At 61.6% G+C, this 56,849-nt stretch carries 51 protein-coding genes, 1 other RNA gene and 1 pseudogene (2 of these 53 only partly in view); 35 read left to right on the top strand and 18 right to left on the bottom strand.

Translation table 11 applies throughout. The annotated features are described in order from the left end of the window. Positions 1–668: the 5' portion of a transporter substrate-binding domain-containing protein gene (locus tag J7E36_RS14280; protein WP_215003919.1), read on the bottom strand. 118 nt of this gene lie to the left of the window's left edge; the window shows 668 of its 786 coding nt (coding positions 1–668); it begins with the start codon at positions 666–668; the stop codon falls past the left edge of the window. Between the two features lie 456 nt (positions 669–1,124). On the opposite strand from J7E36_RS14280, the gene trxA reads away from it, so the two are divergent. From trxA to J7E36_RS14250, 6 genes are all read left to right on the top strand, one after another. Then, positions 1,125–1,454, top strand: a complete 330-nt coding sequence (trxA, locus tag J7E36_RS14275) for a thioredoxin TrxA (protein ID WP_215003917.1) — start codon at positions 1,125–1,127, stop codon at positions 1,452–1,454. 242 nt (positions 1,455–1,696) lie between these two features. Then, positions 1,697–2,956 carry a transcription termination factor Rho gene (gene rho, locus J7E36_RS14270; RefSeq protein ID WP_057712815.1) on the top strand — a complete coding sequence of 420 codons (1,260 nt, stop codon included), beginning with the start codon at positions 1,697–1,699 and terminating at the stop codon, positions 2,954–2,956. A gap of 147 nt (positions 2,957–3,103) precedes the next feature. After that, positions 3,104–5,056: an acyltransferase family protein gene (locus tag J7E36_RS14265; RefSeq protein WP_215003915.1), complete on the top strand. Its 1,953-nt coding sequence runs from the start codon at positions 3,104–3,106 to the stop codon at positions 5,054–5,056. An 81-nt stretch (positions 5,057–5,137) separates the two neighbouring features. Continuing rightward, entirely contained in the window at positions 5,138–6,604 is a 1,467-nt protein-coding gene (gene ubiD, locus J7E36_RS14260) for a 4-hydroxy-3-polyprenylbenzoate decarboxylase (protein WP_215003913.1), read from the top strand. Then, the gene (locus J7E36_RS14255) at positions 6,604–7,572 is read left to right on the top strand and encodes a CDP-6-deoxy-delta-3,4-glucoseen reductase (RefSeq protein ID WP_215003910.1); all 969 of its coding nucleotides are present in this window, start codon (positions 6,604–6,606) and stop codon (positions 7,570–7,572) included. Before ubiD ends, J7E36_RS14255 begins: the two co-directional genes overlap by 1 nt. 230 nt (positions 7,573–7,802) lie before the next feature. Then, on the top strand, positions 7,803–8,471 hold the full coding sequence (locus tag J7E36_RS14250) for a gamma-glutamylcyclotransferase (protein ID WP_215003908.1): 669 nt from the start codon (positions 7,803–7,805) through the stop codon (positions 8,469–8,471). Here J7E36_RS14250 and glpT read toward each other — a convergent pair. Next, complete coding sequence (gene glpT, locus J7E36_RS14245) at positions 8,447–9,796, bottom strand: glycerol-3-phosphate transporter (protein ID WP_215003906.1); 1,350 nt, start codon at positions 9,794–9,796, stop codon at positions 8,447–8,449. The two genes, J7E36_RS14250 and glpT, sit on opposite strands and share 25 nt — an antisense overlap. 256 nt (positions 9,797–10,052) lie before the next feature. Beyond that, positions 10,053–11,030, bottom strand: coding sequence for an NADPH:quinone oxidoreductase family protein (locus J7E36_RS14240; RefSeq protein WP_215003904.1), 978 nt, complete (start codon positions 11,028–11,030; stop codon positions 10,053–10,055). 151 nt (positions 11,031–11,181) lie between these two features. On the opposite strand from J7E36_RS14240, the gene J7E36_RS14235 reads away from it, so the two are divergent. Continuing rightward, positions 11,182–11,598 (top strand): flagellar basal body-associated protein FliL, encoded by a 417-nt coding sequence (locus J7E36_RS14235; protein ID WP_215003902.1) that lies wholly within the window; start codon positions 11,182–11,184, stop codon positions 11,596–11,598. Between the two features lie 126 nt (positions 11,599–11,724). Here J7E36_RS14235 and J7E36_RS14230 read toward each other — a convergent pair whose 3' ends face one another. After that, the gene (locus J7E36_RS14230) at positions 11,725–12,177 is read right to left on the bottom strand and encodes an EVE domain-containing protein (RefSeq protein ID WP_215003900.1); all 453 of its coding nucleotides are present in this window, start codon (positions 12,175–12,177) and stop codon (positions 11,725–11,727) included. A 193-nt stretch (positions 12,178–12,370) separates the two neighbouring features. Between J7E36_RS14230 and J7E36_RS14225 the strand changes: the two genes are divergently transcribed. Then, positions 12,371–12,517 carry a hypothetical protein gene (locus J7E36_RS14225; protein ID WP_215003898.1) on the top strand — a complete coding sequence of 49 codons (147 nt, stop codon included), beginning with the start codon at positions 12,371–12,373 and terminating at the stop codon, positions 12,515–12,517. A 38-nt stretch (positions 12,518–12,555) separates the two neighbouring features. On the opposite strand, the gene J7E36_RS14220 is transcribed toward J7E36_RS14225, so the two are convergent. The 4 genes from J7E36_RS14220 to J7E36_RS14205 form a co-directional block, all read right to left on the bottom strand. Next, complete coding sequence (locus J7E36_RS14220; protein ID WP_215003896.1) at positions 12,556–13,158, bottom strand: 5-formyltetrahydrofolate cyclo-ligase; 603 nt, start codon at positions 13,156–13,158, stop codon at positions 12,556–12,558. Positions 13,159–13,273: 115 nt separating this feature from the next. Next, positions 13,274–13,453, bottom strand: a non-coding RNA gene (ssrS, locus tag J7E36_RS14215) — 6S RNA. 30 nt (positions 13,454–13,483) lie between these two features. Next, positions 13,484–13,801 (bottom strand): cell division protein ZapA, encoded by a 318-nt coding sequence (locus J7E36_RS14210; RefSeq protein WP_215003894.1) that lies wholly within the window; start codon positions 13,799–13,801, stop codon positions 13,484–13,486. Continuing rightward, a complete protein-coding gene (locus J7E36_RS14205; RefSeq protein WP_042731580.1) occupies positions 13,798–14,007 on the bottom strand; it encodes a TIGR02449 family protein in 210 nt (69 codons plus the stop codon). Before J7E36_RS14205 ends, J7E36_RS14210 begins: the two co-directional genes overlap by 4 nt. 129 nt (positions 14,008–14,136) lie before the next feature. On the opposite strand from J7E36_RS14205, the gene J7E36_RS14200 reads away from it, so the two are divergent. From J7E36_RS14200 to gcvH, 8 genes are all read left to right on the top strand, one after another. Then, entirely contained in the window at positions 14,137–14,691 is a 555-nt protein-coding gene (locus J7E36_RS14200; protein WP_215003892.1) for a YecA family protein, read from the top strand. Between the two features lie 27 nt (positions 14,692–14,718). Further along, positions 14,719–16,053, top strand: a complete 1,335-nt coding sequence (gene pepP, locus J7E36_RS14195) for a Xaa-Pro aminopeptidase (RefSeq protein WP_215003890.1) — start codon at positions 14,719–14,721, stop codon at positions 16,051–16,053. Beyond that, positions 16,050–17,237 carry a 2-octaprenyl-6-methoxyphenyl hydroxylase gene (gene ubiH / locus J7E36_RS14190; RefSeq protein ID WP_215003888.1) on the top strand — a complete coding sequence of 396 codons (1,188 nt, stop codon included), beginning with the start codon at positions 16,050–16,052 and terminating at the stop codon, positions 17,235–17,237. The genes pepP and ubiH overlap by 4 nt, the downstream gene beginning before the upstream one ends. A 67-nt stretch (positions 17,238–17,304) precedes the next feature. Then, a complete protein-coding gene (locus tag J7E36_RS14185; RefSeq protein WP_215003948.1) occupies positions 17,305–18,522 on the top strand; it encodes a 2-octaprenyl-3-methyl-6-methoxy-1,4-benzoquinol hydroxylase in 1,218 nt (405 codons plus the stop codon). Between the two features lie 216 nt (positions 18,523–18,738). Continuing rightward, positions 18,739–19,743 carry an extracellular solute-binding protein gene (locus tag J7E36_RS14180; protein ID WP_215003886.1) on the top strand — a complete coding sequence of 335 codons (1,005 nt, stop codon included), beginning with the start codon at positions 18,739–18,741 and terminating at the stop codon, positions 19,741–19,743. 200 nt (positions 19,744–19,943) lie between these two features. Further along, complete coding sequence (locus tag J7E36_RS14175) at positions 19,944–21,560, top strand: ABC transporter permease (RefSeq protein ID WP_215003884.1); 1,617 nt, start codon at positions 19,944–19,946, stop codon at positions 21,558–21,560. Between the two features lie 156 nt (positions 21,561–21,716). After that, complete coding sequence (gene gcvT, locus J7E36_RS14170) at positions 21,717–22,799, top strand: glycine cleavage system aminomethyltransferase GcvT (protein ID WP_215003882.1); 1,083 nt, start codon at positions 21,717–21,719, stop codon at positions 22,797–22,799. Between the two features lie 52 nt (positions 22,800–22,851). Further along, positions 22,852–23,238: a glycine cleavage system protein GcvH gene (gcvH, locus tag J7E36_RS14165; protein WP_215003880.1), complete on the top strand. Its 387-nt coding sequence runs from the start codon at positions 22,852–22,854 to the stop codon at positions 23,236–23,238. A gap of 174 nt (positions 23,239–23,412) precedes the next feature. Here the strand turns inward: gcvH and J7E36_RS14160 are convergent, their stop codons facing one another. The 3 genes from J7E36_RS14160 to J7E36_RS14150 form a co-directional block, all read right to left on the bottom strand. Beyond that, entirely contained in the window at positions 23,413–23,730 is a 318-nt protein-coding gene (locus J7E36_RS14160; protein ID WP_215003878.1) for a DUF2388 domain-containing protein, read from the bottom strand. An 88-nt stretch (positions 23,731–23,818) separates the two neighbouring features. Beyond that, entirely contained in the window at positions 23,819–25,603 is a 1,785-nt protein-coding gene (locus J7E36_RS14155; protein ID WP_215003876.1) for a GspE/PulE family protein, read from the bottom strand. Between the two features lie 268 nt (positions 25,604–25,871). Continuing rightward, positions 25,872–27,239, bottom strand: a complete 1,368-nt coding sequence (locus J7E36_RS14150; RefSeq protein WP_215003874.1) for an inorganic triphosphatase — start codon at positions 27,237–27,239, stop codon at positions 25,872–25,874. A 157-nt stretch (positions 27,240–27,396) separates the two neighbouring features. On the opposite strand from J7E36_RS14150, the gene argE reads away from it, so the two are divergent. The 3 genes from argE to J7E36_RS14135 all read left to right on the top strand — a co-directional run bounded on the left by argE (position 27,397) and on the right by J7E36_RS14135 (position 31,784). Continuing rightward, positions 27,397–28,554, top strand: a complete 1,158-nt coding sequence (gene argE / locus J7E36_RS14145) for an acetylornithine deacetylase (protein WP_215003872.1) — start codon at positions 27,397–27,399, stop codon at positions 28,552–28,554. A gap of 131 nt (positions 28,555–28,685) precedes the next feature. Then, on the top strand, positions 28,686–29,984 hold the full coding sequence (gene argA, locus J7E36_RS14140; RefSeq protein WP_215003870.1) for an amino-acid N-acetyltransferase: 1,299 nt from the start codon (positions 28,686–28,688) through the stop codon (positions 29,982–29,984). Between the two features lie 462 nt (positions 29,985–30,446). Further along, positions 30,447–31,784: an OprD family porin gene (locus J7E36_RS14135; RefSeq protein ID WP_215003867.1), complete on the top strand. Its 1,338-nt coding sequence runs from the start codon at positions 30,447–30,449 to the stop codon at positions 31,782–31,784. Positions 31,785–31,843: 59 nt separating this feature from the next. Here J7E36_RS14135 and J7E36_RS25590 read toward each other — a convergent pair. Next, positions 31,844–31,963, bottom strand: a pseudogene (locus J7E36_RS25590) (type VII toxin-antitoxin system HepT family RNase toxin); the annotation flags it as partial. Positions 31,964–32,191: 228 nt separating this feature from the next. Here J7E36_RS25590 and J7E36_RS14125 point away from each other — a divergent pair. From J7E36_RS14125 to J7E36_RS14095, 7 genes are all read left to right on the top strand, one after another. Beyond that, entirely contained in the window at positions 32,192–32,830 is a 639-nt protein-coding gene (locus J7E36_RS14125) for a peroxiredoxin (protein ID WP_215003865.1), read from the top strand. Positions 32,831–33,137: 307 nt separating this feature from the next. Beyond that, on the top strand, positions 33,138–33,731 hold the full coding sequence (gene ssuE, locus J7E36_RS14120) for an NADPH-dependent FMN reductase (RefSeq protein ID WP_215003863.1): 594 nt from the start codon (positions 33,138–33,140) through the stop codon (positions 33,729–33,731). 91 nt (positions 33,732–33,822) lie between these two features. Next, positions 33,823–34,788, top strand: coding sequence for a sulfonate ABC transporter substrate-binding protein (locus tag J7E36_RS14115; RefSeq protein WP_215003862.1), 966 nt, complete (start codon positions 33,823–33,825; stop codon positions 34,786–34,788). A gap of 25 nt (positions 34,789–34,813) precedes the next feature. Continuing rightward, the gene (ssuD, locus tag J7E36_RS14110; protein ID WP_215003860.1) at positions 34,814–35,962 is read left to right on the top strand and encodes an FMNH2-dependent alkanesulfonate monooxygenase; all 1,149 of its coding nucleotides are present in this window, start codon (positions 34,814–34,816) and stop codon (positions 35,960–35,962) included. Positions 35,963–35,969: 7 nt separating this feature from the next. Further along, the gene (gene ssuC, locus J7E36_RS14105) at positions 35,970–36,752 is read left to right on the top strand and encodes an aliphatic sulfonate ABC transporter permease SsuC (protein WP_215003858.1); all 783 of its coding nucleotides are present in this window, start codon (positions 35,970–35,972) and stop codon (positions 36,750–36,752) included. Continuing rightward, complete coding sequence (gene ssuB / locus J7E36_RS14100) at positions 36,749–37,555, top strand: aliphatic sulfonates ABC transporter ATP-binding protein (protein ID WP_215003856.1); 807 nt, start codon at positions 36,749–36,751, stop codon at positions 37,553–37,555. The genes ssuC and ssuB overlap by 4 nt, the downstream gene beginning before the upstream one ends. Positions 37,556–37,661: 106 nt before the next feature. After that, a complete protein-coding gene (locus J7E36_RS14095) occupies positions 37,662–37,877 on the top strand; it encodes a TOBE domain-containing protein (RefSeq protein ID WP_003177394.1) in 216 nt (71 codons plus the stop codon). A 77-nt stretch (positions 37,878–37,954) separates the two neighbouring features. On the opposite strand, the gene J7E36_RS14090 is transcribed toward J7E36_RS14095, so the two are convergent. Both J7E36_RS14090 and J7E36_RS14085 read right to left on the bottom strand, forming a co-directional pair. Continuing rightward, on the bottom strand, positions 37,955–38,608 hold the full coding sequence (locus tag J7E36_RS14090; RefSeq protein ID WP_215003855.1) for a TetR/AcrR family transcriptional regulator: 654 nt from the start codon (positions 38,606–38,608) through the stop codon (positions 37,955–37,957). 153 nt (positions 38,609–38,761) lie between these two features. Beyond that, entirely contained in the window at positions 38,762–40,138 is a 1,377-nt protein-coding gene (locus J7E36_RS14085; protein WP_215003853.1) for a glutamine synthetase family protein, read from the bottom strand. Positions 40,139–40,416: 278 nt separating this feature from the next. On the opposite strand from J7E36_RS14085, the gene J7E36_RS14080 reads away from it, so the two are divergent. From J7E36_RS14080 to J7E36_RS14045, 8 genes are all read left to right on the top strand, one after another. Further along, a complete protein-coding gene (locus tag J7E36_RS14080) occupies positions 40,417–41,193 on the top strand; it encodes a gamma-glutamyl-gamma-aminobutyrate hydrolase family protein (protein ID WP_215003852.1) in 777 nt (258 codons plus the stop codon). 40 nt (positions 41,194–41,233) lie between these two features. Then, complete coding sequence (locus J7E36_RS14075) at positions 41,234–42,592, top strand: glutamine synthetase family protein (RefSeq protein ID WP_215003850.1); 1,359 nt, start codon at positions 41,234–41,236, stop codon at positions 42,590–42,592. Positions 42,593–42,651: 59 nt separating this feature from the next. Beyond that, complete coding sequence (locus tag J7E36_RS14070) at positions 42,652–44,016, top strand: aspartate aminotransferase family protein (protein WP_215003848.1); 1,365 nt, start codon at positions 42,652–42,654, stop codon at positions 44,014–44,016. Between the two features lie 181 nt (positions 44,017–44,197). Beyond that, complete coding sequence (locus tag J7E36_RS14065; protein ID WP_215003847.1) at positions 44,198–45,310, top strand: polyamine ABC transporter substrate-binding protein; 1,113 nt, start codon at positions 44,198–44,200, stop codon at positions 45,308–45,310. A gap of 183 nt (positions 45,311–45,493) precedes the next feature. Beyond that, positions 45,494–46,591: a polyamine ABC transporter substrate-binding protein gene (locus tag J7E36_RS14060; RefSeq protein ID WP_215003845.1), complete on the top strand. Its 1,098-nt coding sequence runs from the start codon at positions 45,494–45,496 to the stop codon at positions 46,589–46,591. A gap of 65 nt (positions 46,592–46,656) precedes the next feature. Further along, positions 46,657–47,799, top strand: coding sequence for an ABC transporter ATP-binding protein (locus tag J7E36_RS14055; protein ID WP_215003843.1), 1,143 nt, complete (start codon positions 46,657–46,659; stop codon positions 47,797–47,799). Beyond that, positions 47,796–48,716: an ABC transporter permease subunit gene (locus tag J7E36_RS14050; protein ID WP_215003841.1), complete on the top strand. Its 921-nt coding sequence runs from the start codon at positions 47,796–47,798 to the stop codon at positions 48,714–48,716. The genes J7E36_RS14055 and J7E36_RS14050 overlap by 4 nt, the downstream gene beginning before the upstream one ends. Beyond that, positions 48,713–49,600 (top strand): ABC transporter permease subunit, encoded by an 888-nt coding sequence (locus J7E36_RS14045; RefSeq protein WP_215003839.1) that lies wholly within the window; start codon positions 48,713–48,715, stop codon positions 49,598–49,600. The genes J7E36_RS14050 and J7E36_RS14045 overlap by 4 nt, the downstream gene beginning before the upstream one ends. 209 nt (positions 49,601–49,809) lie before the next feature. On the opposite strand, the gene J7E36_RS14040 is transcribed toward J7E36_RS14045, so the two are convergent. The 4 genes from J7E36_RS14040 to J7E36_RS14025 form a co-directional block, all read right to left on the bottom strand. Then, entirely contained in the window at positions 49,810–50,151 is a 342-nt protein-coding gene (locus J7E36_RS14040; RefSeq protein WP_014340738.1) for a carboxymuconolactone decarboxylase family protein, read from the bottom strand. Between the two features lie 99 nt (positions 50,152–50,250). Further along, positions 50,251–52,656, bottom strand: a complete 2,406-nt coding sequence (locus J7E36_RS14035; RefSeq protein ID WP_215003837.1) for a penicillin acylase family protein — start codon at positions 52,654–52,656, stop codon at positions 50,251–50,253. Between the two features lie 289 nt (positions 52,657–52,945). Continuing rightward, positions 52,946–55,081, bottom strand: a complete 2,136-nt coding sequence (locus J7E36_RS14030; protein ID WP_215003835.1) for a type III effector — start codon at positions 55,079–55,081, stop codon at positions 52,946–52,948. A 9-nt stretch (positions 55,082–55,090) separates the two neighbouring features. After that, positions 55,091–55,582: a CesT family type III secretion system chaperone gene (locus tag J7E36_RS14025; RefSeq protein ID WP_215003833.1), complete on the bottom strand. Its 492-nt coding sequence runs from the start codon at positions 55,580–55,582 to the stop codon at positions 55,091–55,093. 164 nt (positions 55,583–55,746) lie between these two features. On the opposite strand from J7E36_RS14025, the gene J7E36_RS14020 reads away from it, so the two are divergent. Further along, on the top strand, positions 55,747–56,849 hold the 5' portion of the coding sequence (locus J7E36_RS14020; protein WP_215003832.1) for a transglycosylase SLT domain-containing protein. 22 nt of this gene lie beyond the right edge of the window; the window shows 1,103 of its 1,125 coding nt (coding positions 1–1,103); the start codon lies at positions 55,747–55,749; its stop codon lies off the right edge, out of view.

The following is a 56,849-nucleotide window of genomic DNA, read 5'->3' as shown; positions in this document are numbered from 1 at the left end:
TTGTTCACGCCCACGTACACCGGCGAATCCTTGAGTTTGACTTTCAAGGCCGGGACACGCTTGGGATTACGCTCGCTGATGGCGACCATCACCACGTTGCCGCTGGCGATCAGGTCCACCTGGCCGGCCAGGTAGGCGGCGATGGTCGAATTGTTGTCTTCGAAGCGCTTGATCGTGACGCCTTCGGGAGCGACCTTGGTCAACTCGATGTCCTCGATGGCGCCCCGGGTGACGCTGACGGTCTTGCCCTTGAGGTCGTCCAGGCCATTGATCGCGGCGTCAGGCGGACCGAACACGGCCAGGTAGAACGGCGCATAGGCGCTGGAGAAGTCGATGATTTTTTCACGCTCCGGGTTCTTGCCCAGGCTGGAAATCACCAGGTCGACTTTGCCGGTGGTCAGGAACGGAATGCGGTTGGTGCTGTTGACCGGTGTCAGCTCAAGCTTGACCTTGAGCTGGTCGGCCAAAAGTTTCGCGGTGTCGATGTCCAGGCCCCGGGGCTTCATATCCGGGCCCACCGAACCGAACGGCGGGAAATCCTGGGGCACGGCAACCTTGAGCGTGCCGCGCTTGACCACGTCTTCCAGGCCATCGGCGTGGGCGGGCAGCTGGCAAAGCATCAGGCTGGCAAACAGGGCGGTGAGCAGGGCGCTGCAACGCTGGATCATGGCGAATCTCCGCAATCGATGTGATTTCTGCGCTGTGACAGAGCACAGGCCATGCCAAGCCGGCGCGACTGCGCCAAAAGCGGGATCTGCGCCAGGTCGACTCTTGCGGTTTCACCAGCGTCGGGCCCACCACAGCCCCTGTAGGAGCGAGCCTGCTCGCGAAGGCGCCGGCGCAGCCACGTCTGACAGAGCGTCTCGCGAGCAGGCTCGCTCCCACACAACCGGATGTTGTCGGGCGCCGCGTTTCGCACCTTTATCGGGCGTCGTGGGCTGAGGTTGGGGGATTTCGGCGCAGCGGGTGGCTGAAGCGGTTCGTCGGATATGCTTGGGGGGAAATTGGGTTATACCCAATTACGGCTTTGCTCATAGCGAGACTCAATCAACTGCGGCTTCCTGAACCCGGGAAGGGCCGCTATGATGGGGCACGTTTTTTTGCTGACAACCCCGGAGATTTCCATGAGCAGCGATCTGATCAAACACGTTAGCGACGCTAGCTTCGAGGCTGACGTACTCAAGGCCGAAGGCGCTGTACTGGTGGACTATTGGGCTGAGTGGTGCGGTCCGTGCAAAATGATCGCTCCGGTCCTGGACGAAATTGCCGAAACCTACAAGGGCAAGCTGACCGTTGCCAAGCTGAACATCGACGAAAACCAGGAGACGCCGGCCAAGCATAGCGTGCGTGGTATCCCGACCCTGATGCTGTTCAAGAACGGCAACATCGAAGCGACCAAGGTAGGCGCGTTGTCGAAGTCGCAACTGACGGCTTTCCTCGACGCTAACATCTAAGCGCCGAATGTCACGGAAAAAGCCCCGCAAAACGCGGGGCTTTTTCGTTAACCAGGGCTAGACGCTCGCAAATTCAGGTGTTACATTCGGCCCCGCACTGGTTTCTCCAGCGCCCCCTGCAAGCCGTCGCCGACGCACTCCTTTCGTACAAGTACGCGATCCAGTCGCCTTCTCCGCGGCGCGGCCTCATTAAGCCAAAAGCTTAATTTCCCCCCTCCATAAATGATTACGTCATTCCTAATATGAATCTGACTGAACTCAAGCAAAAGCCGATTACCGAACTGCTCGAATTGGCCGAACAGATGGGCATAGAAAATATGGCCCGTTCGCGCAAGCAGGACGTGATTTTCTCCCTGCTCAAGAAGCACGCGAAAAGCGGCGAGGAAATCTCCGGTGATGGCGTGCTGGAGATTCTCCAGGACGGCTTCGGCTTTCTCCGCTCCGCAGATGCTTCCTATCTCGCCGGCCCAGACGATATCTACGTCTCGCCGAGCCAGATCCGTCGCTTCAACCTGCGCACCGGTGACACCATCGTTGGCAAGATCCGCCCTCCGAAGGAAGGCGAGCGTTATTTTGCGCTGCTCAAGGTCGACACGATCAACTTCGACCGTCCGGAGAACGCAAAGAACAAGATTCTCTTCGAGAACCTGACGCCGCTGTTTCCGACCGTGCGCATGAAGATGGAAGCCGGCAACGGTTCCACCGAAGACCTCACCGGTCGCGTCATCGACCTGTGCGCCCCCATCGGCAAAGGCCAGCGTGGCCTGATCGTGGCACCGCCGAAAGCGGGCAAGACGATCATGCTGCAGAACATTGCGGCCAACATCGCCCGTAACAACCCTGAAGTTCATCTGATCGTGCTGTTGATCGATGAGCGTCCGGAAGAAGTGACCGAGATGCAGCGTACCGTGCGCGGCGAAGTGGTTGCCTCGACGTTCGACGAACCGCCGACCCGCCACGTGCAGGTTGCCGAAATGGTGATCGAGAAGGCCAAGCGCCTGGTCGAGCACAAGAAAGACGTGGTGATCCTCCTCGACTCCATCACCCGTCTGGCCCGTGCCTACAACACCGTGATCCCGAGCTCCGGCAAGGTGCTGACCGGTGGTGTCGATGCCCATGCGCTGGAAAAACCGAAGCGTTTCTTCGGTGCCGCGCGCAACATCGAAGAAGGCGGCTCGCTGACCATCATCGCCACCGCGCTGGTTGAAACCGGCTCGAAGATGGATGAAGTGATCTACGAGGAATTCAAGGGCACCGGCAACATGGAGCTGCCTCTGGATCGTCGCATCGCCGAGAAGCGCGTATTCCCGGCTATCAACATCAACCGCTCCGGCACGCGCCGCGAAGAGTTGCTGACCGCCGACGACGAGCTGCAGCGCATGTGGATCCTGCGCAAGCTGCTGCATCCGATGGATGAAATTGCTGCCATCGAGTTCCTGGTCGACAAACTGAAAACGACCAAGACCAATGATGAGTTCTTCTTGTCGATGAAGCGCAAGTAACAAGCAATACGTTGCAAGAAAAGCGCCCTCGATAGGGCGCTTTTTTTATGCGCAGACAAGTTTGTTTTATCGATACTGGATAACTTTCACCGGTTGCCGATATCTTTTGCCATCATTGACCCTGTACCTAAAACGACAAGGATTGTTATGCATTTATTCGGCAATCGCCGTGATATCGACGGGCTAAGGGCATTGGCCGTCGTTCCGGTCGTGCTGTTTCACTTTGGCTTCGGCACATTCAGCGGTGGTTTCGTTGGCGTCGATGTCTTCTTTGTCATCTCCGGATTTCTGATCACCGGCATCCTGTTCCGCGAGATCAGCTCGCAGCGTTTCAGTTTCATCGACTTCTGGACCAGGCGTGCCCGGCGCATCCTTCCCGCCTTGAGCGTGGTCATGCTCGCCGCCTTGGCCCTGGGCTGGTTATTGCTGGCGGCCAAGGACTTTTCGCAGCTTGGCAGGGCGGTGCGTTATCAGTCGCTGTTCATGTCGAACATTCTGTTCATGCGTGAAGACGGTTATTTCGAACCTGCCTCGGATCTGAAACCGTTGCTTCACACATGGTCCCTGGCTGTTGAAGAGCAGTACTACATTTTCTTTCCGCTGCTGATGGCATTGTTGATGCGCCATGTTCGCCATTGGCGCTGGGTGCTATTTGCCGTGTTGCTGATTTCCTTTGGGCTGAATATCGCTTATATCGACCGTAAGCCTGACCTCGCTTTTTTTTCGCTACCTACCCGGGCCTGGGAGCTTCTGTGTGGGGCCATGCTCGCTGTCATGCCTGTGCCTCGACACGCCGTGCGTCCGTGGCTCTGCCAACTGGTGGGCATGGTGGGGTTGGCGGCTGTGCTGACGGCGGTTTTCACGTTTGACAAAGCCACCGTGTTTCCCGGTTGGGCCGCTTCGCTGCCGGTGCTGGGTGCCTGCGCACTGATCTGGTCGGGCTCGCACGGTTCGACCTGGGTCGCTCGCGTGTTGGGAGCCCGGGCACTGGTCTGGGTTGGCTTGCTTTCCTATTCATTGTATCTCTGGCATTGGCCGGTCTACGTCTACGCCAATGCCATATCCGTCGACGGTATCCAGCCCTGGGAAGCGGTAGGTTGGATCCTGTTGGCGTTGGGTCTTGCCTGGCTGAGCTGGCGCTTCGTCGAGCTTCCGTTTCGTGAGAAACGCTTATTGGCCGGGCGTAGGCCGATGCTGATTGGCGCAGGGCTGGCCATGGCTGCGCTGGCGGTGGCAGGTGTGGTAGTGCGCTCGGCGGATGGTTTTCCCCAGCGCCTGACGGGCAAGGCGCTGGAGTATGCGCAGGCGCGGGAGTGGCGGGCCGGGCAGATGGAATGCATGTTGGGGTTTACCGACGAACAGCCGGACAAGGCCTGCCTGCTTGGCGCGAATAAAGAGGCTGCGGCCAATCAAATGTTCTGGGGCGACAGTCACGCTGCGGCGCTGTTGCCGGCGATTGAAAAGAGCGGGACCCGCGACGGGCATCCTGTGTGGCTCTACAGCATGAGTGGCTGCCCGCCGATCTTGAGCGCCGATCAATCACCGCGGTGCAGAGAGTTCAACGACCGGACCATGGAGCAGGTCCGCAGCCTGCACATCAGGGATGTGGTGTTGGCGGCCAATTGGAGCCTTTACGCCTACGGACGCGAGGATGGAGACAAGAAGCACATGCTCAATCCCCACGATAGCAGGGCCGAGGCCGAGGCGCGCATGGCGACCGCGATCAGGGCCCGTGTGGCGCTGATAAGGGCGACGGGCGCGCAAGTATGGCTCTTCAAGGAGGTGCCGCTACAGCGCCTGGGCACTATCAGCCGATTGACCAGCCTGGCCCGGATCGGGCGTTCAGCCGAGGGCTTGGGTCGCCCGCTTCAGGAACACTTGGCGCGCCAGCGTTTTCTGAGTGTCTTGTTCGACTCGATGAGCGCCGCCGATCCCGGCGTGCATGTCATCGACCCGGCGTCGCTGATGTGCCCGGACGAGGTCTGTCGTATCGAGGTCAATGGCTATTCACAGTACAAGGATGAAGATCACCTGTCTGACATCGGCAGCACCCGTCTGAGTCCATTGTTTGCCCCACTGCTGTTGGGCACGACCGAATAATGAACGCTGTGCGCAAGCACGGGCTGCTGTTTGAGCGCTGGAGCAGGTAGGATGTACGCCTATTTTCGGGGTGGCATCTCAATGAAATTCAAGGATCTTCGGGATTTCGTGCAGCAGCTTGAGCAGCGCGGCGAGTTGAAACGTATCCAGGTTCCCGTCTCTCCCGTGCTGGAGATGACGGAAGTCTGCGATCGCACCCTGCGCGCAAAAGGCCCGGCGCTGCTGTTCGAGAATCCAACCGGCTACGACATTCCGGTGTTGGGCAACCTGTTCGGCACGCCGGAGCGCGTCGCCTTGGGCATGGGCGCCGAAGCCGTCAGCGAGCTGCGCGAAATCGGCAAGCTGCTGGCGTTCCTCAAGGAGCCTGAGCCACCCAAAGGGTTGAAAGACGCCTGGTCCAAGCTGCCGATTTTCCGCAAGATCATTTCCATGGCGCCGAAGGTCGTCAAGGACGCGATCTGCCAGGAAGTGGTGATCGAGGGCGACGACGTCGACCTGGCCATGCTCCCGGTGCAGACCTGCTGGCCGGGCGACGTGGGGCCGCTGATTACCTGGGGCCTGACCGTCACCAAGGGGCCGAACAAGGATCGCCAGAACCTGGGGATCTACCGCCAGCAGGTGATTGGCCGCAACAAGGTCATCATGCGCTGGTTGAGTCACCGCGGCGGCGCGCTGGACTATCGCGAGTGGTGTGAAAAACACCCCGGCCAGCCATTCCCGGTGTCGGTGGCCCTGGGTGCGGACCCGGCGACGATCCTCGGTGCGGTCACGCCCGTGCCTGACAGCCTTTCCGAATATGCCTTCGCCGGCCTGTTGCGCGGCAACCGCACCGAACTGGTGAAGTGCCGCGGCAACGACCTGCAAGTGCCGGCCACCGCCGAGATCATCCTCGAAGGCGTGATCCATCCTGGCGAAATGGCCGATGAGGGCCCGTACGGCGACCACACCGGTTACTACAACGAAGTCGACAGCTTCCCGGTGTTCACCGTCGAGCGCATCACCCATCGGATCAAGCCGATCTACCACAGCACCTACACCGGCCGGCCGCCGGACGAGCCGGCCATTCTCGGGGTGGCGTTGAACGAAGTCTTCGTGCCGATCCTGCAGAAGCAGTTTCCAGAGATCACCGACTTCTACCTGCCGCCGGAAGGTTGTTCGTATCGCATGGCCGTGGTGACCATGAAGAAGTCGTATCCAGGGCACGCCAAGCGGGTGATGCTCGGTGTCTGGTCGTTTTTGCGACAGTTCATGTACACCAAGTTCGTTATCGTCACCGACGACGATATCAACGCGCGGGACTGGAACGATGTGATCTGGGCCATCACCACGCGCATGGACCCCAAGCGCGACACGGTCATGATCGAGAACACGCCGATCGACTACCTTGACTTCGCCTCGCCGGTGTCCGGCCTGGGTTCGAAGATGGGGCTCGATGCCACGCATAAATGGCCCGGCGAGACCACTCGTGAATGGGGCCGGGTTATCGTCAAGGATGAGGCCGTTACCCAACGGATCGATGCCATCTGGAATCAGTTAGGAATAGATTGATGCGTGTAACCTTGCAGCCTTCCGGGGCGGTGCTGGAGATACAGCCCGCCGAGCGGATTCTCGATGGCGCGCGGCGCCTGGGCTACGAATGCCCGCAAAGCTGCCGCAACGGCAACTGCCACGTCTGTGGAGCGTTGTTGGTGGAAGGCCGGGTGAAGCAGGCTGGCGAGGTGCGCGATCACGGTGAGATCTTCACCTGCATCGCCGAACCGCTGGAGGATTGCGTCGTGTTGTGGGATGGCGTGCTGTCGCCGGGTGAATTGCCGGTGCGCAAGCTGGCCTGCCAGGTGACCGAGTGCGCCGATGTCGGCGGCGATGTCTGGCGGGTGCGCCTGCGCGCGCCGGCAGGCAAACCGCCGCGCTATCACGCCGGTCAGTACCTGATGATCGAGCGGGAGAATGGCGAGAAATCGGCCTTCTCCCTGGCCTCCGCACCGCATTCGGGGCGCGATCTGCAATTGCATGTATTGGTGCGCGAAAGCAGTGCGCGGGCGCTGCTTGAGCAGCTAGGGCGCAACCCCAACGTGCGCATCGAAATGCCGTTTGGCGACACGCACTTGTCCGAGCTGCCGGACGGCCCACTGGTGCTCATTGCCGCGGGAACCGGCATGGCGCAGATGCACAGCCTGATCGAGCATTGCCGTGCGGAGGGCTTCAAGCACCCGGTGCATCTGTATTGGGGCGTGCGGCGACCGGAGGATTTCTACGAAATCGAGCATTGGGAGGAGTGGAAGCAACTGCCGAACCTGTTTCTGCACAAAGTCGTCAGCGACTTGTGCGGCTGGGAAGGACGCTGCGGGATGCTTCACGAGGCCGTGTGCGAGGACATCAGCGATCTTTCGGACGTGCATGTCTACGCCAGCGGCTCGCCGGCCATGATCTACGGCACACTCGATGCCCTGGTGGAGGCGGGAATGGACGCCCACCAGATGCGCGCCGACGTGTTTGCGTACGCGCCGCGGGCCTGAGCTGTACTCATCAACCCAGGCTCGGTGAGCTTTTTGTGGCGAGGGGATACCACATTACCCAGCGATATAACTTCATATATTTCGTTTCGGTATTTAGTCTTAAGGTTAGATACCGATAACGTATATCGGTTGCGGGATGGCATTTAACTTGCCTTGATCCCAATAAACGTCAACTGAATGACGAGCGCCCCTTCACATTCCAAACCGCGAGGAGCCAGACGCTACCGGCCATGAGCGCAATCGAATCCGCCATTACCTGTGCCCTCTACCCGCCACGGTTGAACTTGGGGGCGAAGCTGACCCGTGAGCAATTGCTCGCCTCGATGCAGTCGACCATGAGTCTTCACAACGGTGGGCCGGTGTGGCTGTTCGCCTATGGGTCATTGATCTGGCGGCCCGAATGCACGGCGGTGGAGCGGGTGCGCGGACGGGTCCACGGTTATCATCGCGGCTTGTATCTGTGGTCTCACGAACATCGTGGCACCCCGGAGTTGCCTGGCTTGGTGTTCGGGCTGGATCGTGGCGGTTCGTGCAGCGGCTTCGCTTATCGCCTGCCAGAGGAGAATCTCGAGGACTCGCTGTTTGCCCTGTGGCAACGCGAGATGCCGGTGCCGTCCTATCGTCCTCACTGGCTCAGTTGCCGTCTCGAGGATGGCAGCCGCGTACAGGCCCTTGGGTTCGTGCTGGAACGGCACCTGCCCAGCTATGCCGGCAACTTGCCGGATCATGTGCTGAGCCAGGTGTTCGAAAGCGCCAGTGGGCGTTACGGCACCACTCGCGATTATGTCGAGCAGACCGTCCACGCTCTGCGCAGCCACGCCATGCCGGATCGGAATCTGGAGGCGCGGCTCAAGCGTTGCAGATCAGCCTTGGATCAGGCGACCGCTTCGCGGCTTTGACTGGCAACTTGCTTGTGCCACAGGGTTGGCGCAAGGAAGGCCATTGACAGCAGGCAGGCGCCAACCAACAGCACAAACCCGCCATCCCAACCGAAATGGTCCACGGTGTAGCCCATGGCAGCACTGGCCGCGACCGAGCCGCCCAGGTAACCGAACAGACCGGTGAAGCCTGCGGCGGTACCGGCGGCTTTTTTCGGCGCCAGCTCCAGTGCCTGCAAGCCGATCAGCATGACCGGGCCGTAGATCAGGAAACCGATGGACACCAGGGCGATCATGTCGACGGTCGGGTGGCCGGCCGGGTTCAGCCAGTACACCAGCGTTGCCACGGTCACCAGGGCCATGAACACCATGCCCGTCAGGCCACGGTTACCGCGAAAGATCTTGTCCGACATCCAGCCGCACAGCAGCGTGCCGGGAATGCCTGCCCACTCATAGAAGAAATATGCCCAGGAGCTCTTGTCCACCGTGAAGCCCTTGGCCTCCTTCAGGTACGTCGGCGCCCAGTCCAGCACGCCATAGCGCAGCAGGTAGACGAAAACGTTAGCCATGGCGATGTACCAGAGCATTTTGTTGCGCAGCACGTACTTGACGAAGATTTCCTTGGCGCTGAACTCGTTCTCGTGGCTCGCGTCGTACCCTTCCGGGTAGTCGTTCTTGTATTTCTCGATGGGTGGCAGGCCCACCGATTGCGGGGTGTCGCGCATGGTCACGAAGGCGAATACGGCAACGGCCAGCGCCACGGCAGCGGGCACATAGAACGCTGAGTGCCAGTCATTGAACCAGCCCATCCCCAGCAGGAACAACGGGCCGATCAGGCCGCCGCCGACGTTATGCGCCACGTTCCACATTGATACCACGCCGCCGCGTTCTTTCTGCGACCACCAGTGCACCATGGTCCGTCCACTGGGCGGCCAGCCCATGCCCTGAGCCCAGCCGTTGATGAACAGCAGGATGAACATCATGGTCACGCTGGACGTTGCCCAAGGCACGAAACCGAAGATGAACATCACGCCTGCCGACACCAGCAGGCCGAACGGCAGGAAGTAGCGCGGGTTGGAGCGGTCGGACACCAGGCCCATCAGGAATTTCGACAGGCCGTAGGCGATGGCAATGGCCGACATGGCCAAGCCCAATTGGCCTCGACTGTAGCCCTCGTCGATCAGGTAGGGCATGGCCAGGGAGAAATTCTTGCGCAGCAGGTAATAGCCGGCGTAGCCAAAGAAGATCCCGGCGAAAATCTGCCAGCGAAGGCGTCGATAGGTGCTGTCTATTTTTTCTTCAGGCAGGGTCGCCTGATGTGCGGCAGGACGAAAGAAAGCAAACATTCAAGGGCTCCAGTTTCTTGTTATGACTGCGGATGCGAATGTTACAGTTTCGTTACCGAAAATAGCATTGCTTCTCATCGCATAAACAGCGGAAATTTTCCCTAACGAATGTTCTTAAGTGAACATGTCGTTCAGGTGGAGCTGAAGGACGCTGTAGGAAATATCGCTTCAGGCGTTTTCACGCCTTGCATCGCGGTCTTTGGGGTGGGGCACGCCATTGGCGATCCGGCGCGGCAGGCCGGACCGCCATGACCCTTCAACGCACCTGCACGACCACTTTGCCCACTGCCTTGCGCTGTCCAAGGTCATTGATCGCTTGGGCAGCATTGCTCAGCGGATACACCTGCGAAACCAGCGGCTTGAGCTTGCCTTCGGCGAACCAGCCGAACAATTGCTGGAAGTTGGCGGCATTGTCCTGGGGCTGGCGCTGGGCGAAAGAGCCCCAGAACACCCCCATCACGGCGGCGCCCTTGAGCAGGGCCAGGTTCACCGGTAACTCGGGGATGCGTCCGCTGGCAAAGCCGACCACCAGCAGTCGGCCGTTCCAGGCAATGGCGCGGATGGCCTGGTCGAACAGATCGCCGCCCACCGGGTCGTAGATCACGTCGGCGCCCTGGCCATCGGTGAGGCGCTTGATCTCCTCCTTCAGGCTGGTTTCGCTGTAGTTGATCAATTCGTCAGCGCCGGCCGCCTTGGCCACGGCGAGTTTCTCGGCACTGCTGGCGGCGGCGATTACCCGGGCGCCCATGGCCTTGCCGATTTCCACCGCCGCGAGGCCGACGCCGCCGGATGCGCCAAGCACCAGCAGGGTTTCGCCGGACTGCAGATTGGCCCGTTGCTTGAGGGCGTGCATCGAGGTGCCATAGGTCATGCTGAAGGCGGCTGCGGTGTTGAAGTCCATGGACACCGGGATCGGCAGCACGTTGTAGCCGGGCACCGCGACCTGTTCGGCAAAGCTGCCCCAACCGGTAAGCGCCATCACGCGGTCACCGACTTTCAGGTGGCTGACCTTTTCGCCGACGGCACTGACGACGCCCGCCGCTTCCCCGCCGGGAGAAAACGGGAAGGGCGGCTTGAACTGATATTTGCCCTCGATGATCAGCGTGTCAGGGAAATTCACCCCGGCGGCGTGCACCTCCAGCAGTACCTCATTTTTTTTCGCAACGGGGCTGGCGACGTCTTCCAGCACCAGCGATTCGGCGGGGCCGAATTCTTTGCACAGCACGGCTTTCATCAGGGCTATTCCTTTGGGAGTGATGGCCGATAAGTGTAGGTGTGAGAGTCAACGGGTCAACGAGCATGCCCCACCCTGATAGCCGGCCATAAGCTTGTGCTTGAACGGCGGGTCGGTATGCTGGGCCGCAAAATCGGATGAGGAGTCGAATGTGAAAGCGTGGATCATGTTGATGCTGGCCCTGTCATTGCCAGTGGCCGCGATGGCCGAAGAGGCCAAGGAAGCGAAAGAAGGCGAGGCGCCGAAGGTCAGTTACCTCACCCTGAGCCCGCCATTCGTGGGCAACTATGGCCTGGACGGTACGGCGAAGCTGAAGGTTTACAAGGCCGACGTGGCTCTGCGCGTCACCGGTGAAGCCGCTGCTGCTGCGGTGAAGGCCAACGAACCGCTGATTCGCAATCAGCTGGTGGCATTGTTTGCCCAGCAGACCACCGAGACGATGAATAGCCTGGAGGCCAAGGAAAAGTTGCGCCAGGAAGCGTTGAAGCAGACCCAGCAGGTGATGAACGATGAGACAGGCAAGCCGATGGTGGATGATCTGTTGTTCAACAACTTGATCATTCAGTAAAGCTTCTATCGTCTGGGCGGGCCTCATCGCGAGCAGGCTCGCTCCCACAGGGGGATCTTCATTGAAGGGGGATCCAGTGTGGGAGCGAGCCTGCTCGCGATGGCGGACTGAAGGGCGCCAGGAGATCTAGGGCTTGAGCGCAACCACTGCCGCCCACTGCTGCGCCGTCACCGGCATTACCGACAGCCGCGAGCCTTTCTGCACCAGTGGCATCTCGGCCAGCGCAGCCTGTTGCTTGAGGTAATCGAGCTTCAACACGTGAGCGAATGTCTCGACGTGAGCGACGTCAATGGCGGTCCAGGGGTTTTTATCCGGGCTGGCCTTGGGGTCGTGGTAATGGCTGTCAGGTTCCAGCGCCGTTGGATCGGGGTAGGCCGCCCGGACGATCCGCCCGATCCCGGCAATACCTGGCTCCGGGCAACTGGAGTGGTAGAAGAAGAACGGGTCGCCAACGGCCATGGCCCTTAGAAAGTTGCGCGCCTGGTAGTTACGGACCCCGTCCCAGCGCGCCGAGCCGAGCTTTTCCAGGCCTTGGATGGACAATTCGTCGGGCTCGGATTTCATCAGCCAATAGGCCATGACCTCTACTCCTGGGCGGTGTACTGAAAATAGTTCAGCGATTTTATGACAAACCGACAGTCGGTTGACGCCAGAGTTTGCGTGTCGCTGCAGGTTGCCGCAAAATGCCGGCCTCCAAGCTTGACGCTGCTGCACGGCCAATAAGAAAACCGCTGCTGTCATCGTGTGTGATATGCCTTGAGGGGGGCAATCGATGAAACGCAAACCGGATTTGTTGTGGATTCTGGTCATTTTGTTCGGTCTGGGTGTCGTGACCACCGGTTACGCCCAAAGCCTGTGGACCAACAAGACCGAGGCGCCAATGGACATTACCCAGCCCGCGCCCACGCTCAAACGCTGAGCCGGTGTTCCAGGCGCCGCTGATTGTCGCGGCGTCTGTCATGCAATATACCAATGCCTGTCGCTGACCGTGCCCTGTAGCGGTACGTCCCAGCTTGCCTGTGGCAATCGTTCGATCTTCTGACACTCATGGGCCAGCCCCAGCAGCGTCGGCTTGCGCCATTGTCTGCGTCGCGCCAGGTACGCCAGGCTGCGGTCATAGAAGCCGCCACCCATGCCCAGCCGGCCTCCGGCATCGTCAAACCCCACCAGCGGCAACAACACCAGGTCCAGCGTCCAGACCTTGCGTTGCCGGGCGAGGTCCATCCGTGGTTCGAGGATACGAAACCGATTGGGGTGCAGCTGTTCGCCGGGTCGGATGCGTTGGAACACCATCTTGGTCCGCGGCCAGGGGCTGAGCACCGGCAGGTAGGTGGCCTTCCCCCGGCGCTGGGCAGCGCGCAGCAGCAGACGTGGGTCAATCTCGCCATCGTTGGGCAGGTACAGGGCGATGTGCCGGGCGCGGCGAAACAGCGGGTGCTGGGCCAGTTGCCGGTACAGCCCTTGGGCCGCTTGCCGCTGCTGGGCGGGCGTCAGGGCGCGACGGGCCTGGCGCAGCAGGCGTCGAAGTTGCGGGCGTGGTAGCAGCGCAGGTTCGGTCATGTCGGAGTTTCACGGAGTCGGCGATGGCACAGCGTAACCGCAAAACGGGACGCTCAGAAACGCCTTCACCAGAAACGACAACGCCAGTGCGTATGCACTGGCGTTGTCTGGGTTCAGGCTCCCCGGATGAACCGCTGTCGGCTTAGCCCTTGAACCCGAAAGTTCAAGGTGGAAGTTGCAGGGGGCGTTAAGGCTTTCCGTCAAGCGGACATGCACACCGGCCCCAACGTGCAACCTCCGTGGTTGTGCGTATCGGCTCAGGGACATCACCAACTGGCAAGCACCCCAGGGAGTGACGCAAGTATACCCCAGGCTGCCTCGCGAATCAGCCTTTGCTGACGTCCGGATCGGTCGCGAGCACCAGATCCACCCGGTCGAGCAGGTCACGCACCTGTTCGCGGGTCGAGCCACTGATCTGAACGTCCGGCGTATCCTGGCGATGCAGCAGGTCGTGGGTGATGTTCAAGGCGGCCATCACGGCGATGCGGTCGGCGCCGATGACTTTGCCGCTGCTGCGGATCTCGCGCATCTTGCCGTCCAGGTAACGGGCCGCGCTCACCAGGTTGCTGCGCTCTTCCTGGGGACAGATGATCGAATATTCTTTATCGAGGATCTGCACGGTAACGCTATTGCTTGAACTCATGAGTCTTGCTCCAGGGCCTTGAGGCGCGAAATCATCGATTCGACCTTACGCCGGGCGATTTCATTTTTTTCAATGAGGTGAGCGCGTTCCTCGCGCCAGGTTTTTTCCTGAGCTAATAAGAGTCCGTTCTGGCTTTTTAGTTGCTCGACCCGCTCAATTAGCAATTCGAGTCTGGCCATCAGCGCTTGCAGGTCGTTGTCTTCCATTGTGTCCACTGAAGAGGGTGTCTGATGGGGAATGCAGGTCGCACAGCCTCTGATAGTCTTGGCGAGGCTGGCGATGTAGGATACAAGGCCTCCATTCTAGACATAGCGCCGTCTGGCGCCTAGCTGCCCATGCCCATTCAGAATTCCCCGTATCAAGCGTTCGCCACCCTGCTGAGCACCAGCGGTCATCCTGTCTCGCCTGCCGAATTGCATGGCCTGCTGCTCGGTCGCAGCTGCGCCGGCGCCGGTTTCGAAGTCGACGGCTGGTTGGCCGACGCGGCCGAGCTGCTCGAAGGCGAGCCGGCAGACAACGTCCGTAATGCGCTTGTCGGCCTGCAGGAAATGGTCAAGGGTGAGCTGACCAGCGACGACATGACCGTCGTCCTGTTGTTGCCCACCGACGACGCCCCGTTGGCCGAGCGTGCCGTTGCACTGGGCCAGTGGTGCCAGGGTTTCCTCGCCGGTTTCGGCCTGACCCGCCGCGAGTACGCGTTGAGCGACGAGGCGAAGGAAGTGTTGCAGGACCTGGCCGCGATTTCCCAGGTCCAGGATGCCCTGGAAGAATCCGATGACGGCGAAAGCGACTACATGGAAGTGATGGAGTACCTGCGGGTCGCGCCATTGCTGCTGTTCACCGAGACGAAGAAAACCTCGGAACCGGCCGCCAAGCCGTCCTTGCACTGATTGCTTGAAAGGGAACACCGTTTGCCCATGATTCATATCCCGAAAGCGGAATACGGCCGTCGCCGCAAGGCCCTGATGGCGCAGATGGAGCCCAACAGCATCGCAATCCTGCCCGCCGCCGCCGTTGCGATCCGCAACCGTGACGTCGAGCATGTCTACCGTCAGGACAGCGATTTTCAATACCTCAGCGGCTTTCCCGAGCCGCAAGCGGTGATCGTACTGATGCCTGGTCGAGCCCATGGCGAATACATTCTGTTCTGTCGCGAGCGCAACGCCGAGCGCGAATTATGGGACGGCCTGCGCGCCGGCCAGGAAGGGGCGATTCGTGACTATGGCGCCGACGACGCATTCCCCATTACCGATATCGACGACATCCTGCCCGGCCTGATCGAAGGCCGTGACCGGGTGTACTCGGCCATGGGCAGCAACCCGGAGTTCGACCGGCACCTGATGGAGTGGATCAACGTGATTCGCTCCAAGGCCAACCTCGGCGCCCAGCCGCCGAACGAATTCGTTGCCCTGGATCACCTGTTGCACGACATGCGCCTGTATAAATCGGCGGCAGAAGTGAAGGTGATGCGCGAGGCGGCGCGGATTTCCGCCCAGGCCCACATCCGGGCGATGCAAGCGGCGCGTCCGGGTCTGTACGAATACAGCCTCGAGGCCGAGCTGGATTACGAATTCCGCAAGGGCGGGGCGAAAATGCCTGCTTACGGCTCGATTGTCGCGGCGGGGCGCAACAGCTGCATCCTGCACTACCAACAGAATGACGCGTTGCTCAAGGATGGCGACCTGGTACTGATCGACGCCGGTTGTGAAATCGACTGCTATGCCAGTGACATCACCCGGACCTGGCCGGTCAACGGCACGTTTTCGCCCGAGCAGAAAGCGATCTACGAAGTAGTACTCGCGGCCCAGGAAGCGGCGTTCGCCGAAATCGCCCCGGACAAGCATTGGAACCAGGCCCATGAAGCCACGGTCCAGGTCATCACCGAGGGCTTGGTGCGCCTTGGGCTGCTGGAGGGCGAGGTGGATGAATTGATCGCGAGCGAAGCCTATCGGGCCTTCTACATGCACCGCGCCGGTCACTGGCTGGGCATGGATGTGCATGATGTGGGTGAGTACCGGGTCGGCGGCGAGTGGCGGGTCCTGGAAGTCGGCATGACGCTGACGGTGGAGCCGGGCATCTACATCAGCCCGAATAACCGCAGCGTGGCGAAAAAATGGCGTGGCATTGGCGTGCGCATCGAGGATGACGTGGTAGTGACCAAGACCGGTTGTGAAATCCTGACCCGCGGCGTGCCGAAAACGGTCGCCGAGATCGAGGCCCTGATGGCTGCCGCCCGGACGCAAGCGGCATGAGCCGGGTCAACCTGGCCATCGTTGGTGGCGGTCTGGTCGGCGCGAGTCTGGCCCTGGCCCTGCAAGCCGGCGCCAAGGCCCGGGGCTGGAAGATCATGCTGATCGAGCCCTTTGCCCCCGGCGACGCCTGGCAGCCAAGTTACGATGCCCGTTCCTCGGCATTGTCCTATGGCTCCCGGCAGGTTTATCAGCGCCTGGGTGTCTGGCAGGAGATTTCCCGTCGCGCCGAGCCGATCAAGCAGATCCATGTGTCCGACCGTGGACGGTTTTCCACGGCGCGCTTGTCGGCGATGGAAGAAGGCGTGCCGGCGCTGGGTTATGTAGTGGAAAACGCCTGGCTCGGTCAGTGCCTGTGGCAGGGCCTGGACAAGGACGTGGTGAGTTGGCGCTGTCCGGCGCAGGTGACCCGGATGGAGCCGCTGGTTGGCGGCTACCGCCTGACCCTCGACGACGAAACCACCCTGGCATGCGACCTCGCCGTATTGGCCGACGGTGGCCGTTCCGGGTTGCGGGAGCAGCTGGGCATTGGCGTGCGCAATCGACCTTATGACCAGAGCGCGCTGATCGCCAACCTCACCCCCAGCGAAGCCCATAACGGCATGGCTTTCGAACGCTTCACCGATGACGGCCCGATGGCCTTGCTGCCACTGCCGGAGAACCGTTGCGCGCTGGTCTGGACCCGTCAGGGCATGGATGCGCAACGGTTGGCGGCCCTCGACGAGCGCAGCTTCCTCAGCGAATTGCAGGGCGTGTTCGGCTATCGCCTGGGTACGCTCAAGCAGGTCGGCGTGCGCCATCTGTATCCGCTGGCACTGGTCGAGGCCGAAGAACAGGTACGCCCGCACCTGGCAATCCTGGGCAACGCCGCCCACAGCCTGCATCCGATTGCTGGCCAGGGGTTCAACCTGTCCCTGCGCGATGCCCAGGCCTTGGCCGAGGCCCTGCTCGACAGCGACCGCGAGCCCGGCGACTTTGCCGTGTTGCAAGCCTATCGCGAGCGCCAGCGCATGGACCAGGCGCTGACCGTCGGGTTCTCCGACCAGGTCACGCGCCTGTTCAGCAGCAACCTGCCGCTGGTGTCCCTGGGGCGTAACCTTGGCCTGTTGGGCCTCGACCTGCTGCCCCCGGCCAAGCGCTGGTTTGCTCGCCAGGCCATGGGCCTGGGGACTCGACCCGATGTGTAGGCCAGCGATTGATCCTTCTTTCCACGGGCGGCGCTTGTCGTCCGCACAACAGGCTTAAAGCATGGAATTGCGTGCAGATCTGCTGATTGTCGGTGCCGGTATGGTCGGCAGCGCCCTGGCGCTGGCGTTGCAAGGCAGTGGCTTGCAAGTGTTGCTGCTGGACGGCAGCCCGATGAGCGTCAAGCCCTTTGAACCCCAGGCCGCATTCGAGCCCAGGGTCAGTGCCTTGTCGGCGGCCAGCCAGCGGATCCTCGAACGGCTGGGCGTCTGGGACGGCATCACCGCCCGGCGTGCCAGCCCTTATACCGATATGCACGTCTGGGACGGTAGCGGCACTGGGCAGATCCATTTTTCGGCGCAAAGCCTGCATGCCGATGTCCTGGGACACATTGTCGAGAACCGTGTCGTGCAAGACGCCTTGCTGGACCGTTTGCATGACTGTGACCTGGGTTTGCTGGCCAACGCACGACTCGAGCAGATGCGCCGTTCCGGCGATGACTGGCTGCTGACCCTGGCCGATGGCCGCACCTTGCGCGCACCGCTGGTCATCGCCGCCGATGGTGCGAACTCCGCGGTGCGCCGCCTGACGGGAGTCGCTACGCGAGAGTGGGATTACCTGCATCACGCCATCGTCACCAGCGTACGCTGTGTCCGGCCGCATCGCCTGACGGCCTGGCAACGCTTCACCGACAACGGCCCGCTGGCGTTCCTGCCATTGGAGCGCGACGGCCAGCACGACTGGTGTTCGATCGTCTGGTCCACCACCCCCGGCGAAGCGCAGCGCTTGATGGCGCTTGAAGACAGCGATTTCTGCAGGGAGCTGGAACGAGCGTTCGAAGGCCAGCTCGGTACGGTGCTGAGCGCCGACTCGCGCCTGTGCGTGCCGCTGCGCCAGCGCCATGCCAAGCGCTACGTGGCTGAGGGCCTGGCGCTGATCGGCGATGCGGCCCACACCATTCATCCGCTGGCCGGGCAGGGCGTAAACCTGGGTTTCCTCGACGCTGCCATGCTGGCCCAGGTGCTTCTACAGGCGGCCGCGCGCGGTGAACGGTTGGCGGACGTCAAGGTGTTGAGCCGCTATGAGCGTCGACGCATGCCCCATAATCTGGCGCTGATGGCGGCCATGGAGGGGTTCGAGCGGTTGTTCCAGGCCGATCCATTGCCGGTGCGCTGGTTGCGTAACACCGGTTTGAAGCTGGTGGACCGGATGCCCGAGGCCAAGGCGCTGTTCGTGCGCGAGGCGTTGGGGTTGATTGGGGATTTGCCGGATCTGGCCAAGGCCTGAGATCTGGGGGTGGGGCTTATGGCCCTATCGCGAGCAGGCTCGCTCCCACATGGATTGCTTTCTCCTGTGGGAGCGAGCCTGCTCGCGATGAGGCCGGTACAGGCACTGCACTTCCACTTGTCGCAACATTTGGAAATGTGTCCGCCCACTGTTCGATTGAGATGCCAAATGTGAGTCCTTATCATTTGCGCACTTCACAATCGAGAGACCGCTCCCATGTCGGCACCCAAGCGCCTGCTATCCGCCCTCGCTCTGGCCCTGATCGGCGCCACAGCCGCCCAGGCCGCCGATGAGGTGGTGGTCTACTCCTCGCGTATCGATGAACTGATCAAACCCGTCTTCGATGCCTATACGAAGAAAACCGGTGTCTCGGTGAAGTTCATCACCGACAAGGAAGCGCCGTTGATGCAGCGGATCAAGGCCGAAGGCGAAAACGCCACCGCCGACCTGCTGCTCACCGTTGATGCCGGCAACCTTTGGCAGGCCGAGCAGATGGGCATTCTCCAGCCGTTCACCTCTGCGCTGATCGACGCCAACATCCCCCCTCAATACCGTGCGTCCTCCCACGCCTGGACCGGCTTGAGCCTGCGGGCGCGGACCATTGTCTATTCCACCGACCGGGTCAAACCTCAGGAGCTCTCTACCTACGAGGCCCTGGCGGATCAGCAGTGGGAAGGTCGCCTGTGCCTGCGCACGTCGAAAAAGGTCTACAACCAGTCCCTGACCGCGACCCTGATCGAAAGCCATGGCGCGGAAAAAACCGAGGCGATCCTCAAGGGCTGGGTGCGTAACCTGTCCACCGACGTGTTCTCCGATGACACCGCGCTGCTTGAAGCCATCAACGCCGGGCAGTGCGACGTCGGTATCGTCAACACTTACTACTATGGCCGCCTGCACCAGCAGAAGCCGGATCTGAAGGTAAAGCTCTTCTGGCCGAACCAGGCTGACCGCGGCGTGCACATCAACCTTTCGGGCATTGGCTTGACCAAACACGCACCGCATCCGCAAGCCGCGAAGAAACTGGTGGAATGGATGACCACGCCAGAGGCACAGAGCATCTTCGCCGACGTGAACCAGGAGTTCCCGGCCAACCCGACGGTTGCACCGTCCAGGGAAGTGGCGGCCTGGGGCACCTTCAAGGCCGACACCTTGCCGGTGGAAGTCGCGGGTAAACGCCAGGCCGAGGCCATTCGCATGATGGATCGGGCTGGGTGGAACTGAGCCTTCTGGTGACGAAGTCCTTGCGCAACGGTAAGGCCGCTCACTCAATGATTGGAATGAGTCCGTGGCGAGGGAACTTGCTCCCGCTGGGCTGCGCAGCCGCCCTTTTTTGTAAGCGCTGCGCACTCAAGCGGGCGTAAGCTCCCTCGCCACAGGGTTTCTATGCGCCTGCCCACGCATCATATGAACGAGCGTCTTCCTTGACCCACCCCGTCCAACGCCGCTGGTATCCCCTGGCCTTCACCATTGCCGCGCTGGTCCTGTTGCCTTTGAGTGTGCTGCTGCTGTCCTGGCAAAGCATTGATCAGCAGATCTGGGCCCACCTGTGGGACACGCAAATGCCACGTTTGCTGGGCAACACGCTTACGCTGATCCTGGGCGTGGGTGTCGGGGTGACGTTGCTGGGCGTCAGTCTCGCCTGGCTCACCAGCCTGTGTGAGTTCCCTGGTCGACGTTGGCTCGACTGGGCATTGATGTTGCCGTTCGCGATTCCGGCCTATGTGCTGGCGTTTGTCTTTGTGGGCCTGCTGGACTTCGCCGGGCCGGTGCAGACGCTGATGCGTGAATGGTTCGGCAGTGGCCTGCGCCTGCCCCGGGTCCGGTCTACCGGTGGGGTGATCCTGGTTCTGGTGTTGGTCTTCTATCCTTACGTCTACCTGCTGGCGCGAAGCGCCTTCCTGGCCCAAGGCAAGGGCTTGATGGAAGCGGCGCGGGTCCTCGGGCAATCGCCATGGCAAGCGTTCTGGCGGGTGGCACTGCCGATGGCCCGGCCGGCCATCGGTGCCGGCGTGGCGTTGGCGTTGATGGAAACCCTGGCGGATTTTGGCGCGGTGTCGGTGTTCAACTTCGACACCTTCACCACGGCGATCTACAAGACTTGGTACGGCTTTTTCAGCCTTTCCAGTGCAGCCCAACTGGCGAGCCTTCTGTTGCTGGCGGTAATGCTGGTGCTCTACGGCGAGCGCCGGGCCCGTGGTGCCCAGCGCGCCAGCAACGAGCGGCCCCGGGTCAAGGCGCTGTACCCCTTGCGCGGCCTCAAGGCCGTGGCCGCCAGCAGTTGGTGCTTGCTGGTGTTCGCCTGTGCGTTTGTCATTCCGATGCTGCAGCTGGTGGTGTGGTTCTGGCAGCGCGGGCGATTCGACTTGGACGAGCGCTATGCCGGGTTGATCGTCCACACCCTCTACCTGGGCGGCCTGGCGGCGCTGGTCATTGTTTGCGTCGCCCTGTTGCTGGCGTTCGCCCGGCGTCTGGCGCCGACCCGCCCGATTCGCTCCGCGGTGGCCCTGGCAAACCTGGGTTATGCCTTGCCCGGTTCGGTACTGGCGGTGTCGATCATGCTTGCCTTCAGCTATCTGGACCGCGAGTGGGTCATTCCGCTGTCCACCTTGCTTGGCGGTGCGGGCAAACCGTTGTTGCTGGGCAGCCTGTCGGCGCTGTTGCTGGCGTATCTGGTGCGCTTCCTGGCCGTGGCGTACGGTCCTCTGGAAAGCAGCCTGGCGCGCATTCGTCCGTCACTGCCCGAAGCAGCACGCAGCCTTGGGGTCAGTGGGCCACGACTGTTTTTCAAAGTGTATCTGCCGTTGCTGTTGCCCGGCACATTGAGCGCGGCGTTGCTGGTGTTTGTCGACGTGCTCAAGGAAATGCCCGCGACCCTGCTGATGCGCCCGTTCGGCTGGGACACGCTGGCGGTGCGGATCTTTGAAATGACCAGCGAAGGCGAATGGGCCCGGGCCGCGTTGCCAGCCCTGACCCTGGTACTGGTCGGGTTGTTGCCGGTCATCGGATTGATCCGACGTTCGGCCCATCGAATTGGCTAGGTGCCAGTCCTACATCATGCGGCTACAATGCGCGGCATTCGGTGCGGTCCGTCCGTCGGACCGGGTAGCTGAGAGCGGCTCAAGCGCCTTTTTTTCCAGGTGTTGGCGCTGTGCAGTATCCGCCCGCACCTTCGCCAAGCCCGGAAGGAGAAACCCATGGGACAGCGTACGCCTCTGTATGACCTTCATCTCGCCCTCGGCGCGAAGATGGTCGATTTTGGCGGTTGGGATATGCCTTTGCATTACGGCTCGCAAGTCGAGGAACACCATCAGGTGCGTCGCGACTGCGGTGTGTTCGATGTATCCCACATGACCGTGATCGATGTCGCCGGCTCCCAGGCCAAGGCGTGGTTGCAACGCCTGCTGGCCAATGACGTCGACCGCTTGCAGGGCGCAGGAAGTGCCTTGTACAGCACCATGCTCAATGAGCGCGGCGGCATTGTCGACGACATGATTGTCTACCGTGTCGAGGACGGCTACCGACTGGTCTTCAACGCCTCGACCCGTGACCAGGACCTGGCTTGGATGCACGCGCAGCTTGGCGAGTCCGACGTGCAACTGCATGAGCGTCCCGAGTTGGCGATGCTGGCAATCCAGGGGCCCCAGGCGCGGCAGAAAATTGCCGAGTTGGTCACCCAATCCCGTGGCCAGTTGATCCAGCAACTCAAACCCTTTGAAGGTCGCGCCGACGGCGAATGGTTCATCGCCCGCACCGGCTACACCGGTGAAGATGGCCTGGAAATCGTCCTGCCCGCCCAAGAGGCTCCGAGTTTCTTCAACGACCTGGTCGGGGCCGGTATTTCCCCCATTGGCCTCGGCGCTCGCGATACCTTGCGCCTGGAAGCCGGCATGAACCTGTATGGCCAGGACATTCACCAGGATGTTTCGCCCCTGGCCTCGAACATGGCCTGGAGCATCGGCTGGGAGCCGGCGAGCCGTCAGTTCATTGGCCGCGCCGCGCTGGAGGCCGAGCTCGCGGGCGGTGTGCAGCACAAACTGGTCGGGCTGGTACTGGAGGAGCGAGGTGTATTACGCGCTCATCAAGTGGTTCGCATCGCCGATGTTGGCGAAGGCGAGATCACCAGTGGTAGTTTTTCTCCTACGCTTAGCAAGTCAATCGCCCTGGCGCGCGTGCCGATGGCCACCGCCGACCGGGCCGAAGTAGAAATTCGTGGCAAGTGGTTCCCGGTACGGGTGGTCAAGCCGACCTTCGTCCGTCATGGTAAAACCCTGATCTAACTTTTTGCGGCAGGCCGCCGGCCGCTGACACTTTCTCTTGAGGACACCGAATATGAGCGATATCCCTGCCGAACTGCGTTTTGCCGAAAGCCACGAGTGGGCACGCCTGGAAACCGACGGCACCGTTACCGTCGGCATCTCCGACCACGCCCAGGAAGCCCTGGGTGACGTGGTGTTCGTCGAACTGACAGAGGTCGGCAATGTGTTCGAAGCTGGCGCTCAGGCCGGTGTGGTTGAGTCGGTCAAGGCAGCCTCCGATATCTACGCGCCGATTGCGGGCGAGGTGATTGCGGTCAACGATGAACTGGGCGGTTCGCCGGAACTGCTGAACTCCGACCCGTACGGCGCCTGGATCTTCAAGCTCAGGCCTGACAACGCAAAGGCTGACCTGGCCAATCTGCTGGATGCGGCAGGGTACAAGACCGCTATCGGCGAATAAACTCTGCACTTGTGGGAGCGAGCCTGCTCGCGATAGCGATGGATCAGCAGCACAGTGTTGACTGACACATCGCTATCGCGAGCAGGCTCGCTCCCACAGGGGGCCGGTACAGCCTTGGGCTACCGCCAGGCAAAAAAATGCCGCTCAATCGAGCGGCATTTTTCATGGGCTGGTTCAGTCCTGGGCGACGGCGTTTTTCGCCAGGATCGCATTGGCCAGTTCCATGTCGGTGGCTTGCAGGCCCGGGTTGTCGGCACGGACTCTCTGCATCGCGGCTTCCAGGTACGGGCCACGGATACCGCCGTCGCTGGCGACGAAGCTGCCGGCGTCGTCCTGGGCGGCGACGATCAGCTTGTGATCCTTGAAGGTCAGGTAAGTCGAACCGGTGGTCGCACCGGACGAGATGACGTTACGCCAAAACGAGTCGGCCATTGCCGAGCCGACAGGAAGAGACAGCAGGGCCAAGGTGGCAACAGCAAGTTTGAGACGCATGATAGGTGACTCCACTGGGTTAACTATGACTTTGGATTACCGCCGCCTCGATTCAGTTCCATGACCGCAGGGTCATGCATCGTCCGTCTTACCGCTGCTCGCTTTGCGGCGTCACCCGCAGCACCTCTTCAACCGTCGTCAGCCCGGCCGCGACTTTTTGTGCACCGGACAGCCGCAGGCTGCGCATGCCTTCCTTGAACGCCTGGCGTCGCACCGCCAGCAGGTCGGTGTCGGGGTGGATCAGGGCCTTGACGCTGTCGGTCAGTTGCATGATCTCGTAGACCCCGGCGCGGCCACGGTAGCCGGTGTCACGGCATTCCAGGCAGCCGACGGCCTGCTGGGCATTGCCCGGCAACGGTGCCTGCCAGGGCCGTGTGAGGGTTTGCCAGTCGTCTTCATCCAGGGTCAGGGGCGCCTTGCACTGGGGACACAGGGTACGCACCAGCCGTTGGGCCATGATGCCGAGCACCGTGGCCTTGATCAGGTAATGGGGCACACCGAGTTCCAGCAGGCGGCTGATGGCGCTCGGTGCATCGTTGGTGTGCAGCGTCGACAGCACCAGGTGCCCGGTCAGCGCCGCCTGGATCGCCATCTCGGCGGTTTCCAGGTCGCGGATCTCGCCGATCATGATGATGTCCGGATCCTGTCGCATCAGCGCCCGCACCCCGGCCGCGAACGTCAGGTCGATGTTGTGCTGGACCTGCATCTGGTTGAAGGAGCCTTCGACCATCTCGATCGGGTCCTCGATGGTGCAGAGGTTCACTTCTGGCGTCGCCAGTTTCTTGAGGGTGGTGTAGAGGGTGGTGGTCTTGCCGGAACCGGTGGGCCCGGTCACCAGGATGATGCCGTTGGGCTGGCGAGTCATGTCCTGCCAGCGGCGCAGGTCGTCGGCGGAGAAGCCGAGCTGGTCGAAATCCTTGAGCAGCACTTCCGGGTCGAAGATCCGCATGACCATTTTTTCGCCGAACGCCGTAGGCAGCGTCGACAGGCGCAATTCCACTTCGCCGCCGTCCGGGGTCTTGGTCTTGACCCGACCGTCCTGGGGTTTGCGTTTTTCCGCGACGTTCATCCGTCCGAGGTTCTTGAGGCGACTGATGATGGCCATCGTCACCTGCGGTGGGAACTGATAGACGGTGTGCAACACCCCATCGATGCGAAACCGCACGGTGCCTTGTTCGCGGCGCGGTTCGATGTGGATATCACTGGCTCGCTGCTGGAACGCGTACTGGAACAGCCAGTCGACGATGTTGACGATATGCGCGTCGTTGGCGTCCGGCTCCTGGTCGCTGGCGCCCAGGTTGAGCAACTGTTCGAAATTGGTCAGGTTGCTCGGCTGCTGGTCGCCCGTGGAGGCACCGCTGACTGATTTGGCCAGGCGATAGAACTCCACGCTCAGGCGCTGGATGTCCACCGGATTGGCAATCACCCGCTGGATCGGCAGCTTGAGCACGTGGGTCAGGTCGGCTTCCCAGCTGCTGACGTAGGGCTGGGCACTGGCCACGGTGACGGTGTCGCGATCGACCGCCACCGCGAGGATCTTGTGGCGCTGGGCGAAGGCGTAGGACATCAGGGGCGTCACGGCCGCGACGTTGATCTTCAGCGGGTCGATGCGCAGGTAAGGCTGGCCGGCCTGCTGGGCCAACCACAGGGTCAGGCTCTCGAGGTCCAGGCGCTTGCCGGGCCGGCTGAGATCATCCAGGTGCTGGTTGGCAATGAACTCCAGCGGATGCAGTTGGCTGGTGGCACTGTGGCGGCGGCGCGCGTTAAGCGCGGTTTCGGCGCAGTCCTGGCTGATGAGACCCTGGGCGACCAGTTGGCGCAGCAGATCGTTGAGGTCCAGCCAGCGGTCCTGAGTGGCGTGTTTGGTGGACATGCGGGTTCCTATTGGACAATTGCAGCAAAGCCGCGATACAGACGCCTTGGCGTCTTCGCTCTGTTTGCAAAAGAATAGTCCCGTCTTCGTAGACCGTTGGGCCACTACCCGACCAATGCGTTACCAGTTCTTGCCTCTGGCCCCTCAATCCTACGCCCCGACGGCCTCATCGCGAGCAGGCTCGCTCCCACACGGGGGCTTCAGCGAACACAATGAAGGTGTACGGCAGAGCCTCAATGTGGGAGCGAGCCTGCTCGCGATGGCGGCATCACAGACGCAACAACGTCTTCCAGGACCGATTCTGAAACACGGTGATCGCCTGTTGCTTGCGCGCATCCAGGGCTTCATCGGTGATGGGTTGGTTGGCCAATTGCGTCAGTTTGTTCAACTCGCCATAAAGCCGATCCATTTCCGGAATTTCCAGCACATGGCGGGCGTGGTGCAGCCAGGCCTGGATGCGTTCGATGCGCGGCAGTTGCTCGGCCAGGTCTTCCGGCTGCTGCTGGTAGCGTTGCAGTTGCAGGGACGTGGCCTCGTCACCCAGCAGGCGCGGTAGCCAGCTGGCCAGTTGCGCCGCGCCCTGGCGATTGCCACGGGTGTTGCGCTCGACGGCCCAACTGCGGGCCAGCAGCCAGCGTGAGGTATTGAGGGAAAACAGGCCCCAGCGTGGGTCTTGCAGTTCTTCAAGGAACTGCTCCGGCGCGGCCTTGCGCACGTCTTCGTCATCCAGGCCAGCCTGGACCAGCGGGCGCCAGTCTTCCAGCAGCGCGTCCAGGGCGACGCGCAAGTCGTGGGTCGATTGGCGCGGTGCGGCCTGGCCGAGGCTGCTGAGCAGGGCGCGCAGTTCGGCGAGGTTTTCTACCCAGTCCTGCAACAGGCGCCAGTGGCCGTTGAAACGGTACTGTTCGGCCAGGCGCTGGCTGCTGCCCAGCAAATGCCAGCTCAGGGCGGCGAAGGCGTCATCCAGCGGCGTTTCAGCGCTCAGTTGCGGGGCTGGCAGGCTCAGGGCATAGCTGCCCGCGTCATGCAGGCGATAACCACGTTCGGCCTTGCTGATGTCGCAGGGCATCAAGGGCAGGGTCGCGGCCAGCTCGGCGGCCAGTTCCAGCAGCGCGGCGGGCTCGCCTTCGCGCAGCTCCAGCTCCAGCTCGCAGATTTCTTCCTTCTGCTTGCCGACCACGACGTGGCCCAGGTCCAGCGCGGCCTCGATGACCACCTTGCTTTTGCCGCGGCCCCAGGCGATCTCGGCGCGCTCGCGAACGAAGTCGGTGGTGAAGATGGCCTTGAGGGTTTTCTTGTCCAGTTGGGCCAAGGCCTCGGGCCAGCATTCGCCGTCGAGTTTTTTCAGGTCGAGCTTGGCTTTGGGCAGGTGCCAGTCGTATTCGTTGCGCTCGGACAGGCCGGCGATGCTCTGGCCGCGGGTCTTGAGGGTCTGGATCACCTCTTCGCCGTCGCGACGCAGGCGCAGCGCAACCTTGGCCTTGGCGAGGTCGCGCTCAGGCGTGTCGAAGTACTGGTTCATCAGCTCATGGCGTTCCCAGCCATTTTTGTTACGTTTTTTCAGCAGCGGGTGCTCGCGCAAGGCTGCCAGGGTCTCGCGGCTGACGCGGAGTTTGATTTCGGTTTCTTTCTGCATGGCCGGAAAATCCAGGGATCGGGTGCGCAGCCGGGTAAGGTGTGGCTGCCAAGGTCGTGCAGTGTACAGGACTCATCCATCCTACGCGCCGCGACGGTTTATTCCTGGGCTTGGATGGTTCTATGATGGGCGTCAATTCGCAAGCCCGGAGTCAGCGATGCCTTTGCCGTCCATGAAAGATCAGTTCGCTGCCCTGATCGCCGCGCCGTCGGTCAGCTGTACCCAGCCCGGGTTGGACCAGTCCAACAGTGCCGTGATCGAGCTGCTGGCCGGGTGGCTCGGTGACCTGGGGTTTTCCTGCGATGTCCAGCAGGTCAGCCCCGGCAAATTCAACCTGCTGGCCAGTTTTGGCAGTGGTCCTGGTGGCCTGGTGCTCGCCGGGCACAGCGACACGGTGCCGTTCGACGGCGCGTTGTGGCAGACCGACCCGCTGAAACTCACCGAGGTCGATGGCCGCTGGGTTGGCCTGGGCAGTTGTGACATGAAGGGTTTCTTCGCCTTGGCCATTGAAGCGGTCAAGCCGCTGCTGGACCAGCCATTCCAGCAGCCGCTGCTGATCCTCGCCACCTGCGACGAAGAAAGCTCCATGGCCGGTGCCCGGGCCCTGGCCGATGCCGGACGTCCGTTGGGGCGCGCGGCCGTCATCGGCGAACCGACCGGTCTGCGCCCGATTCGCTTGCACAAAGGCGTGATGATGGAGCGCATCGATATCCTTGGGCGCAGCGGCCATTCCTCCGATCCGAGCCTGGGCCACAGCGCCCTCGAAGCGATGCACGATGCCATGGGCGAGCTGCGTGGCCTGCGCCTGCAATGGCAGCGTGAATTCCGCAACCCGCAGTTCACCGTGCCACAGCCGACCCTGAACTTTGGTTGCATCCATGGCGGCGATAATCCCAACCGGATCTGCGGCCAGTGTTCCCTGGAGTTCGACCTGAGACCCTTGCCGGGCATGGACCCGCAGGTGCTGCGGGCAGCGATCCAGCAGAAGCTCAACCCCATTGCCGAGCGACACAAAGTCAAGATCGACTACGCGCCGCTGTTCCCCGAAGTGCCGCCGTTCGAGCAGGCTGAAGATACCGAACTGGTGCGTGTGGCCGAGCGGCTCACCGGCTATCGCGCCGAAGCAGTAGCGTTCGGCACCGAAGCGCCTTATCTTCAGCGGCTTGGCTGTGAAACCCTGGTGCTCGGTCCCGGCGATATTGCCTGTGCCCACCAACCGGGTGAATACCTTGAAATGTCACGTTTGCAACCTACCGTACAGCTGTTGCGGCAGTTGATCGGTCATTACTGCCTGACGCCGGCCACCGCCGGCTGAATTGCCCGCTCGCGGGCCCGTATTCATGAGGAGAGCGCGCGTGTCGCCAAGCCTGTTCCGACGATAACCACCAGCCCGCTGTGTGTTCAGTCTGTCTTTTTTCGGCTGCTATTTATTACAGGCCCAGGTTCATGCCCGAATACGTTAATTGGCTTCGTCACGCTTCGCCCTATATCAATGCCCACCGTGATTGCACCTTCGTCGTCATGCTGCCCGGCGACGGGGTGGAACATCCCAACTTCGGCAACATCGTCCATGACCTCGTGCTGCTGCACAGCCTCGGCGTGCGCCTGGTGCTGGTCCATGGTTCGCGTCCGCAGATCGAAACCCGCCTCGCTGCCCGGGGCCTGACTCCGCATTACCATCACGGCATGCGCGTGACCGATGCCGCGACCCTGGAGTGCGTGATCGATGCGGTCGGCCAACTGCGCATCGCCATCGAGGCGCGCCTCTCCATGGACATGGCGTCATCGCCCATGCAGGGCTCGCGGCTGCGGGTCGCCAGCGGCAACCTGGTCACCGCACGGCCCATCGGCGTGCTGGAAGGCGTCGACTATCACCACACCGGTGAAGTGCGTCGGGTCGACCGCAAGGGCATCAATCGGTTGCTGGATGAGCGCTCCATTGTGCTGTTGTCGCCCTTGGGCTATTCGCCCACCGGAGAGATATTCAACCTGGCCTGTGAAGACGTCGCCACCCGCGCCGCCATTGAACTGGCGGCCGACAAGTTATTGCTGTTCGGCGCCGAACAAGGCTTGATCGGTGAAGATGGGCACCTGGTTCGCGAACTGCGTCCACAACAGGTGCCGGCCCACATGCAGCGCCTGGGCAGCGATTACCAGGCCGAGCTGCTTGATGCAGCGGCCCAGGCCTGCCGTGGCGGCGTCGCGCGCAGCCACATCGTCAGCTATGCCGAAAACGGCGCACTGCTGGCCGAACTGTTCACCCGCGATGGCAGCGGCACCCTGGTGGCCCAGGAACAATTTGAAGTGGTACGCGAAGCGGCCATCGAAGACGTCGGCGGCTTGCTGGACCTGATCAGCCCGCTGGAAGAGCAGGGGATCCTGGTTCGTCGCTCCCGCGAGGTGCTGGAGCGCGAGATCGAGCAGTTCAGCGTGGTCGAGCGCGAAGGGATGATCATCGCCTGCGCGGCGTTGTACCAGATCGCCGATTCGGACGCCGGGGAATTGGCTTGCCTGGCGGTGAACCCCGAATACCGCCATGGAGGCCGGGGCGACGAACTGCTGGAGCGGATCGAAACCCGCGCCCGCGCCCAAGGCCTCAAGACCCTGTTCGTGCTCACCACCCGGACCGCCCACTGGTTCCGCGAGCGGGGCTTCGAACCCAGCACGGTCGAGCGCTTGCCAGCGGCGCGGGCGTCGCTTTATAACTTTCAGCGCAACTCGAAAATTTTCGAGAAGCCCCTGTAGGGCATGACGCCCTGTTGCAGTGCGCAGGCTGCACTCTTTTTGACTTCAGACAGTGAATCGTCTGGGAAAAAGCGCTCAAGATCGCAGCCTGCCGCTATCCTTCGTCACAAAGCCAGGTTTTGCGGCTTTTCGCTGCCCCTGATGCACGCCCTGAAAACGTGCATGAAAAGGGCTGTTCAGTAATCCCGTAGTTGGCCGATACGCCGTATCTCAGTTTGACGAAGTTTTGATGACGCCTATATTTCAAAATAATCTGAAAACTGTTGAAACAATTCTTTTTGGAGTTATGCAGAATCCATTATTCTGCGCGCCGGTGTCGTTGGGTTAGACCATGGTCGTAAGCCCAAATGGTTACGATTGACTTGTCAGTCACGGTCTGGCGCTAATCGCGCATCGGCGGATTCCGGGCGTTCGAACCGGGACCAAAGAAACACAAGAATTAGAAAACGAGAGGAGCGAAGCATGAACAAGTCCACCTTGGCCCTGGCTGTGGCCGTTGGGGTTTTGGCGCAGCAGGCAGGCGCCGCCGGTTTTATCGAAGACAGCAAGGCCAGCATCACCGCCCGTAACTTTTACATCAATACCGACAACCGTGACGGCACTGCCAACCCTTCCAAGCAGGAAGAATGGGGTCAGGGTTTCATCTTCAACTTCGCTTCTGGCTACACTCAGGGCACCGTCGGCTTCGGCGTCGACGCTATTGGCCTGCTGGGTGTAAAGCTGGACTCAGGCAAGGGCACTGCCTACAACGCGAATAGCACCAATAAAGGCGGCACCGTTTTTCCAAGCGATGGCGATGGCCGTGCAGTAGACGACTTCAGCAGCCTGGGCCTGACGGCCAAGGCCAAGATCTCTAAAACCGAGCTGAAGCTGGGCACACTGATGCCTAAGCTGCCGGTCGTAACATCCAACGATGGTCGTCTGTTGCCTCAGACCTTCGAAGGTGGCCAGATTACTACCAATGATATCGATAACCTGACTCTGGTTGGCGGTAAGTTGGAACACGCCAAGGGGCGTAACTCGACCAACAATGATTCTCTGACCATCGCTGGCTCCAACGGTCCGAACTCTACTGCGACCTCCAACCAGCGTAGCAACGAGTTCTACTTTGCCGGTGGTGACTACAAAATCACCAAGGACCTGACCGCACAGTACTACTACGGCAACCTGGAAGACTTCTACAAACAGCACTTCCTGGGTCTTACCCACAACCTGGCTCTGCCAGTCGGTAGCCTGAAGAGTGATCTGCGTTACTTCAACAGTGACTCCGATGGCAAGAACGCCAGCCAGGAAGGTCGTCTGGCCGGCTATCGCTCCTCGGGCTTCCAGAACAATGGTGGCGAGGTAGACAACCGTACCTGGAGCGCCAAGTTCACCTATAGCCTGCAAGGTCACGCGCTGAGCGCAGGTTACCAGCGTGTAAACGGCACCAGCGACTTCCCATTCCTGAACCAAGGTGACGGCGCTTCGGCTTACCTGATCACCGACGTGCAGATCGGCAAGTTCCAGCGTGCCGGCGAGCGTACCTGGCTGGGCCAGTATGCTTATGATTTCGCCACTGTCGGTTTGCCAGGTCTGACCACTTCCGTGATGTATCTCAAGGGCGACAACGTTGCGACTTCCACTGGCGACAAAGGTGAGTGGGAGCGTGATTTCACCCTGGGCTACGTTGTTCCGGAAGGCACCTTCAAGGGCGTAGGTCTGACCTGGAAGAACGCTTCTCTGCGTTCCGAAGTGGCCAGCCAGCGTAACCAAGACGAGAACCGTCTGATCGTCAGTTACACGCTGCCGATCTTGTAATCCTGCTATAGAAAGCCCCACCCGTCATTGCGCCGGGTGGGGCTTTTTGCGTTTTGGAGTCAGGAGGTGGAATTCGTCGAATCCTTGCGCAGTATGAACGCGCTGAACGCCAGGAAATCGTCCAGATGCCCGGTAATGATTGCGATCATGATCGGCAGTTGCAGGGCTTGGTAGTCGTGTTGATCAATACATCATCGGCCATACACGCTGCCTTGTTCTCTGCTTTTCAGCAACTCGAGGCCTTCTCGAAACCTCGACGAGGAGGGTGAACCCATAGGTACATCCGGGCCAGTGAACAGTTTTTCATATTCGGAAAAAATCTAGCCTCAGCAATATTCATTCTTTTTAAAACCGCCAGAACCGGGGCACAGTCAGGCTCCACACGCCCCTCATCCAGGAGCCTTACCATGAGCCTCAGACTGGGCGACATCGCCCCCGATTTCGAACAGGATTCCAGCGCCGGCAAGATCCGCTTCCACGAATGGCTCGGCGACAGCTGGGGGGTGCTGTTTTCCCACCCGGCGGACTTCACGCCGGTGTGCACCACGGAGCTGGGGCTTACCGCCAGGCTCAAGGACGAGTTCGCCCAGCGCGGCGTCAAGGCCATTGCGCTCTCGGTGGACCCGGTGGATTCCCATCACAAATGGATCGAGGACATCAACGAAACCCAGAACGCCGTGGTCAACTTCCCGATCCTGGCCGACGCTGACCGCAAGGTGTCCGACCTGTACGACCTGATCCACCCCAACGCCAGCGATACCCTGACCGTGCGTTCGTTGTTCGTGATCGATCCGAACAAGAAGATTCGCCTGACCATCACCTACCCGGCCAGCACCGGGCGCAATTTCAACGAAATCCTGCGGGTGATCGATTCGTTGCAATTGACCGACAACTACAAAGTCGCCACCCCGGCCAACTGGCAGGACGGTGATGAAGTGGTGATCGTACCGTCGCTCAAGGATGAGGCGGAGCTCAAGCAGCGCTTTCCCAAGGGCTATCGCGCGGTGAAGCCGTACTTGCGCCTGACGCCGCCGCCTAATCGTTAGTCCAGTCCACCCACCCTCCCTGTGGGAGCGAGCTTGCTCGCGATAGCGGTCAATCAGTCGACATCGCCGTGACTGAGCTGACGCTATCGCGAGCAGGCTCGCTCCCACAAAGGTTTCTCGTGTACCAAAGGTTTGGCCGTTTCGACGGCCTTTTTTTCGGCTTGAACAAACCGGATCGCATATCTCTTTAAAGAATAACCAAATGAATAAATATGATTTAAAGATATATAAATCCCCTGTTATGGTTTGACCCATGCAGCGAGATCGCCCACTGCGAATCGCACGTGACCGTTAAGGAATGCCAGGTATGTTGGTTGTCTCACTGAGTGGCAGCCCCAGCCAGCGCTCGCGCTCCGGGGTGTTGCTGGAGCGCTCGCAACGCTGGTTGCAGCAGCAAGGTGTGGAAGTGGTGAGCTATCAGGTGCGGGATTTTCCGGCTGAAGACCTGCTCCATGCCCGCTTCGACAGCCCGAAGGTGGTCGACCTGCTCCAGCAGATCGAGAACGCCGATGGCCTGTTGATTGCGACGCCTGTGTACAAGGCGTCTTTCTCCGGTGCCCTGAAGACCGTCCTGGACTTGTTGCCCGAGCGCGCCCTTAGCCACAAAGTCGTGCTGCCCATGGCAACGGGGGGCAGCATCGCCCACATGCTGGCGGTGGATTACGCCCTCAAGCCGGTGCTGTCTGCACTCAAGGCCCAGGAAATGCTCCACGGGATTTTCGCCGAAGACAGCCAGATCGCTTATGGCGAAGGTGGGGCCCAGGCGCAACTGACGCCGGCCCTGCAACAGCGCCTGAACGAAGCGCTGGAACAGTTTTTCAGCGCCATGGCCCGCAGGCCCAGTCCGTTGGACCCGCATGTATTGAACGAACGTTTGTTGAGTGCTCGCTGGAGCATTTGAACCCTTTCAACCTCAGATTCAACTCACCTTACTCAGCCGCCAACGGCCAAGCAGGTGCAGCCAAAACCCCACAGCAAAAAGGAGAGGCGCCATGCGCACTGTCATTTTGCGTCGCGGGCTGGTCGCTCTGTTTGCTGCGGCTGTGTCCTTCGGCGTCATCACCCAGGCTCAAGCCGAGACCTTGCGGATCGGATATCAGAAGTACGGCACCCTGGTGCTGCTCAAGGCCAAGGGCACTCTGGAAAAACGCCTCGCAGCCCAAGGCGTGGATGTGCAATGGACCGAATTCCCCGGCGGCCCGCAACTGCTTGAAGGCCTGAACGTCGGTTCCATCGACTTCGGTGTGACCGGCGAGACCCCGCCGGTGTTCGCCCAGGCCGCCGGTGCCGATCTGCTTTACGTCGCCTATGAGCCGCCTGCACCCACCAGCGAAGCCATCCTGGTGCCCAAGGACTCGCCGATTCAATCGGTGCAGGACCTCAAGGGCAAGAAAGTCGTGCTGAACAAAGGCTCCAATGTCCACTACCTGCTGGTGCGGGCGCTGGAGGATGCCGGCCTCAAATACGCCGACATCCAGACCGTGTTCCTGCCGCCGGCCGATGCCCGGGCGGCGTTCGAACGGGGCAGTGTCGATGCCTGGGTCATCTGGGACCCGTACCAGGCGGCCGCCGAACAACAGTTGCAGGCGCGAACCCTGCGTGACGGCCAGGGCCTCGTCGACAACCACCAGTTCTATCTCGCCACCAAACCTTATGCGCAAAAAAATCCCCAGGTCATTACCGCCCTGGTGGAAGAAGTGCGGGCGGTGGGGGAGTGGTCCAAGGCCAATCCTGAAGACGTGACCAGGCAAGTGTCGCCACTGCTCGGTTTGCCGGAGGCGATCACCCTGACCTCGATGAAACGCCAGGGCTTCGGGGCCTTGTTCCTCACGCCAGACGTAGTGTCGGCGCAGCAGAAAATCGCCGACAGCTTCTATCAGCTCAAGTTGATTCCCAAGCCGTTGAGCATCAAGGACGTGATATGGACGCCGCCGGCGACCGTTGCAAACGCACAGTAATTCGATTCCTTCAGGAGACCACTCCATGAGCCTCAATATTTTCTGGTTCCTGCCTACCCACGGCGACGGCCATTACCTTGGCACCGCCGAAGGCGCCCGCGCTGTCGACCACGGTTACCTGCAACAAGTCGCCCAGGCGGCGGATCGGCTGGGTTTCGGCGGCGTGCTGATTCCCACCGGACGTTCTTGCGAAGACTCCTGGCTGGTGGCCGCGTCGTTGATTCCCGTGACCCAGCGCCTGAAATTCCTCGTTGCCCTGCGCCCCGGGATCATTTCCCCGACGGTGGCTGCACGTCAGGCGGCGACCCTGGATCGGTTGTCCGGTGGTCGTACCTTGTTCAACCTGGTAACCGGTGGTGACCCGGACGAACTGGCCGGCGATGGTTTGTTCCTCGATCACGAAGCGCGTTACCAGGCTTCGGTGGAGTTCACCCGCATCTGGCGTCGGGTGCTGGAAGGCGAGACGGTGGATTACGACGGCGAACACATCAGCGTGAAGGGCGCCAAGCTGCTCTATCCGCCAATCCAGCAACCGCGTCCGCCGCTGTATTTCGGTGGCTCATCGGAAGCGGCCCAGGACCTGGCTGCCGAACAGGTGGAAATGGTGCTGACCTGGGGCGAGCCGCCAGCGGCCGTTGCGGAAAAAATCGAACAGGTCCGGGCCAAGGCCGCGAAGCTTGGCCGCACCGTGCGCTTCGGCATCCGCCTGCATGTGATTGTCCGTGAAACCAACGCCGAAGCCTGGCAAGCCGCCGACCGCTTGATTTCCCATCTGGACGACGAAACCATTGCCCGCGCCCAGGCTTCCCTGGCGCGCTTCGACTCGGTGGGCCAGCGACGCATGGCTGCCCTGCACGGTGGCCGGCGCGACAAGCTGGAAGTCAGCCCGAACCTTTGGGCTGGCGTCGGCCTGGTGCGCGGCGGTGCTGGCACGGCGTTGGTGGGCGACGGTCCGACGGTGGCGGCGCGGGTCAAGGAATACGCTGACCTGGGGATCGACACGTTCATCTTCTCCGGTTATCCACACCTCGAAGAGTCGTATCGCGTGGCGGAACTGTTATTCCCGCACCTGGACGTGGAGCGCCCGGAACTGCCGAAGGGCCAGAGTTATGTGAGCCCTTTCGGGGAAATGGTCGCCAACGACATCCTTCCCAAAGCCGCGTCCCAGAGCTGAGGCGGCCATGAAAAAGCCTATACACAACCTCGCGCCATGGGCGGTGCCGCTGCTGTTGCTGGCGGTCTGGCAACTGTCGGTGTCGGCAGGCTGGCTGTCCACGCGGATCCTGCCGGCGCCGGTGGCGGTGATCGAGGCCGGGGCGAGCCTGGTGCGCAGCGGCGAACTCTGGACACACCTGGCAATCAGCGGTTGGCGGGCTGCGGTCGGCTTCGCGATCGGCGGTGGCATCGGCCTGGCCCTGGGTTTCATTACCGGTTTGTCGAAATGGGGCGAGCGCTTGCTGGACAGCTCGGTGCAGATGGTCCGCAACGTCCCGCACCTGGCACTGATCCCTTTGGTGATCCTGTGGTTCGGCATCGATGAGTCGGCGAAGATTTTCCTGGTGGCGCTGGGCACGCTGTTCCCCATCTACCTCAACACCTACCACGGGATTCGCAACGTCGACCCGGCCCTGGTGGAGATGGCCCGCAGCTACGGCTTGTCCGGCTTCAGCCTGTTTTGGCAAGTGATCCTGCCGGGCGCCTTGCCATCGATCCTGGTGGGCGTGCGGTTTGCGCTGGGTTTCATGTGGTTGACGCTGATCGTGGCGGAAACCATCTCGGCCAGTTCCGGCATTGGCTACCTGGCAATGAATGCCCGGGAGTTCCTGCAGACGGATGTGGTGGTGCTGGCGATTCTTTTGTATGCCGTGCTGGGCAAGCTGGCCGACCTGGCCGCCCGCGGACTTGAGCGGGTCTGGCTGCGCTGGCACCCGGCCTACCAGGTGAACAAGGGAGGTGCCGCATGACCGCCCAACAACCGCCGCGCCTGCTGCGAGGCATTCCTCTGGCGGTGCGCAAACTGCAGAAAACCTTTGGCTCGTGCCAGGTGCTGCGTGAGATCGACCTGCATATCCCGGCCGGGCAGTTCGTCGCGGTGGTCGGTCGCAGCGGCTGTGGCAAAAGTACCTTGTTGCGACTGCTGGCCGGCCTCGATCAACCCACCGACGGTCAGTTGCTGGCCGGCTCGGCCCCGCTGAGCGCGGCGCAACAGGACACGCGGCTGATGTTTCAGGAGGCGCGCTTGCTGCCCTGGAAGAAAATCATCGACAACGTCGGCCTCGGGCTCAAGGGCCACTGGCGGCCGCAAGCGTTGCAGGCACTGGAGGCCGTCGGCCTGGCCGACCGCGCCAACGAGTGGCCGGCGGCGTTGTCCGGTGGCCAGAAACAACGGGTAGCCCTGGCCCGCGCGTTGATTCATCAGCCACGGCTGTTGCTGCTCGACGAACCCTTGGGGGCGCTCGACGCGCTGACCCGCATCGAGATGCAGCAACTGATCGAAAACCTCTGGCGGCAACACGGTTTTACCGTGCTGCTGGTGGCCCACGACGTCAGTGAAGCGGTGGCCATCGCCGACCGGGTCATCCTGATCGAGGACGGCCAGATCGGCCTCGACGTGCTCGTGGACCTGCCACGCCCCCGGGTTCGCGGCTCTCAGCGCCTGGCGAGCCTGGAAACCGAAGTGCTCAACCGCGTGCTGTCCTTGCCCGGCCAACCGCCGGAACCCGAACCCGTTTCACCCTTGCCCACGCAGTTGCGTTGGGCGCAATGAAGCAGCTTCAAGCGGCAAGCCACAAGCTGCAAGAAGAGGCGCGTGCTTTTACTTGCAGCTTGTAGCTCGAAGCTTGCAGCTCATTTCGACCCCCAGGAGAAATAACATGACTATCAAAGCCATCAACGTACGCAACCAGTTCAAAGGCACCATCAAGGAAATCGTCGAAGGCGACGTGCTCTCGGAAATCGACGTGCAGACCGCCTCCGGCATCGTCACCTCGGTCATCACCACCCGCTCGGTGAAAGAGCTGGAACTGGCGATCGGCAGCGAAGTGATCGCCTTCGTCAAATCCACCGAGGTGTCTATCGCCAAGTTGTGAGCAATGATTCATCCATGGCCCCGGAAGGCATGCGCTCTCCGGGGCTTTTCGTTCCCACGCTCTGCGTGGGAATGCCTCTATGGACGCTCTGCGTTCGGCTCATGGGAGCGCTTGAGCAAATACGGCGGCAGATACAACCCCAGATACGCATCGAACACCCGCATGCCTTCTTCGGCCATGCGTGGGGTGATCTGGTTATGTTGTTGCACCGAGCGGGCGTAGACGCGGTCGCCGAGCTCCATCGCCAGGGCGAATACGTCGACGTCGGTGGGCAGGGCCGGCAGGACGAAATGGCGGTCGAACAGCTTGTGCATCAGGTCGCCCAGTTCGAGGTCGTGCTGGCGGTCGGCCTGGGTCACTTCGGTCAGGCCATGCTGGGCCAGGATCAATTGGCGGGCGGCGGCATCCTGGCCGTAGATGCTGAGCACGCGCTGCTCCACCAGCCGCGACAGGTCGTGCCAGTGATTCAGCTCCTCATGGTCGATGTGGGCTTGCAGGCAGGCGCGGAAAGCCGCGTGGACATCGGCGGTCAGGGCTTCGAGCAGGGCCGGGACACTGGCGAAGAAGTGGTACACGGAGGAGGGCGGGATCCCGGCGCGCTCGGCGACGCTGTAGATCGACAGGCTGGCCACGCCTTCGGCGGCAAGCAGCGTGCGGGCGGCATCGAGGATCGAATCGATCCGGGCCTGGCTGCGCGCGCGGGGTTTGCGCGGGGTGGCGATGCGGGTCATGGAGGGCTCCTGCGGGACTGCGGGCATTGTACGAGCAGGGATGTCCGTTGTCTGCTCGGCCGCCATCGCGAGCAGGCAGGCGGCCAATCACTCTACCCATAAAAAAACGCCGCAGCCTTCAAAGCCTGCGGCGTTTCTTTTTACCGCAACCACTTACACGGTGTGCAGGTACCAGTTGTACTCAAGGTCGGAGATGGAGTGTTCGAACTCCTCCAGCTCGCTTTCCTTGCAGGCCACGAAGATATCGATGTATTTCGGGTCGATGTACTTGGCCATGACTTCGCTGTCGTCCAGCTCGCGCAGGGCATCGCGCAAGTTGTTCGGCAGGCTTTGCTCGTTCTGCTCGTAGCTGTTGCCTTCCACCGGCGCGCCGGGCTCGATCTTGTTGACCAGGCCATGGTGCACGCCCGCCAGCACGGAAGCCATCAGCAGGTACGGGTTGGCGTCGGCGCCGGCCACACGGTGTTCCAGGCGTACGGCATCGGCGGAGCCGGTCGGTACGCGCAAGGCCACGGTGCGGTTGTCCAAGCCCCAGCACGGCGAGTTCGGCACATAGAACTGTGCACCGAAACGACGGTAGGAGTTGACGTTCGGGCAGAGGAAGGCCATCTGCGCAGGCAGGGTCTCGAGCACACCGCCGATCGCGTGACGCAGCGCGGCGTTCTGCTCGGGATCCTCGCTGGCAAAAATATTCTTGCCGTCTTTGTCCAGAATCGAAATGTGTACGTGCAGACCGTTGCCCGCCTGGCCCGGATACGGCTTGGCCATGAAGGTGGTGTCCATTTCATGGTCGTAGGCGATGTTCTTGATCAGGCGCTTGAGCAGTACCGCGTAGTCGCAGGCCTTGATCGGGTCGGCCACGTGGTGCAGGTTCACTTCGAACTGCGCCGGGGCACTTTCCTTGACGATGGCATCAGCAGGAATGCCTTGCTCCTTGGCGCCTTCAAGGATGTCCTGGAGGCAATCGACATATTCGTCGAGGTCGTCGATCAGGTAGACCTGGGTCGAATGCGGGCGCTTGCCGGAGATCGGTGAACGAGGCGGTTGCGGGCGTCCATTCACGTTCTCCTGGTCGATCAGGTAGAACTCCAGCTCGAACGCGGCGCAGATGGTCAGGCCCAGCTCGTCGAACTTGGCCACGACCTGTCGCAGGACTTCGCGAGGGTCGGCGAAGAACGGCTCGCCTTCGAGTTCGTGCATGGTCATCAGCAGTTGCGCGGTAGGGCGCTTCTGCCAGGGCTCATTGCACAGGGTGTCAGGGATTGGATAACAGATCCGGTCAGCATCGCCGATGTCCAGGCCCAGGCCGGTGCTTTCCACCGTCGAGCCATTGATATCCAAGGCAAACAGGGAGGCCGGCAGGTTGATGCCTTTCTCGTAAACCTTGTGGAGGCTGGTGCGTTCGATGCGCTTGCCGCGCACCACACCATTCATATCCGCAATCAGAAGGTCAACGTACAGAACCTCAGGATGTTCCTTAAGGAACGCGTTCGCTTCGTTAAGCTGAACGGCACGCGGGGGTACCGACATGATGCAACACCTTTGTTGTTAAAAATATCAATCATTGATCTCTTCGAAAGCCAGTCAACCCGAACGGCATGCCGAAGTCAAGCAGGGCCTTTTTTGCCCTAAAAAAGCACCCGTGGGGCTTTTTTGAGGCAATTTAGGGCGTTTTTTTCCCTTTAAGGGCCTTGGCGACCGCAGGCTTGAGCGGGCCGTGTTGTATTTTTTACGGGGGTGTTGTGTAAAAAAATGAACAAGGCTAAGCTCGATTCAAACCCATAACAGCAATAATACCGGGGTGCTTCATGTCTCGCCTGCCGTTAATCGGCGTCACCACCTGCTCCAGGCAGCTGGGTCTGCATGCGTATCACATCAGCGGCGATAAATATTCCCGGGCTGTCGCGACAGCCGCCAAGGGGTTGCCCATGCTGATTCCGTCCCTGACGGAACTGTTCGCACCGTCCGATATTCTGGACGCCCTGGACGGCATTCTCTTTACCGGCTCTCCTTCCAATGTAGAACCTTTTCATTATCAGGGCCCCGCCAGCGCGCCGGGCACTGCTCATGATCCTGCACGGGATGCCACCACCCTGCCGCTGATCCGCGCGGCGGTCGAGGCGGGCGTCCCGGTACTGGGTATCTGCCGCGGTTTCCAAGAGATGAACGTAGCCTTTGGCGGTAGCCTGCATCAGAAAGTTCATGAGGTCGGAACCTACATCGATCATCGTGAAGACGACACGCAGCCGGTGGCTATCCAGTACGGCCCGGCCCACGCCATGCATATCCAGCCAGGTGGCGTTCTCGCAGGCCTGGGCCTGCCGCCGGTGATCGACGTCAACTCGATCCACGGCCAGGGCATCGAGCGCCTGGCACCGGGGCTGCGGGTTGAAGCGATGGCGCCGGATGGCCTGATCGAGGCTGTTTCGGTTATACAAGGCAAGGCTTTTGCTTTAGGGGTGCAGTGGCACCCCGAATGGGCGGTAAGCTCCAACCCGCACTACCTTGCGATTTTCCAGGCATTTGGCGATGCCTGCCGAGCAAGGGCAACACAACGCGACGCCGATGCGTCAAACAACGCCTGACGACTAATAGCAGTCAGGAAACTCACGCCTAGAGGCATTTATGAGTAACAACCTCGACCAGCTCACCGATTGGTTGAAAGACCACAAGATCACAGAAGTCGAATGCATGATTGGCGACTTGACCGGTATTACCCGGGGCAAGATCTCGCCGACCAACAAGTTCATTGCCGAAAAAGGCATGCGCCTGCCCGAGAGCGTCCTGCTCCAGACCGTGACGGGCGACTATGTCGAAGACGACATCTATTACGAACTGCTCGATCCTGCCGACATCGACATGATCTGCCGCCCGGACGAGAACGCCGTATTCCTGGTGCCCTGGGCCATCGAGCCCACCGCCCAGGTTATCCACGACTCCTACGACAAGCAGGGTAACCCCATCGAGCTGTCGCCGCGCAACGTGCTCAAAAAGGTGCTCAAGCTCTACGCCGACAAGGGCTGGCAGCCGATTGTCGCGCCGGAAATGGAGTTCTACCTGACCAAGCGCAGCGACGACCCTGACTTCCCGCTGCAACCACCCGTGGGCCGTTCCGGCCGCCCGGAAACCGGGCGCCAGTCGTTCTCGATCGAAGCGGCCAACGAGTTCGACCCGCTGTTCGAGGACGTCTATGACTGGTGCGAACTGCAGGAGCTGGACCTCGACACCCTGATCCACGAGGACGGCACCGCGCAGATGGAAATCAACTTCCGTCATGGCGACGCCTTGTCCCTGGCCGACCAGATCCTGGTGTTCAAGCGCACCATGCGCGAGGCGGCGCTCAAGCACAACGTGGCCGCCACCTTCATGGCCAAGCCCATGACCGGCGAACCGGGCAGTGCGATGCACCTGCACCAGAGCATCATCGACAGGGAAACCGGCAAGAACGTCTTCTCCAATGAAGACGGGAGCATGAGCGAGCTGTTCCTGCACCACATCGGTGGCCTGCAGAAATTCATTCCCGAGCTGTTGCCGCTGTTCGCGCCCAACGTCAACTCGTTCCGCCGCTTCCTGCCGGACACCTCGGCGCCGGTGAACGTGGAGTGGGGCGAAGAGAACCGCACCGTCGGCCTGCGCGTGCCGGATGCCGGGCCGCAGAACCGTCGGGTGGAAAACCGTTTGCCGGGCGCCGATGCCAACCCGTACCTGGCGATCGCCGCCAGCCTGCTGTGTGGCTTCATCGGCATGGTCGAAGGCATCGACCCGAGCGCGCCGGTGGTGGGCCGCGGTTATGAGCGTCGAAACCTGCGCCTGCCGCTGACCATCGAAGATGCGTTGGAGCGTATGGAAAACAGCGCCACCATCGAGAAATACCTTGGCAAGAAGTTCATCACGGGCTACGTCGCGGTCAAGCGGGCCGAGCATGAAAACTTCAAACGCGTTATCAGTTCGTGGGAGCGGGAATTCCTGCTCTTCGCCGTCTGAAGCGCCGGGCGGGGTTGCCTTCGGCAGCCTCGCCCCCACCGATATAAAGGAGAATCCGCATGACCGGCAACAACCCGCAGACCCGTGAATGGCAGGCCCTGAGCAACGATCATCACCTGGCGCCGTTCAGCGATTTCAAGCAGCTCAGAGAGAAAGGCCCGCGCATCATCACCCACGCCAAGGGCGTGTACCTCTGGGACAGTGAAGGCAACAAGATCCTCGACGGCATGGCCGGCCTCTGGTGCGTGGCCGTCGGTTATGGCCGCGAGGAGCTGGCCGACGCCGCCAGCCAACAGATGCGCGAGCTGCCGTACTACAACCTGTTTTTCCAGACCGCCCACCCGCCGGTGCTGGAGCTGTCCAAAGCCATCGCCGACATCGCCCCTGAAGGCATGAACCACGTGTTCTTCACCGGTTCCGGCTCCGAAGGCAACGACACCATGCTGCGCATGGTCCGCCATTACTGGGCGATCAAGGGCCAGCCGAACAAGAAAGTCATCATCAGCCGCAAGAACGGTTATCACGGTTCCACCGTGGCCGGCGCGAGCCTGGGCGGCATGACCTATATGCACGAGCAGGGCGACCTGCCGATCCCGGGCATTGTCCACATCGCCCAGCCCTATTGGTTCGGCGAAGGCGGCAACATGAGCCCGGAAGAATTCGGCGTGTGGGCGGCCAACCAGCTGGAAGAAAAGATCCTCGAGATCGGCGTGGACAACGTCGGTGCCTTCATCGCCGAGCCGATCCAGGGCGCGGGCGGTGTCATCGTGCCGCCGGACAGCTACTGGCCACGGGTCAAGGAGATCCTCGCCAAGTACGACATCCTGTTCGTGGCCGACGAAGTGATCTGCGGTTTCGGCCGCACCGGCGAGTGGTTCGGCACCGATTTCTATGATTTGAAACCGCACATGATGACCATCGCCAAAGGCCTGACCTCCGGCTACATCCCCATGGGCGGGCTGATCGTGCGTGACGACGTGGTCGCGGTGCTCAACGAAGGCGGCGATTTCAATCACGGGTTTACCTATTCCGGTCACCCGGTGGCCGCTGCGGTGGCCCTGGAGAACATCCGCATCCTGCGCGATGAGAAGATCATCGAGCGTGTTCACGGCGAAACGGCACCCTATTTGCAGAAGCGTTTGCGGGAGCTGAACGATCATCCACTGGTGGGTGAAGTGCGCGGCGTCGGTTTGCTGGGGGCAATCGAACTGGTCCAGGACAAGGCCACGCGCCAACGCTACGAAGGCAAGGGCGTGGGCATGATCTGCCGGCAGTTCTGCTTCGATAACGGGCTGATCATGCGCGCGGTGGGCGACACCATGATCATTGCGCCGCCGCTGGTGATCAGCAAGGCCGAGATCGACGAGTTGGTGACCAAGGCGCGGCAGTGCCTGGACCTGACGCTCAGTGCGTTGCAAGGCTAAGTGCTAGTCTCTGTGCGGGGTCCATGCAAGGACCTTGCATGGTTTGAACAAAAGACCGGGCGTGTGTTGAAAGCCTGGCCTGTAACTTGCCAGACTACCGACTGTTCAAGTCGCCCGCGAGCCGGCTACTGAACGTGGCGCTAAAAAGAATAACTGGAGCATTTTCATGAAGGCATTAGGCATGAAGACATTAGGTACGAAGATAGCTGGCAAGACCCTCCTCGCCATGTCCCTGATGGGCGTGTTGGCGGGTACCGTTCAGGCGGACGATAAAGTGCTGCACGTCTACAACTGGTCCGACTACATTGCGCCGGACACGGTCGCCAAGTTCGAGAAGGAATCGGGGATCAAAGTCGTCTACGACGTTTTCGACAGCAACGAAACCCTGGAAGCCAAGTTGCTGGCCGGCAAGTCCGGTTATGACATCGTGGTGCCGTCGAACAACTTCCTGGCCAAGCAGATCAAGGCCGGTGTCTACCAGCCATTGGACAAGTCCAAGCTGACGAACTGGAAGAACCTCGATACCGACCTGCTCAAGGCCGTTGGCGATGCCAGTGACAAGGGCAACCAGCATGCCTTCCCTTACATGTGGGGCACCATCGGCATCGGCTACAACCCCGAGAAGGTCAAGGCGGCACTGGGCGTCGACAAGATCGACTCCTGGGACGTCCTGCTCAAGCCGGAAAACATCGCCAAGCTCAAGGGTTGCGGCGTGAGCTTCCTCGACTCGCCGACCGAAATGATCCCGGTGGCGTTGCACTACCTGGGCTATCCGACCGACAGCCAGGACAAGAAACAACTGGCTGATGCCGAGGCACTGTTCCTCAAGATCCGTCCTTCGATCGGCTACTTCCACTCCTCCAAGTACATCTCTGACCTGGCCAACGGCAACATCTGCGTCGCCGTGGGTTACTCGGGCGATATCGAACAGTCCAAGTCCCGCGCGGCTGAAGCCGGTGGCAAGGTCAAAGTGGCCTACGCCATTCCAAAAGAAGGCGCCGGCTCGTTCTACGACATGGTTGCCATTCCCAAGGATGCCGAAAACGTCGACGCGGCCTACCAGTACATGAACTTCCTGATGAAGCCGGAAATCATGGCCGAGATCACCAACAACGTACGCTTCCCGAACGGCAACAAGGCCGCGACGGCGTTGGTGGAAAAAGACATCTCCGGTGACCCGAACATCTACCCATCGGATGAAGTGAAAGCCAAGCTCTACGCGATCAGCGACTTGCCGCCGGCCACCCAGCGGATCCTGACCCGCAGCTGGACCAAGATCAAATCCGGTAAATAAGCCGGCCTGAAGCACTTTCCTGTTGCCGCTGTCATCAAAGGGGCGGCAACAGGAACCCACCCATGATTAAAAGTTTTGCTGGATCGGTTTATCGAGGGTAAGTTGCGCGCCGGTTTTGTTGCAGGGCCCATCGTGGCCAGGTAACGGGGGCAACTTGAGCCCCACTATTTAGAGGACCTCCACGTGCCAGTCTTTTCTTTGTTACGCAACGCCTTGCTGGTCGGCGCCGGCCTGACGCTCGCCGTCAGTGTCCAGGCTGCTTCTACCGTGCATATTTATAACTGGTCGGACTACATCGGCGAGACCACCCTGGCGGACTTCGAAAAAGCCACGGGCATCAAGCCGGTGTACGACGTGTTCGATTCCAACGAAACCCTGGAAGGCAAGTTGCTGGCCGGGCGTACCGGTTACGACGTGGTCGTGCCGTCCAACCACTTCCTGGGCAAGCAGATCAAGGCCGGGGCGTTCCAGAAGCTCGACAAGACGCAGTTGCCCAACTACGCCAACCTGGATCCGGCGCTGCTCAAGCGTCTGGAACGTAACGACCCGGGCAACCAATACGCGGTGCCGTATCTGTGGGGCACCAACGGCATCGGTTACAACGTCGAGAAGATCAAGGCGGTGCTGGGTGTCGACAAGATCGATTCCTGGGCGATGCTGTTCGAGCCGGAGAACATCAAGAAACTCTCCAGCTGTGGTGTGTCGTTCCTCGACTCGGGCGACGAGATGATCCCGGCGATGCTCAACTACCTGGGCCTGAACCCCAACAGCGAAGACCCTGAAGACTACAAGAAGGCCGAAGCCCAGCTCCTCAAGATCCGGCCGTACGTGACCTATTTCAACTCTTCCAAATACATCTCCGACCTGGCCAATGGCGAGATCTGCGTGGCCGCCGGTTTCTCCGGCGACATCTTCCAGGCCCGTTCACGTGCCAGCGAAGCCGGCAAAGGCGTCGAAATCGCCTACGTGATCCCCAAGGAAGGCGGCAACCTCTGGTTCGACATGCTGGCGATCCCGCGTGACGCCACCAACGTCAAGCAGGCGCATGCATTCATCAACTACCTGCTCAAGCCTGAGGTGATCGCCCAGGTCAGCGACGTGGTCGGTTATGCCAACCCGAACCCCAAGGCTGGCGAGCTGATGGACCAGAAAGTCCGCGCCGATGAAGCGGTTTACCCACCGCAAGCGGTCGTCGACAAGCTTTATGTCAACTCCGAGTTGCCGCCCAAGATCCAACGACTCATGACCCGCAGCTGGACCAAGGTCAAGTCGGGTAAATAACGTTAAACGCTTAACTAAGGTTCGTCCGCGTGGGGCGAGCTGTAAATTCTGTGGGAGTTTCGTAAATGGCAGTTGCCTCCGGCGCCTATAAGAAAGCCCTCGAGGGCGACCAGACACCCAAGCAGGTGCTGGTCAAAATCGACCGGGTCACGAAGAAGTTCGACGAGACGATCGCCGTGGACGATGTGTCCCTGGAAATCAAGAAAGGCGAGATCTTCGCCTTGCTCGGCGGTTCGGGTTCGGGCAAATCCACCTTGCTGCGCATGCTCGCCGGTTTCGAGCGGCCCACGGAGGGGCGCATTTTCCTCGACGGTGTGGACATCACCGACATGCCGCCGTACGAGCGGCCGATCAACATGATGTTCCAGTCCTATGCGTTGTTCCCGCACATGACCGTGGCGCAGAACATCGCCTTCGGCCTGCAACAGGACAAGATCCCGAAAACCGAGATCGATGCCCGCGTGGCGGAAATGCTCAAGCTGGTGCAGATGAGCCAGTACGCCAAGCGCAAGCCGCACCAGCTCTCCGGTGGCCAGCGCCAACGCGTGGCCCTGGCCCGCTCCCTGGCCAAGCGGCCGAAGCTGTTGCTGCTCGACGAACCGATGGGCGCCCTGGACAAGAAGCTGCGCTCGCAGATGCAGCTTGAACTGGTCGAGATCATCGAGCGCGTCGGCGTGACCTGCGTCATGGTGACCCACGACCAGGAAGAGGCCATGACCATGGCCGAGCGTATCGCGATCATGCACCTGGGCTGGATCGCCCAGATCGGCAGCCCGATCGACATCTACGAAACCCCGACCAGCCGGCTGGTTTGCGAGTTCATCGGCAACGTCAACATCTTCGAGACCGAAGTGGTGGACGACGCCGAGGGCCATGCCGTGCTGACCTGCAAGGACCTGGACCGCAGCATCTACGTCGGCCACGGCATCAGTACCTCGGTGCAGGACAAGTCGGTGACCTACGCCATTCGCCCGGAAAAACTGCTGGTCACCGTCGAGCAGCCGACCTGCGAGCACAACTGGTCCAGCGGCAAGGTCCATGACATCGCCTATCTGGGTGGGCACTCGGTGTTCTACGTCGAGCTGCCAAGCGGCAAGGTGGTGCAGTCCTTCGTCGCCAACGCCGAGCGCCGTGGCCAGCGTCCGACCTGGGGCGACCAGGTGTTCGTCTGGTGGGAAGACGACAGCGGCGTGGTGCTTCGCTCATGAACATGCGCAAATTCAAACGCCGGCTCGACCGAATAACGCCCGGTGGCCGTCAACTGGTCATCGGGGTGCCTTTTATCTGGCTGTTCCTGTTCTTCATGCTGCCGTTCTTCATCGTCCTGAAGATCAGCTTCGCCGAAGCCGACGTGGCTATTCCGCCGTACACCGAGATCTACAGCTACGTCGACCAGAAGCTGCAGGTGCTGCTCAACTTCGCCAACTACGCGATGCTGGGCGACGACGAGTTGTACATCGCCGCCTACCTTGGCTCGCTGAAGATGGCGCTGATCAGTACCGTCCTGTGCCTGCTGATCGGGTATCCGATGGCCTATGCCATTGCCAACGCCCGCAAGGAAATGCAGACGGTGCTGGTGCTGCTGATCATGATGCCGACCTGGACCGCGATCCTGATCCGCGTCTACGCGTGGATGGGCATCCTCAGCAACAACGGCCTGCTCAACGGCTTCCTGATGAGCATGGGCTGGATCAGCGAACCGCTGCAGATCCTCAACACCAACCTGGCGGTGTACATCGGGGTTGTCTACTCCTACCTGCCGTTCATGATCCTGCCGCTGTACGCCAACCTGGTCAAACATGACCCCAGCCTGCTGGAGGCCGCTTCCGACCTGGGTTCGAGCACGTTCAACAGTTTCTGGAAAATCACCGTGCCGCTGTCCAAGAACGGCATCGTCGCCGGCGCCATGCTGGTGTTCATTCCGGTGGTGGGCGAGTTCGTGATCCCGGAACTGCTGGGTGGCCCGGAAACCCTGATGATCGGCAAAGTGCTGTGGCAGGAATTCTTCAACAACCGTGACTGGCCGGTGGCGTCCGCCCTGGCGGTGGTGATGCTGGCGATCCTGATCGTGCCCATCATCCTGTTCAACCGCAGTCAGGCCAAAGAAATGGAGGGCAAGGAATGAAGCGCTTCAGTTTTTCAAGCCTGATGCTGGTGCTGGGTCTGTTGTTCATCTACGCACCGATGCTGATCCTGGTGATCTACTCGTTCAACGCCTCGAAACTGGTGACGGTGTGGGGCGGCTGGTCGATCAAGTGGTACGTCGGTCTGCTGGACAACACCCAGTTGATGGGGTCGGTGCTGCGCTCGCTGGAAATCGCCTGCTACACGGCGGTTGCCGCCGTGGCCCTGGGTACACTGGCGGCCTTCGTGCTGACCCGCATCACCCACTTCAAGGGGCGCACGCTGTTCGGTGGTTTGGTCACTGCGCCGTTGGTGATGCCGGAAGTGATCACCGGGCTGTCGCTGCTGCTGCTGTTCGTGGCGATGGCGCAGATGATCGGCTGGCCCCAGGAGCGTGGCATCGTCACGATCTGGATCGCCCACACCACGTTCTGTGCGGCCTATGTGGCGGTGGTGGTCTCGGCACGCTTGCGTGAACTGGACCTGTCCATCGAAGAGGCGGCCATGGACCTGGGTGCACGGCCATGGAAGGTGTTCTTCCTGATCACCATCCCGATGATCGCGCCATCGCTGGCCGCAGGGGGCATGATGTCGTTTGCCCTGTCCCTGGATGACCTGGTGCTCGCGAGCTTCGTGTCGGGCCCGGGTTCGACGACCTTGCCGATGGAGGTGTTCTCGGCGGTGCGCCTGGGGGTCAAGCCGGAGATCAACGCCGTGGCGAGCCTGATCCTGCTGGCCGTGTCCCTGGTGACCTTCCTGGTCTGGTACTTCAGCCGCCGCGCCGAAGAAAACCGCAAGCGGGCGATCCAGCAAGCCATCGAGGAAAGCGCCGCCGACTCCTGGAAGCAACCGGAAGTACGCCGGGCGGCGACTGCTCCAGTCTGACCCTACGCAGGCCCCCTGTGGGAGCGAGCTTGCTCGCGATGGCGGTGTGACAGTCAACGAAAATGTTGAATGTCCATCCGCCATCGCGAGCAGGCTCGCTCCCACAGGTTTTTGTGTTGCCCGCGGCATCGCGATCCACCCCGGTCCATTGCGGGAGCGAGCCTGCTCGCGATAGCGGTGTGTCAGTCGATGGAGATATCTCGCCAGCCTTATTTCTTCAACGCATCATGGGCCTCCAGCGCCCGCAGGGAGTAGATGTACGCCGCACCGGCATTCAGCGATACCGCGGTCGCCAGGGTGGCGGCGATCTCTTCGCGGGTGGCGCCGGCCTTGATGGCGGCGTCGGTGTGTACGCCGATGCAGCCGTCGCAGCGGGTGGTGATTGCCACGGCAATCGAGATCAGCTCGCGGGTCTTGGCGTCGAGCACGTTGTTTTCGGCGGCGGCTTCATCCAGGGCCATGTACGCCTTGACCATCTTCGGATTGCTTTTGCCCAGGGCGCCAAAGGCACTTTTGATGGTGGGCAGCAGCTCGGACCAGTTATTGAACATAGCGTTGACTCCGGTAATGGGGGAGGGTGTTGAGCCCTTGTAGTCTTGACCATCCAGGACGATCAAGCCTGATTCACGACGAAAGACACGATACCCGGCTCACGGCGCCCTGGCTGGCAGCAATTTCAAGGTGCCATGGGTGTTGGCCGTCACCTCTTCCTCGGCCAGGTGGGCCTGGTGGTACAACCCCTCGATATACGCTTCGGCCTGATCCTCGTAATGCGGGTCGAACGGCACGCCGCTCTGGCCGACGGGGTTGATGGTGACGCTGTGGGTCGGGTCGGCGAAGTCGATGATGCGCCGGGTGGACGGCCCATAGGTCACGGGCCAGGGTGCCGGGCCGATCCGGGCGGAAAGGTTGTTGGGCACCTCATGGGTCCCCGGCGCCGCAAACGGGCCGACGTTGAAGACCCGGTCCAGCGGCTTTTGCATGCCCAATGGATGACCATGGACCAGGGTGTGGGCCTTGCCCCATTGCCACTGGGTGGCATCTTCGCCGAGGGTGGCCTTCAGGTGCGCAAGGCTTCTGTTCCAGGCGGTTTTCACGATGTCGGCGCGGGTTTCCGTACCCAGCGTCGAGCGGTCGTCCCACCACGGAGAATCAGCGGAAGCCGCCAGGCGTGGCAGGGCCGCATCGATCACCCGGGTCGACAGCGCGGTGTCGAAGAACCCATCGCCCAGCTCATCGTGCAGCGCGGCATCGGCCAGGTTGAACAGGAACTGGTTGAACAGCGTGGCGCTGATGGAGTCCAGCGGATAATCGCCTGGCCATTGGGCCAGTTGCTCCACCCACTTGCGTTCCTGCGGGTCGCTGACCACCTCGCGCAACACCGGCAGCAACGGCGCGAGCAGGCGGGGGCCATAGGCCGTGGTCGTGCCCAACTGCAGTTTCCGGGTGGTCTCGATGTCCCACTTGGCCTGCTTTTCGCTGAGCTGCTGATTCAGTTGCTGGCCGCGATCGGCGAGGTTGTAGTAGCCCGGGATCTCGATGCCGCTGGCCGCCACCGGTTGGAAATTGGCCGAGATGATGTAGCCCCGCGCCGGGTTCTCTTCCTGTGGGTTGCTGCTGAACGGGTAGAAGCCGTCTTTCTCCGCCTCCGGGCTGCTGCCGTCGAGGATGAAACCTGGCTTGACCCCGCTCGGTCGCTTGGGCAATTGCGCGGCGGCCCACCAGCCGATGTCGCCCTTGGCGTTGGCCCACACGACGTTCAGCCCGGGCGCGTGGATCTTCGCCGAGGCGCCGCGTGCCTTGGCGAGGGTATCGGCGCGGTTGAGCTGGTAGAAGGCCTCGATGATCGGGTTGCGGCTCTCCAGGAAGCCCCACCACATGGCGATCGGGGTCTTGCCGGCGTTGGCGCCGAGGGCATCGTTGACGATCGGTCCATGGGGCGACTGGCGCAGCACCAGCGTCACCGGCGCCTGACCCTTGACCGCGATCTGCTGTTCGCTGCGGGTCATGTCCACCCATTGGTCGCGGTACCAGACCTGCTCGGGATTGTCCGGGTTGACCTTCTCGGCGATCAGGTCCAGGTCGTCATTCTGGAACATGGTGATGCTCCAGCCGAAGTCCTTGTTCATGCCCAAAGTCGCAAAGGGCATCAACGCCTGGTAATGCCCGTAGAGTTCGAAACCGGGTGCCGACAGGTGCGCCTCGTACCACACCGATGGCGTGGAAAACCGGATGTGCGGATCCCCCGCCAGCAACGGCTTGCCGCTGCGGGTGCGGCTGCCGGAGACCGCCCAGGCGTTGCTGCCTTCGAACTGCGGCAGGCCGTTGTCGGCCAGCGCCTGCTCGCTCCGGCGGGCCAAGGCATTGAGGTCCTGCCAATCGCTGGCCGCCAGTGGCAGGCCGGCCTTGCGTCCTTGGGCCAGCACGCCCTGGGGCTGCCAGTCGAGGTCGAAAATGTTCAGGTAGTTGGCGCCCAGTTGATCGCGCACGTAGGTCAGCAGCGGTTCGGTGCGAAAGGCCGCGGCGAAACTGTAAGCCATGTAGCCGGTGATGCTCACGATGTCTTGCGCAGTAAAGGGGCGCTTGGGAATGCCTAGCACGTCGAACTCCAGCGGCCGGGTGTGGCTGTCCTGGTAGGCATTGATGCCGTCCAGGTAGGCCTGCATCGCGATCCAGGCCGGGGATTGTCGATCCTGCTCGGTCACATGGCTCGCGGCCCGCTCGCGAATGCGCAGGCTGCGCATCAGTTTGTCGGTGTCGAGCAGTTTCGGCCCCAGCACCTCGGCCAGCTCGCCACGGGCCAGGCGTCGCATGATCTCCATCTGGAACAGCCGATCCTGGGCCTGGACATAGCCGAGGGCGCGGTACAGGTCGGTTTCGTTTTCGGCGCGGATATGCGGCACCCCACGCTCGTCGTAGCGCACGGTCACCGAGCCTTGCAGTCCCTGCAGCTGCACCGTGCCCTGGCGGGTCGGCTGTTTGCTGTAGAGGTAGCCACCCGCGACGATGACGGTGGTGACGACCAGTGACAGGAAGGCGATGAGGGCGCGTTTCATGAAGATTCCTTATTGGGTGACAGCATGCCTGTGCTGCCCACTGCTTCTTAACACGTCGCCGTGTTCACGCGCACCGTTGCGCCCGGGGATTTCCCTGACGCCTTACCTTTTGGCGGATGTGTCGCTGAGCGGGCAGGACGCCCACGGCGGCGCTTTCACGGGCCGGAGTATAGGCGGTCAACGCCGCAGGAGGGCGGTCGCAGGAACATCGTCCCTGCGACCGGTCTGGGTGGGGATGCGTATTCGATGAGCGTCGAGCCATCCGCAGGAGATGGCCCGACGATTTTCATCAGGCGGGTTTCGTGCTGGATTGTCCTTCGCCAGGCGGGTTGCCCTGGGGCTGCAACTGACCCCGCTCCGCCAGTTCGAAGTTGTCGCCCGCCGGCGCGTTCCTGGATCTCGTGGCAAGCTGCTGGATCTTGTCGGTGCCCTTGTTGAGGCCCGCGATGGCGGTTTGCGGCACGATCTGGGTAAAGCCGCGAGCCACGTGGTAGGTGTTCTCCAGATTGCGCCGCAAGCCTTCCGGCTGGGTGTGGGGGAGGCTGTCGCGGTTGGGATGCAGGATGTTCTGCAACGGCACGTTTGCACGCTGGGCAAGGTTGTCCGCTTTGTCTGCATTCATCGCTTTGTTTTCCAGCGGGGCGGCCACGCTGTTGGCAAAGAACGGGAACAGGGTCAGGCCGGAATTGAAGAACGTCGCGACCACCTGCTCGAGTTTTTCTTCTACCGTGGCGTCATCACTCGCCTCGGATGCGTCACCCACGGCGGTCCGCAGGGCGATTCCTTCGCCTACGCTGACGATCCGGTTGGCGTAGTCGCTGAGGTTGGTCATGCTGGCAGGGTGGAGTTTGCCCGCCGCTTCGGAAAATGCCTTGGGCAACAGTTCGCCCCAGTTGCGCTTCTCTGTGGTCACCCGGTAGGTCGGGATCTGCTCCTCGCCATGGGTCTGCGCATATTTCGCCACGGCCTGGCCGCCTGCCATGAACGTGCCCCCCACCGCCGAAGCCACACTGCGGGCGACGATGCCCGAGGCGTTGACCGAGCTGAATTGGTCCAGCGTGTCGCGCACCGCGTGGGCGGCGCCGAAGGCGAGGTAACCGGTGAAATCACCGCTCATGGTGCCAAAGTTGTTGGCGTTCTGTTTCAGTTTGAACTCGTCGCGCTTTTGCGCCTGGGACGTGTCGAGTGCGGCGAATTGAGGGTTGGCGATCCGACGTCCGTTCACGGTGATGTCCTGCAAGGGCTTGGGGTACACCGCCAACGGGTCGACTTTTGCCAGGCCCTTGCCGATGGTCTTGTCGACCACCACCTGGACAAACGGACGAATGCCATCGCTGATCACCTTGTGAGCCGCGCCAAGGACGGTTGAGGTCGCAGCGACATGTTTGCCATAGGCCGTATCGGCCATCGCCTCATCGATCGCCGAGGTGCTGGCGCCGAAGTGGCCGGCGGACGCAACGCCCTGGGGGATCCCTGCGTCGACGAAGACGGCCAGGCCGGTGACGAAGCCGGTCTGGGTCTTGAGCTCGGCGACATGGTCCTGGCGGGCGACGTTCTTCAGGGCGGTGTCCAGCCCCTCGTTGGCCTTGGTCGCCTTGTCGAGCTCGCTGGGGGTGGCTGGCTTGGCCCCATCCTTCTCAAGTAGTTCACTGAGTTCCGTACGCACCTCCTGCAACTTGACCAGATCATCCCGCGCCTTGTCCTGGTCGGCCTGGGGCAGGGCGTCGTTGCTTGCGGCCTGTTCCGCATGGGCGATACGGCTGTCCAGGAACGTGCTCAGACGCGTGGGCATCTCCTCAGTCATGGCTTTCATGACACCCTTGGCGTAGCCACGGAAGGCGGCATGACTGCGGACCAGGTGCGGAAGGTCCTCATGCCCCAAGGAGTTGTCGATGACTTCCTGGCACAACGAGTGATAGGCCCCAAGGGTGTTGCCCACGCGCTCGCAATGGGCATCCCAGACGGTTTTGAAACCGCCGCCGGCCTCCCGTGCAATCTCATTCTTGCTCAGGTATTTGTCGAGGTCGGCGCTGAAGGCGTCGGTTTCCTCACGGCCCGACAGCATCGGGTGGGTCGTGCCGCCCAGCTCGGCCAGATGCTGGTGCATGTCCTGATAACTCGCGCCAGGCGCATAGCTCAGTGCCTTGCCTTCCAGGGTCATATGCGCCCGAGCAAAGCCAATGGGATCAGCTTCAGGGTCTTTCTTGCCGAGCCTGCCGATCATCCCTTCCAGGCGGGCCTTTTTGCTGGCGAAGGCCTGCTGCGTCGGGTCAGTGGCGCTGCCGGTGAAATGGTAAGGCACCAAAGGGGTGGTAGAAGGACGGACCTGCTCGGCAAGGCTGGCGCCCACCGGTCTGATTTCATCGTCCTGTTGTTGGCGCAAGGCCGCCAGGCTTTGGTTCTGGCTTACGGATAAATCTGCCATGGTTTTCTCCTAGAGCGACAGCGCGCTGTTGAGTCCTGCATTGCGCTTGATGGGGTTTGGCGCCTGGGTAGGCTTGGCGTCGCGGCCCGTGGCGGCGCCGTCGAAGAAGTAACCCTCTCGCCAGATCAGCGCCATGTCGGCGACACCGCCCATGAGCCCCAGCAGGTGTTCGGCGCTGAGGTTCTCCAGGGGCACGTGGCCGATCAGGATGACCAGCTCGCTGTCGCGGTTGTAGGACAGGGACGGGCAGAACGGCCCGCTCAGCAGGTAGAGATTGGTTTCCAACAGTCGTTGCAGGACGGCTTCGCGATTGGCTGTCGGCAATGGCCCGAAGCTGGCGTAGATGAACACGTCACCCTCGCCGACACTGGGTGTGTGTTTCAGGGAAAAGTCGACCTCCTTGACCGACAGGTTCGCCTGTTCGTAGAACGCGGACGGGGTAGGGATCATTGTGAGTTCGCAGAGCTGATCGATCAGCTTGCAATAGCTGGGTGACGCCATGATGGACCTCGCATTGTCATCCAGGCGCGACGAGCGCCTGCTGCCCCTCGTGAGTGACACCGGCGGCATTTCGGTTCCCCGTGCGTTGTCCTGCCGCCCGGGTGGGAACCGTCGGGCAGGGATCGGCCACCCATTGGCGCCACCTCATTCAAGGTTGACCGCCCATGTCCCGTTCACTTTCACGTTCGCCGGCCCTTCGCTTCGTCCCCAGGGGGTTGTCCATGTTGGCCATGGGGACCTTGCTGTACGGCTGCCAGCACCTCGAACCGCAACTGACCATTGGCGACCCTTCCGCCAACGAGCCCTATCGGTCCCAACTGCGCTGGCGCACGCCGGCGCCGACGGACACGATCGTCCAGGTCGAAGAACTGCCTACCCAGGGCGACGGCAGCCTGTGGGCCCGCATGCGCCAGGGTTTTTCATTGCAGGCCAAGACTCGCGGCGTGGCGCGCATCGACGAGCAGCGCCGCTGGCTGATGGAGCGCCCGGCCTTTCTCACTCAGACCGGGCGCGCCGGCAGCCGTTACCTGCACTTCATCGTCGGCGAGCTGAGCAAGCGCAACATGCCGCTGGAGCTGGCCCTGTTGCCAGCCATCGAAAGCGGCTTCAACCCGAACGCACAATCGCCCGCCCAAGCCATGGGCCTCTGGCAGTTCGTGCCGGCCACGGGACGCCGCTACCAATTGCAGCAGCGAGCCGACTATGACGAGCGCCGGGATATCCCGTCGTCCACCCGCGCGGCCCTCGATTACCTGTCCTACCTGCATGACTACTTCGACGGCGACTGGCTGTTGGCGCTGGCCGCCTACAACGCCGGGGAAGGGCGCGTGCGCGACGCCATCACGCGTAACCAGGCCCGCGGCCTGGCGACCAACTACTGGAACCTGTCGCTGCCCGGCGAAACCCAGAACTACGTGCCGCGGCTGTTGGCACTGTCGCAGTTGGTCAACACGCCTGCGGACTATGGCGTGAACCTGGTGCCCATCGCCGACCAGCCATATTTCCAGATGGTCGCATTGCCGCAGCCGGTGGACTTGGCGCACCTGGCGGTGTTGTCCGGTGTGCACGAGCGAGAGTTGCGCATGCTCAATCCTGCCGGGCGGGGACGGGCCAGTGGGCGCTTGCTGATGCCCATGGCGGCCTCGCGCCGGTTGAGTGCGCAGCCGGACCTGATTGCCAGGGCGGCGCAACCCCGTGCGCCGGGTAGCCAAGAACAACAGGTCGCCGCGCCCGAAGCCGACGCGGTCGGGACGCAGGTCGCGGAGGC

This window comes from Pseudomonas fluorescens, assembly GCF_018614775.1.
In the GTDB taxonomy this organism is placed as follows: Bacteria; Pseudomonadota; Gammaproteobacteria; order Pseudomonadales; family Pseudomonadaceae; genus Aquipseudomonas; species Aquipseudomonas fluorescens_BY.
The sequence above is the reverse complement of the archived record's forward strand: the minus strand, read 5'-3'. Positions and strand labels throughout refer to the sequence as shown.

Coding starts and splice junctions, on each gene's coding strand:
- J7E36_RS14040 (WP_014340738.1), bottom strand. CDS start 50,151: ATGTTCAATAACTGGTCCGAGCTGCTGCCCACCATCAAAAGTGCCTTT.
- J7E36_RS14150 (WP_215003874.1), bottom strand. CDS start 27,239: ATGCAGAAAGAAACCGAAATCAAACTCCGCGTCAGCCGCGAGACCCTG.
- J7E36_RS14230 (WP_215003900.1), bottom strand. CDS start 12,177: ATGGCCTATTGGCTGATGAAATCCGAGCCCGACGAATTGTCCATCCAA.
- J7E36_RS14095 (WP_003177394.1), top strand. CDS start 37,662: ATGACTATCAAAGCCATCAACGTACGCAACCAGTTCAAAGGCACCATC.
- rho (WP_057712815.1), top strand. CDS start 1,697: ATGAATCTGACTGAACTCAAGCAAAAGCCGATTACCGAACTGCTCGAA.
- gcvH (WP_215003880.1), top strand. CDS start 22,852: ATGAGCGATATCCCTGCCGAACTGCGTTTTGCCGAAAGCCACGAGTGG.
- J7E36_RS14065 (WP_215003847.1), top strand. CDS start 44,198: ATGAAGACATTAGGTACGAAGATAGCTGGCAAGACCCTCCTCGCCATG.
- argE (WP_215003872.1), top strand. CDS start 27,397: ATGCCTTTGCCGTCCATGAAAGATCAGTTCGCTGCCCTGATCGCCGCG.
- J7E36_RS14240 (WP_215003904.1), bottom strand. CDS start 11,030: ATGAAAGCCGTGCTGTGCAAAGAATTCGGCCCCGCCGAATCGCTGGTG.
- J7E36_RS14125 (WP_215003865.1), top strand. CDS start 32,192: ATGAGCCTCAGACTGGGCGACATCGCCCCCGATTTCGAACAGGATTCC.
- trxA (WP_215003917.1), top strand. CDS start 1,125: ATGAGCAGCGATCTGATCAAACACGTTAGCGACGCTAGCTTCGAGGCT.
- J7E36_RS14250 (WP_215003908.1), top strand. CDS start 7,803: ATGAGCGCAATCGAATCCGCCATTACCTGTGCCCTCTACCCGCCACGG.
- J7E36_RS14025 (WP_215003833.1), bottom strand. CDS start 55,582: ATGGCGTCACCCAGCTATTGCAAGCTGATCGATCAGCTCTGCGAACTC.
- ssuC (WP_215003858.1), top strand. CDS start 35,970: ATGAAAAAGCCTATACACAACCTCGCGCCATGGGCGGTGCCGCTGCTG.
- glpT (WP_215003906.1), bottom strand. CDS start 9,796: ATGTTTGCTTTCTTTCGTCCTGCCGCACATCAGGCGACCCTGCCTGAA.
- J7E36_RS14210 (WP_215003894.1), bottom strand. CDS start 13,801: ATGAGTTCAAGCAATAGCGTTACCGTGCAGATCCTCGATAAAGAATAT.
- ubiD (WP_215003913.1), top strand. CDS start 5,138: ATGAAATTCAAGGATCTTCGGGATTTCGTGCAGCAGCTTGAGCAGCGC.
- J7E36_RS14090 (WP_215003855.1), bottom strand. CDS start 38,608: ATGACCCGCATCGCCACCCCGCGCAAACCCCGCGCGCGCAGCCAGGCC.
- J7E36_RS14080 (WP_215003852.1), top strand. CDS start 40,417: ATGTCTCGCCTGCCGTTAATCGGCGTCACCACCTGCTCCAGGCAGCTG.
- gcvT (WP_215003882.1), top strand. CDS start 21,717: ATGGGACAGCGTACGCCTCTGTATGACCTTCATCTCGCCCTCGGCGCG.
- argA (WP_215003870.1), top strand. CDS start 28,686: ATGCCCGAATACGTTAATTGGCTTCGTCACGCTTCGCCCTATATCAAT.
- J7E36_RS14220 (WP_215003896.1), bottom strand. CDS start 13,158: ATGACCGAACCTGCGCTGCTACCACGCCCGCAACTTCGACGCCTGCTG.
- J7E36_RS14160 (WP_215003878.1), bottom strand. CDS start 23,730: ATGCGTCTCAAACTTGCTGTTGCCACCTTGGCCCTGCTGTCTCTTCCT.
- J7E36_RS14180 (WP_215003886.1), top strand. CDS start 18,739: ATGTCGGCACCCAAGCGCCTGCTATCCGCCCTCGCTCTGGCCCTGATC.
- J7E36_RS14115 (WP_215003862.1), top strand. CDS start 33,823: ATGCGCACTGTCATTTTGCGTCGCGGGCTGGTCGCTCTGTTTGCTGCG.
- ssuE (WP_215003863.1), top strand. CDS start 33,138: ATGTTGGTTGTCTCACTGAGTGGCAGCCCCAGCCAGCGCTCGCGCTCC.
- ssuB (WP_215003856.1), top strand. CDS start 36,749: ATGACCGCCCAACAACCGCCGCGCCTGCTGCGAGGCATTCCTCTGGCG.
- J7E36_RS14200 (WP_215003892.1), top strand. CDS start 14,137: ATGCCCATTCAGAATTCCCCGTATCAAGCGTTCGCCACCCTGCTGAGC.
- J7E36_RS14075 (WP_215003850.1), top strand. CDS start 41,234: ATGAGTAACAACCTCGACCAGCTCACCGATTGGTTGAAAGACCACAAG.
- J7E36_RS14225 (WP_215003898.1), top strand. CDS start 12,371: ATGAAACGCAAACCGGATTTGTTGTGGATTCTGGTCATTTTGTTCGGT.
- J7E36_RS14035 (WP_215003837.1), bottom strand. CDS start 52,656: ATGAAACGCGCCCTCATCGCCTTCCTGTCACTGGTCGTCACCACCGTC.
- J7E36_RS14155 (WP_215003876.1), bottom strand. CDS start 25,603: ATGTCCACCAAACACGCCACTCAGGACCGCTGGCTGGACCTCAACGAT.
- pepP (WP_215003890.1), top strand. CDS start 14,719: ATGATTCATATCCCGAAAGCGGAATACGGCCGTCGCCGCAAGGCCCTG.
- ssuD (WP_215003860.1), top strand. CDS start 34,814: ATGAGCCTCAATATTTTCTGGTTCCTGCCTACCCACGGCGACGGCCAT.
- J7E36_RS14085 (WP_215003853.1), bottom strand. CDS start 40,138: ATGTCGGTACCCCCGCGTGCCGTTCAGCTTAACGAAGCGAACGCGTTC.
- J7E36_RS14030 (WP_215003835.1), bottom strand. CDS start 55,081: ATGGCAGATTTATCCGTAAGCCAGAACCAAAGCCTGGCGGCCTTGCGC.
- J7E36_RS14045 (WP_215003839.1), top strand. CDS start 48,713: ATGAAGCGCTTCAGTTTTTCAAGCCTGATGCTGGTGCTGGGTCTGTTG.
- J7E36_RS14070 (WP_215003848.1), top strand. CDS start 42,652: ATGACCGGCAACAACCCGCAGACCCGTGAATGGCAGGCCCTGAGCAAC.
- J7E36_RS14055 (WP_215003843.1), top strand. CDS start 46,657: ATGGCAGTTGCCTCCGGCGCCTATAAGAAAGCCCTCGAGGGCGACCAG.
- J7E36_RS14205 (WP_042731580.1), bottom strand. CDS start 14,007: ATGGAAGACAACGACCTGCAAGCGCTGATGGCCAGACTCGAATTGCTA.
- J7E36_RS14135 (WP_215003867.1), top strand. CDS start 30,447: ATGAACAAGTCCACCTTGGCCCTGGCTGTGGCCGTTGGGGTTTTGGCG.
- J7E36_RS14265 (WP_215003915.1), top strand. CDS start 3,104: ATGCATTTATTCGGCAATCGCCGTGATATCGACGGGCTAAGGGCATTG.
- J7E36_RS14050 (WP_215003841.1), top strand. CDS start 47,796: ATGAACATGCGCAAATTCAAACGCCGGCTCGACCGAATAACGCCCGGT.
- J7E36_RS14255 (WP_215003910.1), top strand. CDS start 6,604: ATGCGTGTAACCTTGCAGCCTTCCGGGGCGGTGCTGGAGATACAGCCC.
- ubiH (WP_215003888.1), top strand. CDS start 16,050: ATGAGCCGGGTCAACCTGGCCATCGTTGGTGGCGGTCTGGTCGGCGCG.